The 55494-nt window shown below is 68.9% G+C and carries 56 protein-coding genes and 1 tRNA gene (2 of these 57 cut by a window edge); 30 read left to right on the top strand and 27 right to left on the bottom strand.

The annotated features are described in order from the left end of the window. From E2F49_RS02535 to E2F49_RS02515, 5 genes are all read right to left on the bottom strand, one after another. Window positions 1-580: the 5' end (the start) of a replicative DNA helicase gene (locus E2F49_RS02535; RefSeq protein ID WP_133392474.1), read on the bottom strand. 842 nt of this gene lie to the left of the window's left edge; only the first 580 of its 1422 coding nucleotides appear in the window; its start codon is at window positions 578-580; its stop codon lies off the left edge, out of view. Window positions 581-1347: 767 nt separating this feature from the next. Continuing rightward, window positions 1348-1800: a 50S ribosomal protein L9 gene (gene rplI, locus E2F49_RS02530; RefSeq protein WP_055247659.1), complete on the bottom strand. Its 453-nt coding sequence runs from the start codon at window positions 1798-1800 to the stop codon at window positions 1348-1350. A gap of 89 nt (window positions 1801-1889) precedes the next feature. Further along, window positions 1890-2120 (bottom strand): 30S ribosomal protein S18, encoded by a 231-nt coding sequence (gene rpsR / locus E2F49_RS02525; RefSeq protein ID WP_055247656.1) that lies wholly within the window; start codon window positions 2118-2120, stop codon window positions 1890-1892. Between the two features lie 11 nt (window positions 2121-2131). Continuing rightward, window positions 2132-2566 (bottom strand): 30S ribosomal protein S6, encoded by a 435-nt coding sequence (gene rpsF / locus E2F49_RS02520; protein ID WP_133392473.1) that lies wholly within the window; start codon window positions 2564-2566, stop codon window positions 2132-2134. Between the two features lie 419 nt (window positions 2567-2985). Continuing rightward, complete coding sequence (locus E2F49_RS02515; protein ID WP_133392472.1) at window positions 2986-4305, bottom strand: MFS transporter; 1320 nt, start codon at window positions 4303-4305, stop codon at window positions 2986-2988. A gap of 178 nt (window positions 4306-4483) precedes the next feature. On the opposite strand from E2F49_RS02515, the gene cyoA reads away from it, so the two are divergent. Genes cyoA through E2F49_RS02490 form a run of 5 tightly spaced genes read left to right on the top strand, consistent with a single transcriptional unit; the run spans window position 4484 to window position 9529 of the window. Further along, on the top strand, window positions 4484-5683 hold the full coding sequence (gene cyoA, locus E2F49_RS02510) for a ubiquinol oxidase subunit II (RefSeq protein ID WP_133392471.1): 1200 nt from the start codon (window positions 4484-4486) through the stop codon (window positions 5681-5683). 45 nt (window positions 5684-5728) lie between these two features. Further along, the gene (gene cyoB / locus E2F49_RS02505) at window positions 5729-7741 is read left to right on the top strand and encodes a cytochrome o ubiquinol oxidase subunit I (protein ID WP_055247650.1); all 2013 of its coding nucleotides are present in this window, start codon (window positions 5729-5731) and stop codon (window positions 7739-7741) included. A gap of 3 nt (window positions 7742-7744) precedes the next feature. Beyond that, window positions 7745-8398, top strand: coding sequence for a cytochrome o ubiquinol oxidase subunit III (gene cyoC, locus E2F49_RS02500; RefSeq protein ID WP_055247648.1), 654 nt, complete (start codon window positions 7745-7747; stop codon window positions 8396-8398). Next, window positions 8395-8778 carry a cytochrome o ubiquinol oxidase subunit IV gene (gene cyoD, locus E2F49_RS02495; protein WP_055247646.1) on the top strand — a complete coding sequence of 128 codons (384 nt, stop codon included), beginning with the start codon at window positions 8395-8397 and terminating at the stop codon, window positions 8776-8778. Before cyoC ends, cyoD begins: the two co-directional genes overlap by 4 nt. A 13-nt stretch (window positions 8779-8791) precedes the next feature. Next, on the top strand, window positions 8792-9529 hold the full coding sequence (locus tag E2F49_RS02490; RefSeq protein ID WP_133392470.1) for an SURF1 family protein: 738 nt from the start codon (window positions 8792-8794) through the stop codon (window positions 9527-9529). A gap of 445 nt (window positions 9530-9974) precedes the next feature. Here the strand turns inward: E2F49_RS02490 and E2F49_RS02485 are convergent, their stop codons facing one another. Then, window positions 9975-10310 carry a HesB/IscA family protein gene (locus tag E2F49_RS02485; protein ID WP_055247642.1) on the bottom strand — a complete coding sequence of 112 codons (336 nt, stop codon included), beginning with the start codon at window positions 10308-10310 and terminating at the stop codon, window positions 9975-9977. 105 nt (window positions 10311-10415) lie between these two features. Between E2F49_RS02485 and asnS the strand changes: the two genes are divergently transcribed. The 16 genes from asnS (at window position 10416) to E2F49_RS02405 (ending at window position 24746) form a co-directional block, all read left to right on the top strand. Then, window positions 10416-11813: an asparagine--tRNA ligase gene (asnS, locus tag E2F49_RS02480; protein WP_133392469.1), complete on the top strand. Its 1398-nt coding sequence runs from the start codon at window positions 10416-10418 to the stop codon at window positions 11811-11813. 124 nt (window positions 11814-11937) lie between these two features. Continuing rightward, window positions 11938-12240: a hypothetical protein gene (locus E2F49_RS02475; RefSeq protein WP_055247637.1), complete on the top strand. Its 303-nt coding sequence runs from the start codon at window positions 11938-11940 to the stop codon at window positions 12238-12240. A 17-nt stretch (window positions 12241-12257) separates the two neighbouring features. Then, window positions 12258-12557, top strand: a complete 300-nt coding sequence (locus E2F49_RS02470) for a hypothetical protein (RefSeq protein WP_133392468.1) — start codon at window positions 12258-12260, stop codon at window positions 12555-12557. A gap of 28 nt (window positions 12558-12585) precedes the next feature. Beyond that, on the top strand, window positions 12586-13371 hold the full coding sequence (locus E2F49_RS02465) for an SDR family NAD(P)-dependent oxidoreductase (protein WP_133392467.1): 786 nt from the start codon (window positions 12586-12588) through the stop codon (window positions 13369-13371). Between the two features lie 37 nt (window positions 13372-13408). Continuing rightward, entirely contained in the window at window positions 13409-14218 is an 810-nt protein-coding gene (locus E2F49_RS02460; protein WP_133392466.1) for a DNA-formamidopyrimidine glycosylase family protein, read from the top strand. Between the two features lie 149 nt (window positions 14219-14367). Further along, a complete protein-coding gene (locus tag E2F49_RS02455; RefSeq protein ID WP_133392465.1) occupies window positions 14368-15795 on the top strand; it encodes an aldehyde dehydrogenase in 1428 nt (475 codons plus the stop codon). A gap of 7 nt (window positions 15796-15802) precedes the next feature. Beyond that, a complete protein-coding gene (gene can / locus E2F49_RS02450) occupies window positions 15803-16477 on the top strand; it encodes a carbonate dehydratase (RefSeq protein WP_133392464.1) in 675 nt (224 codons plus the stop codon). Further along, window positions 16470-16895, top strand: a complete 426-nt coding sequence (locus E2F49_RS02445) for a RidA family protein (protein WP_133392463.1) — start codon at window positions 16470-16472, stop codon at window positions 16893-16895. The genes can and E2F49_RS02445 overlap by 8 nt, the downstream gene beginning before the upstream one ends. A gap of 4 nt (window positions 16896-16899) precedes the next feature. Further along, entirely contained in the window at window positions 16900-17448 is a 549-nt protein-coding gene (locus tag E2F49_RS02440) for a 3-hydroxyanthranilate 3,4-dioxygenase (protein ID WP_133392462.1), read from the top strand. Between the two features lie 32 nt (window positions 17449-17480). Further along, the gene (locus E2F49_RS02435) at window positions 17481-18101 is read left to right on the top strand and encodes a hypothetical protein (protein ID WP_133392461.1); all 621 of its coding nucleotides are present in this window, start codon (window positions 17481-17483) and stop codon (window positions 18099-18101) included. A gap of 56 nt (window positions 18102-18157) precedes the next feature. After that, window positions 18158-19168: an amidohydrolase family protein gene (locus E2F49_RS02430; protein WP_133392460.1), complete on the top strand. Its 1011-nt coding sequence runs from the start codon at window positions 18158-18160 to the stop codon at window positions 19166-19168. A gap of 43 nt (window positions 19169-19211) precedes the next feature. Further along, on the top strand, window positions 19212-20489 hold the full coding sequence (kynU, locus tag E2F49_RS02425; protein WP_133392459.1) for a kynureninase: 1278 nt from the start codon (window positions 19212-19214) through the stop codon (window positions 20487-20489). Beyond that, complete coding sequence (locus E2F49_RS02420; RefSeq protein ID WP_133392458.1) at window positions 20486-21865, top strand: FAD-dependent oxidoreductase; 1380 nt, start codon at window positions 20486-20488, stop codon at window positions 21863-21865. Before kynU ends, E2F49_RS02420 begins: the two co-directional genes overlap by 4 nt. Window positions 21866-21971: 106 nt before the next feature. Further along, the gene (gene sbcB, locus E2F49_RS02415; protein WP_133392457.1) at window positions 21972-23444 is read left to right on the top strand and encodes an exodeoxyribonuclease I; all 1473 of its coding nucleotides are present in this window, start codon (window positions 21972-21974) and stop codon (window positions 23442-23444) included. Continuing rightward, window positions 23441-24127: a DUF2461 domain-containing protein gene (locus tag E2F49_RS02410; protein ID WP_133392456.1), complete on the top strand. Its 687-nt coding sequence runs from the start codon at window positions 23441-23443 to the stop codon at window positions 24125-24127. Before sbcB ends, E2F49_RS02410 begins: the two co-directional genes overlap by 4 nt. 85 nt (window positions 24128-24212) lie before the next feature. Further along, window positions 24213-24746, top strand: coding sequence for a DUF2939 domain-containing protein (locus E2F49_RS02405; RefSeq protein ID WP_133392455.1), 534 nt, complete (start codon window positions 24213-24215; stop codon window positions 24744-24746). 203 nt (window positions 24747-24949) lie between these two features. On the opposite strand, the gene E2F49_RS02400 is transcribed toward E2F49_RS02405, so the two are convergent. Together E2F49_RS02400 and ispG are read right to left on the bottom strand one after the other, a co-directional pair. Then, the gene (locus E2F49_RS02400; RefSeq protein WP_133392454.1) at window positions 24950-25645 is read right to left on the bottom strand and encodes a phosphatase PAP2 family protein; all 696 of its coding nucleotides are present in this window, start codon (window positions 25643-25645) and stop codon (window positions 24950-24952) included. Then, window positions 25635-26909: a flavodoxin-dependent (E)-4-hydroxy-3-methylbut-2-enyl-diphosphate synthase gene (ispG, locus tag E2F49_RS02395; RefSeq protein WP_133393420.1), complete on the bottom strand. Its 1275-nt coding sequence runs from the start codon at window positions 26907-26909 to the stop codon at window positions 25635-25637. Before ispG ends, E2F49_RS02400 begins: the two co-directional genes overlap by 11 nt. A 153-nt stretch (window positions 26910-27062) precedes the next feature. Between ispG and E2F49_RS02390 the strand changes: the two genes are divergently transcribed. Further along, on the top strand, window positions 27063-28295 hold the full coding sequence (locus E2F49_RS02390) for an ATP-binding protein (protein ID WP_133392453.1): 1233 nt from the start codon (window positions 27063-27065) through the stop codon (window positions 28293-28295). After that, window positions 28292-28867 (top strand): response regulator transcription factor, encoded by a 576-nt coding sequence (locus E2F49_RS02385; protein WP_133392452.1) that lies wholly within the window; start codon window positions 28292-28294, stop codon window positions 28865-28867. Before E2F49_RS02390 ends, E2F49_RS02385 begins: the two co-directional genes overlap by 4 nt. A 235-nt stretch (window positions 28868-29102) precedes the next feature. Here E2F49_RS02385 and E2F49_RS02380 read toward each other — a convergent pair whose 3' ends face one another. Then, on the bottom strand, window positions 29103-29639 hold the full coding sequence (locus E2F49_RS02380) for a copper chaperone PCu(A)C (RefSeq protein ID WP_243713384.1): 537 nt from the start codon (window positions 29637-29639) through the stop codon (window positions 29103-29105). A gap of 274 nt (window positions 29640-29913) precedes the next feature. Between E2F49_RS02380 and xseA the strand changes: the two genes are divergently transcribed. The 3 genes from xseA to E2F49_RS02365 all read left to right on the top strand — a co-directional run bounded on the left by xseA (window position 29914) and on the right by E2F49_RS02365 (window position 34540). After that, complete coding sequence (xseA, locus tag E2F49_RS02375; RefSeq protein WP_133392451.1) at window positions 29914-31257, top strand: exodeoxyribonuclease VII large subunit; 1344 nt, start codon at window positions 29914-29916, stop codon at window positions 31255-31257. A 141-nt stretch (window positions 31258-31398) separates the two neighbouring features. Beyond that, window positions 31399-33048: an acetolactate synthase large subunit gene (locus E2F49_RS02370; RefSeq protein ID WP_133392450.1), complete on the top strand. Its 1650-nt coding sequence runs from the start codon at window positions 31399-31401 to the stop codon at window positions 33046-33048. A gap of 25 nt (window positions 33049-33073) precedes the next feature. After that, entirely contained in the window at window positions 33074-34540 is a 1467-nt protein-coding gene (locus E2F49_RS02365; protein WP_133392449.1) for an aldehyde dehydrogenase family protein, read from the top strand. A 21-nt stretch (window positions 34541-34561) separates the two neighbouring features. Here the strand turns inward: E2F49_RS02365 and E2F49_RS02360 are convergent, their stop codons facing one another. From E2F49_RS02360 to E2F49_RS02300, 13 genes are all read right to left on the bottom strand, one after another. Continuing rightward, window positions 34562-36415, bottom strand: a complete 1854-nt coding sequence (locus E2F49_RS02360; protein WP_133392448.1) for a GGDEF domain-containing protein — start codon at window positions 36413-36415, stop codon at window positions 34562-34564. Continuing rightward, a complete protein-coding gene (locus tag E2F49_RS02355) occupies window positions 36399-36638 on the bottom strand; it encodes a hypothetical protein (RefSeq protein ID WP_055247595.1) in 240 nt (79 codons plus the stop codon). Before E2F49_RS02355 ends, E2F49_RS02360 begins: the two co-directional genes overlap by 17 nt. Before the next feature lie 40 nt (window positions 36639-36678). After that, window positions 36679-37458: an SAM-dependent methyltransferase gene (locus tag E2F49_RS02350; protein ID WP_133392447.1), complete on the bottom strand. Its 780-nt coding sequence runs from the start codon at window positions 37456-37458 to the stop codon at window positions 36679-36681. A 30-nt stretch (window positions 37459-37488) separates the two neighbouring features. Further along, the gene (locus E2F49_RS02345; RefSeq protein ID WP_133392446.1) at window positions 37489-38040 is read right to left on the bottom strand and encodes a GNAT family N-acetyltransferase; all 552 of its coding nucleotides are present in this window, start codon (window positions 38038-38040) and stop codon (window positions 37489-37491) included. 76 nt (window positions 38041-38116) lie between these two features. Then, window positions 38117-38746 (bottom strand): bifunctional phosphoribosyl-AMP cyclohydrolase/phosphoribosyl-ATP diphosphatase HisIE, encoded by a 630-nt coding sequence (gene hisIE / locus E2F49_RS02340; RefSeq protein ID WP_133392445.1) that lies wholly within the window; start codon window positions 38744-38746, stop codon window positions 38117-38119. Continuing rightward, complete coding sequence (gene hisF, locus E2F49_RS02335) at window positions 38743-39516, bottom strand: imidazole glycerol phosphate synthase subunit HisF (RefSeq protein ID WP_133392444.1); 774 nt, start codon at window positions 39514-39516, stop codon at window positions 38743-38745. The genes hisIE and hisF overlap by 4 nt, the downstream gene beginning before the upstream one ends. Next, window positions 39510-40244 (bottom strand): 1-(5-phosphoribosyl)-5-[(5-phosphoribosylamino)methylideneamino]imidazole-4-carboxamide isomerase, encoded by a 735-nt coding sequence (gene hisA / locus E2F49_RS02330; RefSeq protein WP_133392443.1) that lies wholly within the window; start codon window positions 40242-40244, stop codon window positions 39510-39512. Before hisA ends, hisF begins: the two co-directional genes overlap by 7 nt. A gap of 3 nt (window positions 40245-40247) precedes the next feature. Continuing rightward, window positions 40248-40847: an imidazole glycerol phosphate synthase subunit HisH gene (gene hisH, locus E2F49_RS02325; RefSeq protein ID WP_133392442.1), complete on the bottom strand. Its 600-nt coding sequence runs from the start codon at window positions 40845-40847 to the stop codon at window positions 40248-40250. Window positions 40848-41010: 163 nt separating this feature from the next. Beyond that, window positions 41011-42096 (bottom strand): bifunctional histidinol-phosphatase/imidazoleglycerol-phosphate dehydratase HisB, encoded by a 1086-nt coding sequence (gene hisB / locus E2F49_RS02320; protein WP_133392441.1) that lies wholly within the window; start codon window positions 42094-42096, stop codon window positions 41011-41013. Continuing rightward, entirely contained in the window at window positions 42093-43175 is a 1083-nt protein-coding gene (gene hisC / locus E2F49_RS02315) for a histidinol-phosphate transaminase (protein ID WP_133392440.1), read from the bottom strand. Before hisC ends, hisB begins: the two co-directional genes overlap by 4 nt. After that, window positions 43172-44509: a histidinol dehydrogenase gene (hisD, locus tag E2F49_RS02310; protein ID WP_133392439.1), complete on the bottom strand. Its 1338-nt coding sequence runs from the start codon at window positions 44507-44509 to the stop codon at window positions 43172-43174. The genes hisC and hisD overlap by 4 nt, the downstream gene beginning before the upstream one ends. Beyond that, window positions 44506-45420: an ATP phosphoribosyltransferase gene (gene hisG, locus E2F49_RS02305; protein WP_133392438.1), complete on the bottom strand. Its 915-nt coding sequence runs from the start codon at window positions 45418-45420 to the stop codon at window positions 44506-44508. The genes hisD and hisG overlap by 4 nt, the downstream gene beginning before the upstream one ends. Before the next feature lie 10 nt (window positions 45421-45430). Continuing rightward, a complete protein-coding gene (locus tag E2F49_RS02300; RefSeq protein ID WP_133392437.1) occupies window positions 45431-45754 on the bottom strand; it encodes a YerC/YecD family TrpR-related protein in 324 nt (107 codons plus the stop codon). A 130-nt stretch (window positions 45755-45884) separates the two neighbouring features. On the opposite strand from E2F49_RS02300, the gene E2F49_RS02295 reads away from it, so the two are divergent. Together E2F49_RS02295 and E2F49_RS02290 are read left to right on the top strand one after the other, a co-directional pair. After that, window positions 45885-47129 carry a M15 family metallopeptidase domain-containing protein gene (locus E2F49_RS02295; protein ID WP_133392436.1) on the top strand — a complete coding sequence of 415 codons (1245 nt, stop codon included), beginning with the start codon at window positions 45885-45887 and terminating at the stop codon, window positions 47127-47129. 3 nt (window positions 47130-47132) lie between these two features. After that, window positions 47133-47447, top strand: coding sequence for a tetratricopeptide repeat protein (locus E2F49_RS02290; RefSeq protein ID WP_279486865.1), 315 nt, complete (start codon window positions 47133-47135; stop codon window positions 47445-47447). A 203-nt stretch (window positions 47448-47650) separates the two neighbouring features. Here the strand turns inward: E2F49_RS02290 and E2F49_RS02285 are convergent, their stop codons facing one another. The 5 genes from E2F49_RS02285 to cydD are packed head-to-tail and all read right to left on the bottom strand — an operon-like array spanning window position 47651 to window position 54888. Next, window positions 47651-48013, bottom strand: coding sequence for a hypothetical protein (locus E2F49_RS02285; protein ID WP_133392435.1), 363 nt, complete (start codon window positions 48011-48013; stop codon window positions 47651-47653). After that, entirely contained in the window at window positions 48010-49923 is a 1914-nt protein-coding gene (locus E2F49_RS02280; protein WP_133392434.1) for an HAL/PAL/TAL family ammonia-lyase, read from the bottom strand. The genes E2F49_RS02285 and E2F49_RS02280 overlap by 4 nt, the downstream gene beginning before the upstream one ends. A 52-nt stretch (window positions 49924-49975) precedes the next feature. Then, a complete protein-coding gene (gene hisS, locus E2F49_RS02275) occupies window positions 49976-51346 on the bottom strand; it encodes a histidine--tRNA ligase (protein ID WP_133392433.1) in 1371 nt (456 codons plus the stop codon). 39 nt (window positions 51347-51385) lie between these two features. Beyond that, a complete protein-coding gene (cydC, locus tag E2F49_RS02270) occupies window positions 51386-53077 on the bottom strand; it encodes a thiol reductant ABC exporter subunit CydC (RefSeq protein ID WP_133392432.1) in 1692 nt (563 codons plus the stop codon). After that, window positions 53074-54888: a thiol reductant ABC exporter subunit CydD gene (cydD, locus tag E2F49_RS02265; protein WP_133392431.1), complete on the bottom strand. Its 1815-nt coding sequence runs from the start codon at window positions 54886-54888 to the stop codon at window positions 53074-53076. The genes cydC and cydD overlap by 4 nt, the downstream gene beginning before the upstream one ends. 209 nt (window positions 54889-55097) lie before the next feature. Here cydD and E2F49_RS02260 point away from each other — a divergent pair. After that, a tRNA-Pro gene (locus E2F49_RS02260) sits at window positions 55098-55174 on the top strand. Window positions 55175-55276: 102 nt separating this feature from the next. Further along, window positions 55277-55494, top strand: the 5' end (the start) of a protein-coding gene (locus E2F49_RS02255; RefSeq protein WP_133392430.1) for a CynX/NimT family MFS transporter. 1000 nt of this gene lie beyond the right edge of the window; the window shows 218 of its 1218 coding nt (coding positions 1-218); it begins with the start codon at window positions 55277-55279; the stop codon falls past the right edge of the window.

Below are 55494 nucleotides of genomic sequence, written 5' to 3'. Positions count from 1 at the left end.
CGAAGGCGTCGGCCATTGCCTTGTTGATCGCCGTGAAGTCGGTGCGCCCCTGCGCACCGGCCTCGGCGATCTTGAACACCTGCTGCTCGGCCTTGGCGAGGATCTCGCTGCTGTCGCGGCCTTCAGGCTGGAAACCGTCATTGACGATCTCGGTGCCCACTTCGATCAGCTGCCGCAGGATCGCCTTGTCGCGCACGATCTCGGCGTACGCACGGATGTTGGCCGCCGAGGGCGTGGTGCTGGCCAGCTCGCCCAGATAGGCGCCGCCGGCGACGAGTTCCGACAGGCCGTTGGACTCGAACCACTCGCCCAGCGTCACCGCATCGAAGGGCTTGCTCTTCTCGGCCAGCTCCTGGATCGCGGCGTAGATCTTCTGGTGGTCGCGGCGATAGAAATCGTCCGGCACCAGCAGGTCGGCGATGCGGTCGTAGGCGTCGGGCACCAGCATGAGGCCGCCCAGCACCGCCTGCTCGGCCTCGACCGACTGCGGCGGCACACGCAACTGCTCCACGCGCGCATCGCTGCGGTCGCGATCGCGGTCGAAGCGGTCGTTGTTGCGGAATTCGTTGCGTGCGGACATGGCGGTGGACTTCTGGAGGAACGGACTACGGCGCTTGGAATGCTAGGGCGTACGCCTGTGGATACGCGACGCCACAACCTGTGGATAAGCCTAACGATGCGCAGCTTCACAACGAGTTATCTCGCGGACTGAGACGACTTCTTCGGATGCTGCGAGTGCCCGGCCGGGATTGCTCCTCGGCTCGGTCAGTCATCCCTGACTGACTCGCCGCCGCGGACCATCCATGGTCCGCTCTCCGCAACACCCGGCCGAGCCCTCGCCCGCGACCTGGGACTACGCAGACTTCGAAAGCTCGTACGCACTGCAGTTGGATGCCGCAGATCGGCCAAACACCTCTGAAATGCGCTGATGCGTGAAGCGTTTTCGAAGCCACGAAAGCTGGTAGTTGCAGCGAGCAGCGGACTGACGGGCCATGGTTGCGCCGAGCGCGCCATGGATGAGCTCGGTCTGCTTGCGCGGCATGCCGCGCGACCGGGTGAACGCCGGGCATGCTTTGCCCGGCCGGGCCGCGAAGCAGGCGCGCGCCCGAGTCAGGGCAGGGTGAGTGGTGACGGCTTGCGCGGCATTGCCGCGCGTCCACACGAACGCACGGCGCGCTGCGCCGGGCCGGACCGCGAAGCGTCCTGACCGAGGGAAAAGCGACCGTGGCCCGGCAGGCCGATGCGCGGTCCCCGAAGCCAAAGCCCGGTACAAGCGGCCAGAACAGAACGCCCAAACGAAAACGGGCGCCTTTCGGCGCCCGCCCAAGGACAACCCGATCCGATGGATCAGGCGACCTCGCCTTCGATGATCACCTTGACGGTGGTCTCGGCGTCGGCGTGCAGGTGCACCACGACCTCGAACTCACCGGTGTTGCGGAACGCGCCTTCACCCAGCACGACTTCCGACTTGTTGACCGGTGTGACCGCCTTGGTCAGCGCGTCAGCGATTTCGCGCGGACCGACCGAGCCGTACAGCTTGCCTTCGGTCGACGCGTTGGCGTAAACGGTCACGCTGGCGCCTTCCAGCTTGGCCAGGCGCTGCTGCGCCTCGTCGAGCTGCGACTTCGCCTTGGCTTCGTACTCGGCGCGACGCGATTCGAACTCGGCGATGCTGGCGGCGGTCGCCGGCACGGCCTTGCCCTGCGGCACGAGGTAGTTGCGGCCGTAGCCCGGCTTCACGTTGACCTTGTCACCGAGGTTGCCGAGGTTGGTGACCTTCTGCAGAAGAATCAGTTGCATGGTGTTGCTCCGTATTCGTTAGCGGCGCCGGTGGCGCCGCAACGGTTGCTGTCCGAATCGGACGAGAACGCTCGAGCGCCGCGAGGCGATCAGACGTTGTGGTTGTCCGTGTACGGGATCAGCGCGAGGAAACGCGCGCGCTTGACGGCCGTGGCCAGCTGGCGCTGGTACTTGGACTTGGTACCGGTGATGCGGCTCGGGACGATCTTGCCGTTCTCGGTGAGGTTCTGGCGCAGGGTGTTGAGATCCTTGTAATCGATCTCCTTGACGCCCTCGGCGGTGAACTTGCAGAACTTGCGGCGGCGGAAGAACTTGGACATGTGCGTGATCCTCAGGCGGCTTCGGCGTTGTTGTCGGACTTGTCGGACTCGGCATCGCTGCCGGCCGAATCGCCTTCGTCGTCACGGCGGCGGCGCTCGCCACGCTCGGGCTTGTCGCCCTTCTCGTCCTTGTTCTTCATGATCAGGGACTGCTCGGTGTCGGCCTCGTCGCGACGCACGACCAGGTGACGCAGCACCGCATCGTTGAAGCGGAACGCCTCGGTGAGCTCGTCGATGCCGGCCTGGCCGACTTCGATGTTGAACATCACGTAGTGCGCCTTGACGAGGTTGTTGATCGGGTAGGCCAGCTGGCGGCGGCCCCAATCCTCGAGACGGTGGATCTTGCCGTCGGCGCCCTCGATCAGCGACTTGTAGCGCTCGATCATCGCAGGCACCTGCTCGCTCTGGTCCGGATGGACCAGGAACACGACTTCATAATGACGCATGGTGGTTTCCTTTCGGGTATCGGCCGCGCGGTCGCGCCGGCCTGGATAGCCCCCCGATCTGCGGCAAGGCCGCACAGTGGGGCAAGGGTCTCCCGGCGGACAGCCGCAGGGAGCCGGGCATTCTCACAGATGCCCTGCCCCGGAGCAAGTGCGCCGGACCCATAGGCCGCGACGCTTCTGCGCGCGACATCTTTATATGCGCACAGTGCGACATTCGGTCGCAGCCCCGCATTGCATGTCAGATGCTGAAATACACGCGCCGAAGCGCCCGCGTGGCGCACCTTCCCGGACGGCTAGACCCCGGGAGCGGATCAGATGCTCCGCCCCCACGGAGCCCAGGAGTCGTCAACGTGCCAGCCGCCCGCCGCATCCCGACACACGCCGCCCCCAGGGCGGCGCGTGCGCGCGGGTGCGGTCGTTCAGCGCACCGTTTCGAGCGTGCGGCTGAAGCCCAGGGCGGCCAGCGTGACCGCCGCGCCCGAGAGCAGGTAGTAGCCGACGTAGGCCAGGCCGTAGTGGCTGCACAGCCACAGCGCGACCAGCGGCGCGAAACCGGCGCCCACGAGCCAGGCGATGTCCGAGGTCACCGCAGCGCCGGTGTAGCGGTAGATGCTCTCGAAGCGCGAGGCGATCGCGTTGCTCGCCTGCCCGAGCGACAGGCCCAGCAGGGCGAAGCCGATGACGACGTAGGTCGTGCGGCCCGCGGTGGTGTCGCTGCCCAGCAGCGGCGCTGCGAAGAAGCTGAAGAGCGCGATCAGCACCGCGGCGATCGCCAGCTGGCCACGGCGGCCTACGCGGTCGGCCAGGATGCCCGACAGCATGATGCCCAGCCCGCCGACGATCGAGCCCAGGAACAGGCTGCCGAGGAAATCGGTCGCGTTGTGATCGGTGAACAGCGTCGCCCAGCTCAGCGGGAAGATCGTCACCAGATGGAACATCGCATAGGTCGCCAGCGGAATCAGCGCGCCGACGAACACCTGGCGCGGATGCGTGGCGATGGTCTCGACGACGCGCCGCGGCTGCAGTTCCTTCTCGTCAAACAGACGCTTGAACTCGGGCGTGACCACCAGACGCAGGCGCGCGAAGAGCGCGACCACATTGAGCGCCAGCGCGACGAAGAACGGGAAGCGCCAGCCCCACGCCATGAAGTCTTCCTGGCTCAGCACGCGGGTGAAGATCAGGAACATGCCGCAGGCGAGCATGAAGCCCAAGGCCGCGCCGAGCTGCGGAACCATGGCGTACCAGCCGCGGCGCTCGCGCGGCGCCGTCAGCGACAGCAGCGACGGCAGGCCGTCCCAAGCGCCGCCCCAACCCAGGCCCTGGCCGAAGCGGAACACCGCCAGCAGCACCGGCGCGAGCATGCCGGCCTGCGCATAGCTGGGCAGGAAGGCGATCGCCATCGTCGAACCGCACAGCAGGAACAACGCGCCGATCAGCTTGGCCGCGCGGCTGAAGTTGCGGTCGATCGCCATGAAGACGATCGAGCCGATCGGACGTGCGATGAAGGCCAGCGAGAACACCGCGAACGACTTGAGCGTCGCTTGCACCGGATCGGCATCGGGAAAGAACAGGTACGGAAACACCAGCACCGCGGCGATGCCGTACACGAAGAAGTCGAAGAATTCCGATGTCCGCCCCATGACGACGGGAAACGCGATCTTGCCTGGAGACACTTCCAGGTCGTCGGTTTCCGGCGCGTCGTCGAGGCCGGTGGTGGCTTGCTGTGCAATATCGCTCATCTGCGCGCTCTCTCCGGTCGTTATGGGGGATAATGCGCCGCATTGTGAACCCGAAACGGGCCCGCCAAGCAAGGTGCGCAGCAGCAAGGCCCGGCGCCCCGCTACACCCCCACGCTAACGGCCGCGCCGTAGCGCTTCCGTCAAGTCGTATTCCTCTCCGTTGTCGTCGATCCCCTCAATGAAATCCACTCTTCGAATCTTCGCGCTGCTCCTGGCAGCCACGGTGCTGTCCGGCTGCGAATGGACCGTCATGGCGCCTTCGGGCGACATCGCGGTCCAGCAGCGCGACCTGATCGTGCTGTCCACGGTCCTGATGCTGCTGATCATCGTGCCGGTGATCTTCCTGACGTTCTTCTTCGCCTGGAAATACCGCGAGTCGAACAAGGACGCCGAGTACGCGCCCGAGTGGCACCACTCCACGCGGCTGGAGCTGATCATCTGGTCGGCGCCGCTGGCGATCATCCTCGTGCTGGGCACGGTGACCTGGATCGCGACGCACAAGCTCGATCCGTATCGCCCGCTCGACCGCATCGACGCGAACACGCCGATTCCCGAGGGCGTCGAGCCGCTGGTGGTGGAAGTGGTCGCGATCGACTGGAAATGGCTGTTCTTCTATCCCGAACAGGGCATCGCCACGATCAACGAACTGGCCGCGCCGGTGAACCGCCCGATCCAGTTCAAGCTGACCTCGTCGTCGATCATGAATTCCTTCTTCGTCCCCGCGCTGGCAGGCCAGATCTACGCCATGCCGGGCATGGAGACCAAGCTGCACGCGGTCATCAACAAGGAAGGCGTCTACAAGGGCTTCTCCGGCAATTTCAGCGGCGACGGCTTCTCGCACATGCGCTTCGACTTCCACGGCCTGAGCGAGGACGGCTTCGACGCCTGGGTGGCCAAGGTCCAGGCCGACACGACGCGTCTGGGCCGCGAGGAATACCTGGTGCTCGAGCGTCCGTCCGAGCGTGAGCCGGTGCGTTATTTCGGCGACGTCGATCCGGCGCTGTTCGAGGCGATCGTCAACATGTGCGTCGCGCCCGGTTCGATGTGCGTGCACGAGATGGCGCACATCGACCGCAGCGGTGGCGGCGGCGTCGACAGCCAGGCCAACTACGACCGTCTGCGCTACGACAACCGTCATGCCGACGATCCGGTCGCAGCCCCGGCCGCGACGTTCCCCGAAGCCGGCCGCGAAGCCCGTGGCGACGAGCCGCAGGGTCACCAGCCGCGCGCCGTGTCGCCGGATGAGCCGACGCCGCAGCCGACGCCGTCCAACGAGGACGACGACGAAGGCGTCAAGCCGATCCCGCCGGGCCAGGAACCGCAGAACGAAGGCGCTCCCGGCAAGCCGGACAACGACGGCGGCCGGACCGGTCGCTGATCGTCCGCATCGCATCACGCAATCCAAGTACCAGGCAGGAACTCCATGTCCGCACCCCAGGACCAGATCACATCCCCGTGGATCGGGCGCTTGTCGCTCGATGCACTGCCCTTCCTCCATGACCCGGTCGTCGGCGTCACCTTCGTCGGCGTCGTGCTGGGCGGTATTGCCACGCTCTTCCTGCTGACCAGGTACCGCCTCTGGGGCTATCTGTGGAAGGAGTGGTTCACCAGCATCGACCACAAGAAGATCGGCATCATGTACTGCGTGCTGGCGATCGTGATGCTGCTGCGCGGCTTCGCCGACGCGGTGCTGATGCGCGCGCACCAGGCCATGGCCTCCAGCGGTGGCGAGGGCTTCCTGCCGCCGCACCACTACGATCAGATCTTCACCGCCCACGGCGTGATCATGATCTTCTTCGTGGCCATGCCGCTGGTGACGGGCCTGATGAACTACGTCGTGCCGCTGCAAATCGGCGCGCGCGACGTGGCGTTCCCGTTCCTCAACAACTTCAGCTTCTGGATGACCGCCGGCGGTGCCGCGCTGATCATGGCGTCGCTGTTCGTCGGCGAGTTCGCACGTACCGGCTGGCTGGCGTATCCGCCGCTGTCGGGCGCCGACTACAGTCCAGGCACAGGCATGGACTATTACCTGTGGGCGCTACAGGTGGCCGGTGTCGGCACGACGCTATCGGGCATCAACCTGATCGTGACCATCGTCAAGATGCGCGCGCCGGGCATGAAGCTGATGCGCATGCCGATCTTCACCTGGACCTCGCTCTGCACCAACATTCTGATCGTGGCCTCGTTCCCGATCCTGACGGCGACGCTCGCGCTGCTGACGATGGACCGCTACGTCGGCACGAACTTCTTCACGAACGATCTCGGCGGCAACCCGATGATGTACGTGAACCTGATCTGGATCTGGGGTCACCCGGAGGTCTACATCCTGATCCTGCCCGCCTTCGGCATCTTCTCCGAGGTCGTGGCGACGTACTGCGGCAAGCGCCTGTTCGGTTACACCTCGATGGTCTACGCCACCGCGGTGATCACGATCCTGTCGTACCTGGTGTGGCTGCACCACTTCTTCACGATGGGCTCGGGCGCGAGCGTCAACGCGTTCTTCGGCATCACGACGATGATCATCTCGATCCCGACGGGCGCGAAGATCTTCAATTGGCTCTTCACCATGTACAAGGGCCGCATCCGCTTCGACGTGCCGATGCTGTGGACGATCGGTTTCATGTTCACCTTCGTCATCGGGGGCATGACCGGCGTGCTGCTGGCGGTGCCGCCGGCCGACTTCGTGCTGCACAACTCGCTGTTCCTGGTCGCGCACTTCCACAACGTGATCATCGGCGGCGTGCTGTTCGGTCTGTTCGCCGGCATCGTGTACTGGTTCCCGAAGGCGTTCGGCTTCAAGCTCGACGAGTTCTGGGGCAAGGTCTCGTTCTGGTGCTGGCTGGTCGGCTTCTGGCTGGCGTTCACCCCGCTCTACATCATGGGTCTGATGGGCGTGACCCGTCGCCTGAGCCAGTTCGAGGACACCTCGCTGTCGGTGTTCTTCATCATCGCGGCCATCGGCGCTGCACTGGTCGCGGCCGGCATCGGCGCGTTCCTGCTGTCGATCGCGGTCGCGGTGAAGAACCGCAAGAAGCTGCTCGACACCACCGGTGATCCGTGGAACGGCCGCACGCTGGAATGGGCGACCTCCTCGCCGCCGCCGAACTACAACTTCGCGTTCACCCCGGTCGTCTACGAGATCGATGCCTGGACGGACATGAAGAAGCACGGCTACACGCGTCCGACCACCGGCTTCACCTCGATCCACATGCCCAAGAACACCGGCGCGGGCGTCGTGCTGTCGGCGATCAGCACGGCGCTGGCCTTCGGTCTGATCTGGCACATCTGGTGGCTGGCGGGCCTGTCGTTCGTGACGCTGATCGTCGCGTCGATCTGGCACACCTTCAACTACGACCGCGACTACTACATCCCGGCCGACGAAGTGAAAACGACCGAGGACGCGCGGACGCGCGAACTCGCACAGCAGGCGCTCTGAACCATGGCACATACCACCCACTCCCCCACCGTCGGGACCGAGCGCGTCTACCACGTGTTCGAAGACCCGCACGCCCACGACGACGGGCACGAGCATCACCCGGAAACCGGCACCAACCTCGGTTTCTGGATGTACCTGATGAGCGACTGCCTGATCTTCGCGATCCTGTTCGCCGTCTACGCCGTGCTCGGCCGCAACTACGCGGCCGGCCCCTCGCCGGCCGACCTGTTCGACCTGAAGCTGATCCTGGTGGCGACGTTCATGCTGCTGTTCTCGTCGATCACCTACGGGTTCGCGATGTTGAACTCGTACAAGAACAACCTGCGTCGCACGATCGGGTGGCTGCTGGTGACCGGCCTGTTCGGCCTGGCGTTCCTGGGCATCGAGCTGTACGAGTTCCACCACCTCGCCCACCTCGGCGCCACGCCGCAGCGCAGCGCGTTCCTGTCGTCGTTCTTCACCCTGGTCGGCACGCACGGCCTGCACGTGACGTTCGGCCTGATCTGGCTGGTGACGCTGGTCTTCCAGCTCAAGAAGCATGGCCTCAACGCCGCCAACAACCGTCGCCTGATGTGCCTGTCGATGTTCTGGCACTTCCTCGACGTGATCTGGATCGGCGTGTTCTCGTATGTGTATCTGATGGGAGTCGTGGGATGAGCACCGAAACCAACCACCACGGCGCCCACGAGTCGGCGCACGACGCGCATGGCCACGGCAGCATGCGCGACTACGTGATCGGCTTCGTGCTGTCGGTGATCCTCACCGTCATCCCGTTCTGGCTGGTCATGGGCGAAGTGCTGGAAAGCCGCGTCTGGACCGTCGCGCTGATCATGATCTTCGGCGCCATCCAGATCGTCGTGCACATGGTCTACTTCCTGCACATGAACCGGAAATCGGAAGGCGGCTGGATCCTGATGTCGCTGCTGTTCACCGGCATCATCATCGTCATCGCGCTGGTCGGCTCGCTGTGGGTCATGCACCACCTCGACACCAACATGATGCCGATGTCGCCCGAGCAGATGCGCGTCGCACCCTGACACGCATGCCTTCGTGAGCGAGTCCACCCGCGCCACACGCCCGCTCGTCCGCTGGGCGCTGCTGGCCTTCCTGCTCACCGCCGCCGCGGGCTTCATCGCCCTCGGCGTGTGGCAGGTAGAACGTCTGGGCTGGAAACGCGACCTGATCGCACGCGTCGACGCACGCGTGCACGCCACGCCGGCCCCGATGCCGGCGTCGTCGTACTGGGCCCGCATCCACACCGTCGACGACGAGTACCGACGTGTCACCGCCACCGGGCGGTTCCTGCATTCGCAGGAGGTCGCGGTCTACGCGACCACCGAGCGCGGCCCGGGCTACTGGATCTTCACTCCGCTGGTGACCGCCGACGGCACGGTCTGGATCAACCGCGGCTACGTCGACAACGCACACCGCGCGCGCGACAGCCGCGCGCGTCACACCGACGACGAGCGCGTCTCGGTTACCGGGCTGCTGCGCCTGCCCGAGCGCGCCGGCCTGTTCCTGCGCGACAACGTGCCTGGCGAGGACCGCTGGTACACCCGCGCGCCGGACGAGTTCACCGCGGCGCGCGAAATGCCCGGACCGGTCGCACCCTTCTTCGTCGATGCGCAGGACCGAATCGATATCGGCAATTGGCCGGTCGCCGGCATGACGATGGTCAGCTTTCGCAACAACCATCTCAGCTATGCGCTGACCTGGTTCGGCATGGCGCTGCTCGCGTTGCTCGCGGCGGGATTCGTCGTGCGGAGCGAGTTCCGGCGCAAGCGCTGAGCGCCTGTGGAAGCGCCAGTCCCTACGGCCTGAAGAGCGTCGTGTCTCAGCTAAGCCGTGAGCGTCGCAATCTGCCCCTTCCCCCGCGTGCGGGGGAAGGCTGGGATGGGGGCAAACCGGACGTGCGGGATGCAATGAACCCGGCGCAATCGCTCAACCACGTCCGCACGCGGCGGGCATTGCTGCGCCCGGACGGTTCGCCCCCACCCAACGCTCCCCCGCAGTGCGGGGGAGGACTTCAGTTGGCCGCAAGCTGAGACAGGACACTGATCGGGTCCGTACCGAAGAGGTCAACGAGCAGAGCGCGTCGGGTGAGGGCCGGGCTTGAGCAACAAGTGTCATTCAAGCGGCTTCGCGCGCGTGCCTCTTACCCCACCATCGGCCTCCGCCGCGCTCATCTCTCCCGGAGTGAGAGGGGCGCAAGCGTCCGCTCACAGCAGACGGTTTACTTGGTCGGATCAGTCGTGAAGCTCTCACCGCAGCCGCAGGCCGCGGCCGCGTTCGGGTTGCGGAACACGAATTCCTGGTTCAACCCTTTCTGCGCAAAGTCGATCTCGGTGCCGTCGACAATCGGCTGGCTGGCCGTATCGACGTAGATGCGCACGCCGTCCTGCTCGCTGACCGCATCGCCCGGCTTCTCCTCGTGGGCGATGTCGACGACGTAGCCCCAGCCCGAGCAACCGGTCTTGGTGACGCCGAAGCGCAGTCCCAGCGCGCCGGGACTGGCCGCGAGGAAGCGGCGGGCGCGTTCGAGGGCTGCGGGGGCAAGTGCGATGGCCATGAGGTGATTGTACTCCCGTGGACCAGAACGCCCGCTGGTGGACGCGTCTGCTCCGGTAGACTGTGCTGCCGCGTGTTATCGGACCGGATTTCCAGGATTCAAGGCATGACCACGATCAGCGTCCAACAGGCCCTTGCCGGGCACATTCCAGAAGGTGGCGAAGTCACCGTGCGTGGCTGGGTCCGCACCCGCCGTGACTCCAAGGCCGGACTGAGCTTCGTCAACGTCAGCGACGGCTCGTGCTTCGCGGCGATCCAGGTCGTGGCACCGGACACGCTGGGCAATTACGAATCCGAAGTGAAGCGCCTGACCGCGGGTTGCTCGGTCATCGCCACCGGCACGCTGGTGAAGTCGCAGGGCCAGGGCCAGAGCTTCGAGATCCAGGCCGAGTCGCTGGAAGTGGTCGGCTGGGTCGAGGATCCGGAAACCTATCCGATCCAGCCCAAGGCGCATTCGCTGGAGTTCCTGCGCGAGGTCGCGCATCTGCGCCCGCGCACCAATCTGTTCGGCGCGGTCACGCGCATCCGCCATTGTCTGGCGCAGGCGGCGCACCGCTATTTCCACGAGAACGGCTACTACTGGATCAACACGCCGATCGTCACCACGTCCGATGCCGAGGGCGCGGGCCAGATGTTCCGCATCTCGACGCTGGATCTGGCGAACCTGCCGATGCGCGAAGGCAGGATCGACTTCTCGCGCGACTTCTTCGGCAAGGAAGCGTTCCTGACGGTGTCGGGCCAGCTCAATGTCGAGGCCTACTGCCTCGCCATGAGCAAGGTCTACACCTTCGGCCCGACCTTCCGCGCCGAGAACAGCCACACCACCCGGCATCTGGCCGAGTTCTGGATGATCGAGCCGGAGATCGCATTCGCCGATCTGGCCGAGAACGCGCGCATCTCCGAAGAGTTCCTCAAGTACCTGTTCCGCGCGGTACTCACCGAGCGCGCCGACGACATGGCCTTCATCGCCGAACGCGTGCAGAAGGATGCGATCACGCGTCTGGAAGCCTTCGTCAATGCGCCGTTCGAGCGCATCGAGTACACCGACGCGGTGTCGCTGCTGCAGAAATCCGGCCACAAGTTCGAGTTCCCGGTCGAATGGGGCCTGGACCTGCAGACCGAGCACGAGCGCTGGCTGACCGAAGTGCACGTCGGCCGCCCGGTGGTGGTGACCAACTATCCCGAGCACATCAAGGCGTTCTACATGCGCCTCAACGACGACGGGAAGACCGTCGCGGCGATGGACGTCCTGGCCCCGGGCATCGGCGAGATCATCGGCGGCGCGCAGCGCGAGGAACGTCTCGACGTGCTCGACGCGCGCATGGACCAGTTTGGTCTCGATCGCGAGCACTACGGCTGGTACCGCGACTTCCGCCGTTACGGCACGGTGCCGCATGCCGGTTTCGGTCTCGGCTTCGAGCGCCTGATCGTCTACATCTGCGGCCTGTCGAACATCCGCGACGCGATCCCCTACCCGCGCGCGCCGGGCCAGGCGGAGTACTGAAGAGCCGTAATTCGGGATTCGTGATTCGGAAGAGCGGATCCCGATGTCAGCGAGGACAGTGGCGCAGGAGGTGTGACTTGCTTTTTCGAATCACCAATCACCAATCCCCAATCACGACGTTCCATTGACCCTCTTTCTCGCCCTGTGTTTCTTCGGTGTCGCGATCGGCGGGTTCACCGCGTTCGTGATCTTCTGGCCGCTGTCGCTGGTGCACCTGCGCGATCGCCATCCGCAGGTGCGCAACCGGTTCGGCGAGAACGCCTTCGCGCAGCCGGCCGCTCTGCGCTGGCTGCTCACCGGCGACTACCGCGAAGTGCCGGACCGCCAGTTCACCGGGCTGGCGACGCCGGCCCGCATCTCGTTGATGGTGATCCTCGGCGCACTCGCGGCTTCGGCCGTGCTGTGGCTGTGGTCGATCGCCCCCTGAATTCTGGAGTTCTCCGTATGACCCGTGACCAGTGGTGGCTCGCGTCCCTTGGCCGCACCGTGATCTGGGCGCGCCTGCGCGTGCTCGATGCCGGCACCGCCGAGGTGTTCGACAGCGACGGCAACACCCTCCCCTACGACAGCGAGGACACCGCGCGCGGCATGCTGCTCGATGCGGAGTTCGTCGAGTTGGAAGGCCTCGATGCCGAGGACGCGCTGGCGCGCGGCTTCGCGCTCGACCAGATCGCACCGCCCGAGGCCGAAACCGACGCGCAGCTGCGCGATCGCATGGTGCAGTCGCTCGGCGCCCGCGCCTGACCTCGCGCATCCCGCACAGGAATTTCCGATGGATCTCGATCTCACCGGCCGCCACGCCCTCGTCGGCGGCGCCTCCGAAGGCATCGGCCGCGCGACCGCGCTGGAGCTGGCGGGGCTCGGCGCCAGCGTGACCGTGCTCGCGCGTCGGCGCGAGGCCCTGCAGGCCGTGGTCGACGGCCTGCCGGTCGCGCCGGGCCAGCGCCACCACGTGCTGGTGGTCGACATGGACGACAGCGCCGCACTGCAGGCCGCGGTCACCGCGCACGTCGCCGCGCATCCGGCGCAGATCCTGGTCAACAACACCGGTGGGCCGGCCGGAGGCAGCGCGCACGAAGCGCCGCTCGATGCCTTCGAAGCCGCGTTCCGGCGGCACTTGCTGGGCGGACAGGTGCTGGTACAGGCCGTGCTGCCGGCGATGCGCGCGGCGCATTGGGGTCGCATCGTCAACGTGGTCTCGACCTCGGTGCGCGAGCCGATCGCGGGCCTGGGCGTGTCCAACACCGTGCGCGGGGCCGTCGCAAGCTGGGCCAAGACCCTGTCGCGCGAACTCGCGCCCGCGGGCATCACCGTCAACAACGTGCTGCCCGGCTACACCCGCACCGGGCGCATCGACCAGGTCGTCGCCGACCGGATGCGGCGCAGCGGCGAGGACGAACACGCCGTACTCGCCGCGATGCGCGCGAGCGTGCCGGCCGGCCGCTTCGCCGAACCGGCCGAGACCGCCGGCGTGATCGCCTTCCTGTGCGCGCCGGCGGCCGCTTATGTGACCGGCGTGAGCCTGCCGGTCGACGGCGGACGGATGGCCTCGATCTAGTCACGGCTTCGCGACATCGCCGCTGCTTCGATGCGGCATGCCCGAAGGTCCCGAGACCCACGCACTCGCCGATCGCCTGTCGATGCTGCTGGTCGACGAGACGCTGGTGCACGTGCGCTTCGTCGATCCGAAACTGCAGCGACAGCGCAAGGTGATCGAAGGCAGGCGCGTGCTGGCGGTCGAGGCGCGCGGCAAGGCACTGCTGATCGCCGTCGACGGCGGCTGGACGGTCTACGCGCACAGTCACCTGTTCGGCTTCTGGCGCTTCGTCGATGAATTGGACGCGCTGCCGGAAGGCGCGCCGCCGCGTCTCGTGCTCGGCACGGTGCGTGGCATCGCGGCGCTCTACGCTGCGCCGTCGATCTCGCTGTGGCGCACCGATGCGCTGGACGGCCAACCGTATCTGTCGAAGCTGGGTCCCGACGTCCTCGATCCCGACGTCGACGCCAGGGCGCTCATCGCCCACATGGGAACGCCGCGTTTCGGCAAGCGCACGCTGGCGGTGCTGCTGCTGGACCAGGCGTTCGCAGCCGGCATGGGCAACTACCTGCGCTCGGAAGTGCTGTTCCAGGCCCGTCTGTCGCCGCACCGGATCCTGCAGGACCTGACCGCCGGCGAGCGCCGCCGGCTGGCGAACGCGTTGCTGGACGTGCCGCGCCGCGCGTACCGCAGCAAGCACGACGACGCCCTGCCGCCGGGCAAGGACTATCTGGCGAAGACGAAAGCGCAGTTCGACTTCGAGGTCTTCGAACGCGCAGGCGCGCCCTGCCCCCGCGGCAACGGCACGATCGTCGAGGACCGGCTGGCGGGACGCCGTCTCTACTGGTGTCACGGCTGCCAGCACTGAAAGCCACCGCGTTTCATGGGAGCGCGCTTGCGCGCGATTCCGGGATGCCATCCGCTGCAGCACCATCGGAATCGCGCGCAAGCGCGCTCCCACGGGGTCAACTCGTTGCCGTGCCCCGGGCGCACCCGCACCTCCGGTAAGCTGCGTCCATGCAACGGCTGACGCACTGGATCGACGGCGCCGCGCGGGCACCCGGCCGGGACCACTGGCTGCCGGTGCACGACCCTGCGACCGGCCGGACCTATGCCGAAGTCGCCGCGGGCGACGCCGCCGACATCGACGCCGCGATCGCGGCTGCCGCGCGCGCCGCGCCGGCCTGGGCCGCGTTGCCCAACAGCGCGCGCGCCGCCTGGCTGGAAACACTCGCCGTGGCGCTCGAAGCGCGCATCGATGACTTCGCCCACGCCGAGTCACGCGATGGCGGCAAGCCTTTCGCCCTTGCGCGCGATGCGGAGATTCCGCGCGCGGTCGCCAACCTGCGCTTTTTCGCGCACGCGGCCACGCAGTTCGCCAGCGAGTCGCACCACGGCGAGGCTGGTCTGCACTACACGCTGCGCGCGCCGTTGGGCGTGGTCGCCGCGATCTCGCCGTGGAATCTGCCGCTGTACCTGTTCACCTGGAAGATCGCGCCGGCGCTCGCAGCCGGCAACACCGTGGTCGCCAAGCCCTCGGAAATCACCCCGGCGACGGCGACGTTGCTCGCGGCGCTGTCGGGCGAGATCGGTCTGCCGCCGGGCGTGCTCAACGTCGTGCACGGCGCCGGCGCCGACGTGGGCGATGCGCTGGTCGACGATCCGCGTGTGCGTGCGGTGTCGTTCACCGGCAGCACCGCGGTGGGTCGGCGCATCGGCGCGCGCACCGGCGCGCAGCTCAAGAAGGCCTCGCTGGAACTCGGCGGCAAGAACGCCACGCTGGTCTTCGCCGACAGCGACTGGGAAGACCAGCTCGGCACCCTCGTGCGGTCGGCCTTCCAGAACAGCGGACAGATCTGCCTGTGCGGCTCGCGGATCCTCGTCGAACGGCGCATCTACGAGACCTTCCGCGAGCGCTTCGTCAGCGAGGCGGTCGCGCTGCGCGTCGGGGACCCGATGGATCCCGATGCGCGCATGGGGCCGCTGGTCTCGCAGGCGCAATTCGACAAGGTGCTCGGCGCCATCGAACGCGCGCGCGCAGAAGGCGGCCGCGTGCTCTGCGGCGGTCACGCGCTGGACCGGCCCGGCTGGTTCGTCGCGCCCACGGTCATCGACGGCCTCGGGCCGGACTGTGCGACCAACCGCGAGGAGATTTTCGGCCCCGTGGTCACGCTGCAGCCCTTCGACGACGACGCACAGGCGCTCGCGCTGGCGAATGCCGGCGACTACGGGTTGTCGGCCGCCATCTGGACACGCGACCTCGCCCGCGCACACCGCGTCGCCGCGGCGCTGCACGTGGGCATGGTCTGGATCAACACCTGGCTGATGCGCGACCTGCGCACGCCCTTCGGCGGCACCGGCGCGTCCGGTCTCGGCCGCGAGGGCGGCGTGGACGCGATGCGCTTCTTCACCGAAGCGAAGAACGTCGGCCTGTCTCTGGGATAATCGCGCCATGGGCGAACTCGACAACCTCCTCAAGAACAACCGCGACTGGGCCGAACGCGTGATCCGCGACGACCCGGACTTCTTCCACCGCCTCGAGAACCAGCAGACGCCGAAGTACCTGTGGATCGGCTGCTCGGACTCGCGCGTGCCGGCCAACCAGATCCTCGGGCTCGACCCGGGCGAGGTGTTCGTGCACCGCAACGTCGCCAACGTGCTCTCGCACGGCGACCTCAATGCGTTGTCGGTGATCCAGTTCGCCGTCGACGTGCTCAAGGTCGAGCACATCCTGCTGGTCGGCCACTACGGCTGCGGCGGCGTGCATGCGGCGATGACCGGCGCGCGCGTCGGGCTGGTCGACAACTGGCTGCGCCACGTCGCCGACGTCAACCACAAGCATGCGGACCTGCTGGCCTCGGTCGACGACGTCAAGCTGCGCCACGCGCGCCTGTGCGAACTCAACGCGATCGAACAGGCCCTCAACATCTGCCAGACCACCGTCGTGCGCGATGCCTGGGCGCGTGGCCAGCCGCTCGCGGTACACGGCTGGGTCTACGCGCTCGGCGACGGCCGCGTGCGCGAGCTGGGCATGGATGTCGCGTCGCATGCCGACATTGGCCCGTCCTATCAGGCCGCCGTGGCCGACATCGCCCGCGTCGCCGCGCAGGGCCGGCGCGATGACTGACGCCATCCGGGCCGACGCTGCGCCGCGGCCGGTTGGCCGTTATCCGCACGCACGTCGCGCCGGAGGCCTGCTGTTCCTGTCGGGCATCGGCCCGCGCGATCCGGCCAGCGACTCGGTGCCGGACAATGTGCTGGGCGCCGACGGTCGTGTGATCGCCCACGACATCGCCGCGCAGACGCACGCCGTCTTCGCCAACGTGCGCGCCGTGCTCGAAGCCGCCGGCTCCCGTTGGGAGGACCTGGTCGACGTGACCGTCTACCTCACCGACATGGCCGGCGACTTCGCCGGCTACAACGCGGTCTGGGCAGAGTACTTCCCGGATCCGGCGACCGCGCCCTGCCGCACGACGCTGGGCATCGATGCGCTGCCGACGCCGATCGCGATCGAACTCAAATGCGTCGCCGCACCCAAGGAGTGAGCCGATGATTCCCGGGCCCCTGGATTTCAGCAAGTGGATCGACGAGCACCGGCACCTGCTCAAGCCGCCGGTCGGCAACAAGTGCATCTACGACGGCGACTTCATCGTCATGGTTGTCGGCGGGCCGAATGCGCGCACCGACTACCACTGGGAGGAAGGCCCGGAGTGGTTCTACCAGCTCGAAGGCGAGATGGTGCTGCGCATCCAGGAAGACGGCCGCCCGCGCGACATCCCGATCAAGGCCGGCGAGACCTTCCTGTTGCCGCCGAAGATGCCGCATTCGCCACAGCGCGGGCCCGATTCGATCGGCCTGGTCATCGAACGCAAGCGTTTGCCGCACGAGCAGGACGGCCTGCTGTGGTTCTGCGAGCGCTGCAACCACAAGCTGTTCGAGCAGTACTTCCACCTGCACGACATCGAGCAGGATTTCCCGCCGGTATTCGACCGCTTCTACGGTTCCACCGAGCACCGCACCTGCGACGCCTGCGGCCATCTGAACCCGCGTCCCGCGCGCTACGATCCCGACCCGGACACGCTCGCCGACATCACCTGAGCTTCCGATTTTCCAAGGACTGGAGACCTTACATGCGCCACTGGATTCCGATGCTGTTGCTGGCCTGCGTTCTGGCTGTCCCTGCGGCGGCGAACGCGCAGCAGCCCGACAACGCAGAGCTGTCCTCGCTGTACGACGCCGACCAGCAGGCGCGCGCCGATCGCGCGAACATCGACTGGAACCGTGTCGCGCGAGAGGACGCCGAGCGACGCGCGCGTGTGCTGGCGCTGATGCGCGAGGGCGCGGTCCGCAGCGCGGAAGACCACTTCCGGGCGGCGATGGTGTTCCAGCACGGCAGCACGCTCGCGGATTACCGCATCGCGCACGCGCTGGCGACGTTGGCGTCGGCGCTGGATCCCGAGCGGGTGAACTATCGCTGGCTCATCGCCGCGTCCTGGGACCGGATGACCGCGCAGCTGCAGCCGCAGTGGTACGGCACCCAGTTCCACGGCAGCGACACCGGCATGTTCCTGTACCCGGTCGCCGAAGATGCGGTCGACGATGCCGAGCGCGCCCGCATGGGCACGCCGTCCCTGGCCGAAGCGCGCGCCAACCTCGTCACGATGGCAGCGTCGACCGGCCAGACGGTCCGACCCGATCCGCCGACCATCGAAGCGCTGCGCCGCGAGCGCGCCGCCGCCAAGGCCCCCTGAACCTGCTGTGCGCCTGCGGCGTGATCGCCGCGGGCCGGTCGTCTACGATGATGGCCATGCTGAAGATCGACATCCACGCCCACTACCTGCCGCGCGATTGGCCGGATCTGGCGTCGAAGTACGGCGAGGCGCGGTTCCCGGTGATCCACCACACCGACGACGGCCGCCACCGCATCTACAAGGACGGCCGTTTCTTCCGCGAGATCTGGTCCAAGACCTGGGACGCGCGCGAGCGCATCGACGACTACGCGCGTTTCGGCGTGCAGGTGCAGGTCATCAGCACGGTGCCTGTGATGTTCAGCTACTGGGCGAAGCCGGCCCATGCGCTGGAACTGCACCACGCGCTCAACGACCACATGGCCGCGACCGTCGCCGCGCATCCACGCCACTACGCCGGCATCGGCACGGTGCCGCTGCAGTCGCCGCGCCTGGCGATCCAGGAGCTCGAGCGCTGCGTCGACCAGCTCGGCCTGCAGGGCGTCCAGATCGGCAGCCACATCGGCGACTGGAATCTCGACGCGCCCGAGCTGTTCCCGTTCTTCGAGGCGGCGGCCGATCTGGGCGCGGCGATCCTCGTGCATCCCTGGGACATGATGGGCAGCGAATCGATGCCCAAGTACTGGCTGCCGTGGCTGGTGGGCATGCCGGCCGAGCAGTCGCGCGCGGCCTGCTGCCTGATATTCGGCGGCGTGCTGCAGCGCCTGCCGAAACTGAAGATCTGCATGGCGCACGGCGGCGGCAGCTTTCCGTACACGATCGGCCGCATCGAGCACGGCTTCAACATGCGGCCCGATCTCGTCGCGACCGACAACCCGCACAATCCGCGCGGCTATCTCAAGCAGCTGTATTTCGATTCCTGGGTGGCCGATCCGCGGGCATTGCAGTACCTGCTCGATACCTGCGGCGCCGACCGGGTGATGCTCGGCACCGACTATCCCTTCCCGCTCGGCGAACAGGTGCCCGGCGCCGGCATCGAAGAAATCGCGCTCGACGATGCCGACCGCGCGCGTCTCTACCACGGCACCGCCCTCGAATGGCTCGGCCTGTCGCCGACGCGGTTCGCCTGACCTTCCCACGTCCGCGCCCGCGCGGACCCGACGACACTTCGAAATGACCGACACGCACACGCTGTACTCCGACGCCTACGCCGCGCACGCCGACGCCGCCGATCCACTGCAGCGTTTCCGCGCGCAGTTCCACATGCCGCGCTTCGGCGACGTCGAGCAGGCCTACTTCGTCGGCAACTCGCTGGGCCTGCAGCCGCGCGGCGCGCGCGCGCAGGTCGAGGACGTGCTCGACAAGTGGGCGATGGAGGCCGTCGAAGGCCATTTCCGCGGCAACTCGCAGTGGATGACCTATCACGGCCTGGTCGGTGCGCAGCTGGCGGAGATCGTCGGCGCGCAGCCTGAAGAAGTCGTCGCGATGAATTCGCTGACCGCCAACCTGCACTTCCTGATGGTCGGCTTCTATCGTCCGACCGCCGAACGTCCGGCGATCCTGACGGAAGCCGGTGCGTTTCCGTCCGACCGTTATGCACTCGAATCGCAGGTGCGCTTCCACGGCTTCGACCCGTCGACCGATCTGATCGAAGTGCAGCCCGGTGCCGACGGGCTGTTCGGCATGGACGCGATCGCCGCGGCGATCGAAACACACGGCCACCGCGTCGCGCTGGTGCTGTGGCCGGGCGTGCAGTACCGCACCGGCGAAGCCTTCGATCTGGCGGAGATCACGCGGCTTGGCCACGCGGCCGGCGCGATCGTCGGTTTCGATCTGGCGCACGCGGCCGGCAACCTGCCGCTGCGGCTGCACGACAGCAACGCCGACTTCGCCGTGTGGTGTCACTACAAGTACCTCAACAGCGGCCCGGGCGCGGTGGCCGGTGCCTTCTTGCATGCGCGCCACGCGACGACCGATCGCCCGCGTTTCGCCGGCTGGTGGGGCCACGACGCGGCGACGCGCTTCCGCATGGGTCCTGACTTCCAGCCCACGCCCGGCGCCGAAGGCTGGCAGCTCAGCAATCCGCCGATCCTGGGCCTGGCGCCGCTGCGTGCATCGCTGGACCTGTTCACCGAGGCCGGCATGCCCGCGCTGCGCACGAAGTCGGAAGCCCTGACCGGCTATCTGGAAACGCTGATCCGCAGCCAGTTGGACGACGTGCTCGACATCGCGACGCCCCGCGACGTCGCACGTCGCGGCGCGCAGTTGTCCCTGCGCGTGCGCGGGGGCCGCGCGCAGGGCCGCGCCCTGTTCGAATACCTGTCCGACAACGGCGTGCTCGGCGACTGGCGCGAACCCGACGTGATCCGCATCTCGCCCGCGCCGCTCTACAACACCCACGCCGACGTGCTGCGTTTCGTGCGCACCGTCGCCCGCTGGCGCGACGCGTGACCGCACCTGCCCGCCATCTGACGATCATCGGCGCGGGCCTGGCCGGCGCCCTGCTCGGCATCCTGCTGCGGCGTCGCGGCTGGGACGTGGATCTGTACGAAAAGCGCGGCGATCCGCGCGTGCAAGGCTATGGCGGCGGCCGTTCGATCAATCTCGCCCTGGCCGAGCGCGGCCGGCATGCCCTGCGCGCGGCTGACGCCGACGACGCGGTGATGCACCATGCAATCATGATGCGCGGCCGCATGGTGCACGTCGGCGATGCCGAACCGGTACTGCAGCGCTACGGCCGCGACGACAGCGAGGTCATCTGGTCGGTCCACCGCGGTGATCTCAACATCGTGCTGCTGGACCTGGCGGAGGCCGCCGGTGCGCGGCTGCATTTCGACGCCGGCCTGGACGCGGTCAACTTCGACTCGAAGCGCGCCGTGTTCCGCGATCCGCGCGACGGCAGCACGCACGAGGTGCGGTTCGACGCACTGGTGGGCGCCGACGGCGCGGGCTCGGCGTTGCGCGGCGCGATGCACCGCGTGCGCGACCTCGGCGAACGCAGCGATTTCCTCGACCACGGGTACAAGGAACTCGAGATTCCGCCCACCGCCGATGGCGGTTTCCGGATCGAGCCCAATGCCCTGCACATCTGGCCGCGCGGGCACTACATGTGCATCGCGCTGCCCAACGACGAGAAAACCTTCACCGTCACCCTGTTCCTGCCGCATCACGCCGGCGCGGACGGTGGCCCGGCCTTCGACCAGCTGGTCGATGTCGACGCGGCACGCGCGTTCTTCGCGCGCGATTTCCCGTCCGCGCTCGCGCTGATTCCGGAATTCGATCGCGACTGGGCGGCCAATCCGGTCGGCCAGCTGGCCACGCTGTATCTCGACCGCTGGCACCTCGACGGACGCGCGGTGCTGCTGGGCGATGCCGCGCACGCGATGGTGCCCTTCCACGGCCAGGGCATGAACTGCGCCTTCGAGGACTGCGTGGCGCTGGCACGCCAGCTCGATGCGCACGACGATCTCACCACGGCGTTCGCCGCGTTCGAGGCCGAGCGCAAGCCCGATGCCGCGGCAATCCAGCGCATGGCGCTGGACAACTACCTGGAGATGCGCGACCGCGTCGACGATGCCGACTACCTGCTGCAGCGCGCACTCGAACTCGCCCTGCAGGCGCGTCACCCCGGTCGCTTCGTGCCGCACTACGCGATGGTCACCTTCATGCGCATCCCCTATTCGCTGGCGATGACGCGTACCGACATCCAGCGCGGCATCCTCGAACGCGCGACCGCAGGCCATGCCACGCTCGACACGCTCGACTGGCCTGCGATCGATGCCGAGGTGCATGCGCTGCTGACCCCGCTGGAGGATGTGCCGGGGTGAGCGAGAGCTTCCTGTTCCACGATCGCGCCTCGACCAGTTTGCCGCGCCCGACCGGAATGACGCCGTCGCAACGGCTTGCCGCAACGACGCGCCGACGGCACCGCTTATGAACGACAGTTTTCTTTTCTACGACCTTGAGACCTTCGGCGCCGATCCGCGCCGCACGCGCATCGCCCAGTTCGCCGCGATCCGCACCAACGCCGATCTCGAGCAGATCGACGAGCCGATCGACTTCTTCGTGCGGCCAGCCGACGACCTGCTGCCTTCGCCCGTCGCGACCCTGATCACCGGCATCACCCCGCAGCACGCGCTGGCGGCCGGGATGACCGAGGCGGACGCGTTCGCGCGCATCGCCGAGGAAATGGGGCGGCCGAAGACCTGCACGCTGGGCTACAACTCGCTGCGCTTCGACGACGAGTTCGTGCGCTTCGGGCTGTACCGCAATTTCCACGATCCCTACGAGCGCGAGTGGCGCAGCGGCAATTCGCGCTGGGATCTGCTCGACGTCATGCGGCTGTGGCACGCGCTGCGTCCCGAGGGACTGGTCTGGCCGACGCGCGAGGACGGCGCGACCTCGTTCAAGCTCGAGCATCTGGCCGCGGCCAACGACGTGCGCACGGGCGATGCCCACGAAGCGCTGTCGGACGTGCGCGCGCTGATCGGCCTGGCACGCCTGTTCAAGGCTGCACAGCCGCGCCTGTGGGAGTACGCGGCGAAGCTGCGCGACAAGCGCCATGCCGCCACCATGCTCGACACCATCGCGATGACGCCGGTGCTCCACGTCTCGCAGCGTTACCCGGCTGCGCGCCTGTGCGCGGCGCCGGTATTGCCGATCGCACGCAATCCGCGCATCGACAGCCGGGTGATCGTGTTCGATCTCGACGGCGATCCGGACTGGCTGCTCGACCTCGACGCCGGCACGATCGCCTCGCGCGTGTTCGTCCGCCGCGAGGACCTGCCCGAAGGCGTCGCACGGATTCCGCTCAAGGAGGTCCACAGCAACCGCTGTCCGGCGCTGGTGGCCTGGAGCCATCTGCGACCGGCCGATTTCGAGCGCCTGGCCATCGATCCGGACGACATCGAGCGGCGCGCCGCCCGCCTGCGCAGCGCCGGGCCCGCCTTGGCCGAGAAGATCCGCCAGGTCTTCGCCGTCGAGCGCAAGTTCGCACCGTCCGATCCCGATGGCGCGCTGTACGACGGGTTTGCCAGCGATGGCGACAAGCGGCGCATGGCCCAGGTCCGGGCGACGCCGCCGGACCTCCTGGGCGCACGCGATTTCGGCTTCGAGGACCCGCGGCTCGACGCGCTGCTGCTGCGCTACCGCGCGCGCAACTGGCCCGGGACGCTCGCCGTCGAGGAGCAGCTGCGCTGGGACGATTACCGGCGCACGCGCCTGTCGCCGGGCACGACCTGCTCGGAAGAGGATTTCGCGTCCTACTTCACGCAGATCGAGGCGCTGCGCGCGGAAGATCCGTCCGACGCACGCCGCCTGCCGCTGCTCGATGCCCTCGGCGATTGGGGGCGTGACCTGCATGCGCGTCTGCACCCTGCCCACACGTTGCCGATCTCCCCTGCATGACCACGTACTTCACCGACAAGAGCTTCAAGTTCCTGAGCGCACTCGCGCGGCACAACGTGAAGCCCTGGTTCGAGGCGCACCGGGAGGACTACGAGGCGCACGTCCGCCAGCCCTTCCTGCGGCTGATCGGCGATCTGCAGCCGGATGTCGCCGCCGTCAGCCCGCATTTCCGCGCCGATACCCGCACCGTCGGCGGCTCGCTGTTCCGCATCCATCGCGATGCGCGTTTCTCGAACGACAAGTCGCCCTACAAGACCTGGCAGGGCGCGCGCCTGTTCCACGCGCGCCGGCGCGAAACGGCGGCGCCGTCGTTCTACGTGCACCTGCAACCGGGCGGCAGCTTCGTCGGCGCCGGCCTGTGGCATCCCGAATCGGACACGCAGCGCAAGGTGCGGCAGTTCATCGTCGACAACCCCGGCAGCTGGAAGGCCGCCGCGCACGGCGCGAAGCTGCGCAAGCGCTTCGAGTTCGAGACCAGCGAAATGCTGGTGCGCCCACCACGCGGCTTCGATCCCCAGTTCGAGTTCATCGACGACCTCAAGCACCGCAACTGGGTGTTCTGGCGCACGCTCGACGACGACACGATGACCGGCCCGAAGCTGCGCCAGACCATCGCCGCCGACCTCGTCGCGCTGGGACCGTTCGTCGACTATCTGTGCGCGGCGCTGGATCTGGAGTTCTGACCGGCCTGCGGTACGCGCCGCATCGTTCAGCGGCCACTGACGTGAGACGCCCGACAATCGGGACGCCTCCCCCGCTGCGATCCCGATGAAGCGACTCGGCTGGTTGTCCCTCGCGGTCTGCGTGCTGCTGCTCGGCTACGTCGCCGCCGGCCCGTTCCTGACCATCAATGCGATCCGCGACGCGGTGCGCACTGAAGATTCGCGTGCCCTGTCACGGCAGATCGACTTCCCTGCCCTGCGCCAGAGCCTGCGCCTGCAGCTGGAGGACGCGATCGTGCGCGAAGCCGGGGCCGATATGCAGTCGAGTCTGCTCGGTGCGATCGGCCTGCGCTTGGCCGGCAGTGCGGCCGGCGTCGGGGTCGATGCGATGGTCAGCCCGGTCGGCCTGAGCGCGCTGATGCGCGGGCAGCGGCTGTGGAGTCTTTCGGGAGGCGCCTCGCCGATGCAGACCGGCCCCGATCCCGCGCGTGCCGATCCGCTCGAAGACGCCCATTACCGCTACCACTCGCCCTCGCGCTTCACCGCCACCGTACGCGACGACCGCGACCGGCCGATCGAATTCGTGCTGACGCGGCAGGGGCTGCAGTGGAAGCTGTCCGACATTCGCCTGCCCATCTGACGGCACTCGCAGAGCAAAGCCCTCCCCCGCGTGCGGGGGAGGGTTGGGTGGGGGCGAACGGCCCGATCGTGGTTTCGCGGGTTTCGAGCGCGTCCGACGATGAGATTGCGCTCGATGCATTGCAATCCACGCGCATGGATTGCCCCCATCCCAGCCTTCCCCCGCACGCGGGGGAAGGAGCGGACTACCGCAACCGGCAGGTCCTATCGGCGATCGCTACGCCCAAACCGCGGCCGGTGATACATCACCAGATACACCCCGACCACCCACACTGAAGCCGCCGCCCAGCCGGCCAGAATGTCCGACGGGTAATGCACGCCCAGATACACCCGCGACAGGCCGACCATCTGCACGAACACCGCCATCGCGGCGATCACCCACCAGCGCGCGCGCGTCGGCCAGGCCAGCAGGACCAGCACTGCCGCCAGCGTCATCGAGCCCATCGCATGACCGCTGGGAAAGCTGTAGGTGGCCTCCGGCGCGATCGATTCCCACAGGCTGGGCCGGTCGCGCGCGAACAGGCGCTTGGTGGCGAGATTCAACAGCGCCGACCCACCCGTGGCGACCGCGACGAAGAGGCCGTCGCGCCAGCGCTTGAACGCCAGCAGCACCAGCACCAGGCCGATGTCGACCGGCACCACGCCCTTGGCGTAGCCGATTTCGGAGAAGAACAGGAACACGCGCGTATAGCCGTCGCGGGCGATGTCCTGCGCGAACAGCAGGATCGGCTCGTCGAACGGAATCACCTCGGCCTCATGGACCTCGTCGGCGAGTTCCATGAAGCCCCACATCGGCAACAGCACGCCGACGAACAGCAACAGGAATTTCAGGCCGTGACGCCGCAGCAGACCGCCGGTCTCGCGCGATCCCTCGGCGACGGCGTCGCCGTCAGCCGGCATCGACGCGGCGGCCGTAGGTGCGATGCACGTAATCGTCGACCAGCGCCACGAACTCGTGGGCGATGTTCTCCCCGCGCAGCGTCACCGCCTTCTCGCCGTCGATGAAGACCGGCGCCGACGGCGCCTCGCCCGTGCCGGGCAGCGAAATGCCGATGTTGGCGTGGCGCGATTCGCCGGGCCCGTTGACCACGCAGCCCATGACCGCGAGCGTCATGGTCTCGGCGCCCGGATGGGTGATCTTCCATTCGGGCATCTTCTCGCGCACGTGGTCCTGCACCACGCCGGCCAGTTCCTGGAAGAACTCCGACGTCGTGCGGCCGCAGCCCGGGCAGGCCGTGACCATCGGCGTGAACGCACGCAGGCCCATGGTCTGCAGCAGTTCCTGCGCGACCACGACTTCCTTGGTCCGCGACGCGCCGGGCTCGGGCGTGAGCGAGATGCGGATGGTGTCGCCGATGCCTTCCTGCATCAGGATCGCCAGCGCGGCGCTGGACGCGACCATGCCCTTGGAGCCGATGCCGGCTTCGGTGAGGCCCAGGTGCAGCGCAAAATCGCTGCGCGCGGCGAGGTCCCGATACACGGCGACGAGTTCCTGCACGCCGCTGACCTTGGCACTGAGCACGATGCGATCGCGGCCGAGGCCGAACTCGACGGCACGCTCGGCCGAATCGAGCGCGGAGCGGATCAGCGCCTCGCGCAGCACGCGACCCGCGTCCCAGGGCACGGCGCGCTGCGCGTTCTCGTCCATCAGCGCGGCGGCCAGCGACTGGTCCAGCGACCCCCAGTTCGCCCCGATGCGCACCGGCTTGCCGTAGCGCATCGCGAATTCGATCAGCTGGCCGAACTGCAGATCCTTCTTCTTGCCGAAACCGACGTTGCCCGGATTGATCCGGTACTTCGCCAGCGCCTCGGCGCAGGCCGGCTCGCCGGCCAGCAGCTGGTGCCCGTTGTAGTGGAAGTCGCCGATGATCGGCACTTCGATGCCCTGCATCGCCAGACGCTCGACGATGCGCGGCACCGCGGCGGCGGATTCGGGATTGTTGACCGTGATGCGCACCAGTTCGGAACCGGCGCGCCACAGCTCGCCGATCTGCCTGGCCGTCGAGGCGACATCGGCGGTGTCGGTATTGGTCATCGACTGCACGACGACCGGCGCGGCGCCGCCGACGGCAACGCCGCCGACATGGACCTGGCGCGTGCCGCGGCGCGCGGCGGCGCCGAATTCCGGCAGGGCGACGGGTTCGGACAGGCAGGCGGTCGGCATCGGGATGGGCTGGGCGGACATGGACGCATTTTAGCGGCTCGGCCCGGCGAATTCGGTGACGCGTTCCGAACCGGCCGCGCGGCTGCGACCGAACGCCGCAGGCGGGCCGGACCGACGTGCGCGCGCGACCGCGTGGTCTAGGATGAACGGGCCATGCAGCATCTGTCCGCCACCGCCCTGCTCCGCACCCTCTACAGCCTGCGCTGGTTCGCGGTGGGCGGACAGTCGGCGACCATCGCCTGGGCGGTGCTCGGGCTGGACATGCCGCTGCCCACGCTGCCGCTGTGGTCGTCGGTGCTCCTGCTGGCCGGCTTCAATCTGTGCGTCTACGTGCGCCTGCTGCATGCGCGCGATGCGACGCCGGCCGAGGCCTTCGTGCACGTCCTCGTCGACACCGCCGTGCTGGCGTGGCTGGTCGCGTGGACCGGCGGCATCGCCAATCCGTTCGCCTCGCTGTTCCTGCTGCCGATCGCGCTCACCGCGATGGCCCTGCCGCGCGGCTGGGCGGTCGCGACCGCGGTTGCCAGCGCGCTGGGCTATCTGCTGGCGGTGAGCTTCGGCCAGCCGCTGCCGCACCTGCACGACCGTTTCGACCTGCATCTGGCCGGCATGGCGGTGAACTTCTTCCTGTCGGTCGCGCTGGTGTCGTGGTTCCTGATCCGCCTGGCGGCCGCGCGCGACCGCCGCGAGCGCGAGCTCGCGAGCCTGCGCGAACGCTTCGTGCGCAACGAGGGCATTCTCGCGCTGGCCACGCATGCCGCCTCGGTCGCGCACGAGCTCAACACGCCGCTGGGCACGATGACCCTGCTGCTCGACGACCTCGACACCTCACGCCTCGGTGCCGATGGCGCCGAGGACGTCGCCAGCCTGCGCCGGCTCGTGGACACCTGCCGCGACCGCGTCCGCTCGCTGGCCGATCCCGCCGATCCCAGCGCGAGCACGCGCGTGGAGATCGCCCGCGTGCTGGAACACTGGCAATTGGTGCGCCCGGCGATCGTGCTCGAACGCAGCGGCAACGTCGGCGTCGGCCTGCGCGTGGACCGCACCATCGGCCATCTGCTGCTGGCCCTGCTCAACAACGCCGCCGATGCCAGCGACGGCAACGGCAGCCAGCGCGTGGACCTGCGGCTGCAGCTCGACGACGGCGTGCTCGACGGCACGATCCGCGACTACGGCACCGGCTTCGACGCGCAGGCGCCCTTCCTGCCGGTCCTGTTCCGCAGCGGCAAGCCCGACGGCCTCGGCGTGGGCCTGGCGCTGTCCCACGCCGCGATCGAACAGCTCGGCGGCGAACTGCAGATGGACGAGGCCGAGGGCGGCGGTGCCCAGGTGCGCTTCCGCGTACCGCTCACCACGGACGGCCATCCGACGGAGACGATGCGATGAAAGGCCTGCTGGTCGACGACGACACCCTGTACCTGGACGCGCTGCGGCGCGCGTTGACCCGCCGCGGGATCGACTGCGAGATCGCCGCCGATCCGGCGACCGCGCTCGAGATCGCCAGGCGCACCGCGCCGGATTTCGCGCTGGTCGATCTCAAGCTCGGCGATGCCTCCGGCCTGTCGCTGATCGAACCGCTGCGCGCGATCCGCGCCGACATGCGCATCCTGCTGGTGACCGGCTACGCGAGCATCGCGACGGCGGTCGAGGCGATCAAGCGCGGCGCCGACGACTACCTGCCCAAGCCGGTGTCGGCCGACACGTTGCAGCGCATCCTGCTCGATACCGACACCGCACCGGGTGCGCCGCTGCCCGACCGCGACGAGGACGACACGCTCGAAAGCCCGACGATGATTCCGCTGCACCGGCTGGAGTGGGAACACATCCAGCAGGCGCTGGCCGAAACCGGCGGCAACATCTCCGCAACCGCGCGCCTGCTCGGCATGCACCGCCGCTCGCTGCAGCGCAAGCTGGCCAAGCGGCCAGGACCGGAGCGCAGGCCGCCGCTGGACGGCTGAACGTCCAGAGACGTGTGTCTGCGGGAGCGCGCTTGCGCGCGATGCCCGCGACCGGTCCGGCGTCAGACGCGCGGGAATGGCGCGCGAGCGCGCTTCCACGAAACACACGGCGCCTCACGTGCGCCTCGCGACTGCGCGCCGGGCATCCTGCAAACCCGCCTGCCGACGTCGCAAGCGACCGCCTGTCGATGATGCGTGCGCTGCGCGCGACCCATCCTGCGGATGCTTCGCGCGATCAGTGGCCCGCGTGCTCGTCCGCCGCCGGTGCCTCACCGGTCAGCGGCCGCACCTCGAAGGTCACGGTCTGTTCGGGTGCATGGGCGAAGCGCAGCGTCGCCTCGATCGACTGGCCGGCGCGCACCGGCTCGACCGGATCGATGAACATCAGATGGTTGCCGCCCGGCTTGAGCGCGACTTCTGTGCCTGCCGGCAGTTCGACGCCATCGGGCAGCTCACGCATGCGCATCATGCCGCCCTCGTGCGACATCTCGTGGATCTCGACGCTCGCCGCCGCCGGCGTCTCGACCGCGAGCAGACGATCGGCCGCGCCGCTGCGCAGCGTCAGATAGCCGCCGGCAACCGCGGCATTGGGCGGGGTTTCGCGGATCCATGCGTCGCTGACCACGATGCCGGCATCGGCCCCGGTCGCTGCCGGCGTGGCGCTTGCCTGGGACGCGGCATCCGGCGCTGCGGGCTGGCAAGCGGCGAGCGCGAGCATCAGGCCGGCGGCGACAGGACCGATGGCGCGGGAAATCGGGCGGCGTACGGACATCACGTTGCTCCTCGAATCGATGGGTGGGCGCCAGCGTCGCGCCCGTCGGCAGGCATTATCGCAGCGCGCGGCATCCGGTCGGCGCGCACCGCGGTCAATCGCCATGCTGGCCGCGATTTCGGAACGATGCCAATGCGACCGGGTGTCGCAGGACGGGTCGTGCACATTGCCGAAGCGTCCGAACCTCGCTTGAGTACACGCTGGCGGCCTCGTAAAAACCGACGATCTCCGCCCAGCGACCGCGCGATTCCAGCCGCCGGGTATCCTGTCGCCCATGCAGGCACCCGCCACACCCGACGTGCTCACCCCCACCCAGCTCAACACGCTCGCGCGCGGGCTGCTGGAGGACACGTTCCCGAACGTCGTCGTCGAAGGCGAACTGGGCAATCTGTCGCGACCGGCGTCGGGGCATCTGTACTTCACGCTCAAGGATGCGCGCGCGCAGGTGCGATGCGCGCTGTTCCGCTCGCGCGGCCAGGGCCTGCGCTTCGTGCCGCGCGAAGGGCTGCTGGTCCGCGCACGGGGCCGGGTGACGCTGTACGAGGCGCGTGGCGACTACCAGCTGATCCTCGATTCGCTCGAGGAAGCCGGCGAAGGCGCGCTGCGCCGCGCGTTCGATGCGTTGAAGGCGCGTCTGCAGGCCGAGGGCCTGTTCGACGCGGACCGCAAACGCGCATTGCCCGGATACCCGCGGCGCATCGGTGTGATCACCTCGCCGACCGGTGCGGCCGTGCGCGACGTGCTGAGCGTGCTGGCGCGACGCCTGCCGCTGGTCGAGGTCGACGTGTTGCCGGTGCCCGTGCAGGGCGCGGAGGCGCCACCGAAGATCGTGTCGATGCTCGAACGCGCCGGCGCCAGCGGCCGTTACGACGTGATCCTGCTCGCCCGCGGTGGCGGCTCGCTCGAAGACCTGTGGGCGTTCAACGACGAGGCGCTGGGGCGCGCGGTCGCCGCGTCACCGGTGCCGGTGGTGTCGGCGATCGGCCACGAGACCGACTTCAGCCTGACCGACTTCGCCGCCGATCTGCGCGCGCCCACGCCGTCGGTCGCGGCCGAGCTGCTGGTGCCCGACCGCGCCGAACTCCTCGCCCGCGTGCACCGTCTGCAGCGGCATGTCGACGACACGCAACTGCGCGCGATGCAGCAGCGCTTCCAGCGTCTGGATCGCGCCGCGCTGCGTCTGCAGGCACAGCGCCCGCAGGCGCGGCTCGACGCGTTGCGCCGGCGCCAGGACGAGGCCTTGCGACGTCTGACCGCGACGATGTACCAGCGGCTGCAGCAGGATGCCGCGCGCCTGCGCCACGCGGACGCGGTATTGGGAAGCGCCACGCCGCGGCGTCGCCTGCAGCAGCTCCGCGAACGCCTTGCCGCGCTCGCGCCAAGGCCGCGCGCCGCGGTTGCTCGACACCTCGAACGCGATCGCCTGCGGCTGCGCGGGCTGGCCCGCTCGCTGGAAGCGGTCAGCCCGCTGGCGACGATCGCCCGCGGCTACAGCATTCTGCGGCGCGAGGACGGCAGCGTGGTCCGCAGCGTCTTCGATGCCACGCCCGGCGAGTCGCTGGACGCGCGCGTCATCGACGGCAGCCTGCGCGTACGCGTGGAATCCGAACCGGACTGACGTCGCGCGCCTGCCGCATCGCCCACCGCTGCACTTGCGGCTGGAAGGACGCAACGTTCCGGCGACGCACCCAAGGTCTCGCCCGCCTGTCACGCCGCCGCTGGCATGCTGGCCGTCCAGTCACGACGGAGTGTCCGCACGATGACCAAGGCGTCCGATCTGTTCGTCCAGGCGCTCGAAGCCGAGGGCGTGACCCACGTGTTCGGCATTCCCGGCGAAGAAAACCTCGACCTGCTCGAATCGTTGCGGGCCTCGCCCATCGAACTGGTGCTCACCCGCCACGAGCAGGCCGCCGGTTTCATGGCCGCAACGTACGGACGGCTGACCGGCCAGGCCGGCGTGTGCCTGTCGACGCTCGGACCCGGTGCGACCAATCTGGTCACGGCTGCGGCCTACGCACAGCTGGGCGCGATGCCGATGCTGATGATCACCGGCCAGAAGCCCATCCGCACCAGCAAGCAGGGCCATTTCCAGATCGTCGACGTGGTCGACATGATGCGGCCGCTGACCAAGTCGACCCATCAACTGGTCTCGGCCGACAGTATTCCCGCCCGCGTGCGGGATGCGTTCCAGCGCGCGGAGGAAGAGCGGCCCGGCGCGACCCATCTGGAACTGCCGCAGGACATCGCCGGCGACGATACCGACGCGCGCCTGTTGCCCGCGCCGTACACACGCCGCCCGCTCGCCGAACACAAGGCGATCGCCGAGGCTGCCGAGGCCATCCGCAAGGCGAAGCATCCACTGCTGATGATCGGCGCCGGCGCCAACCGCAAGACCACGGCCAAGATGCTGCGCGCCTTCGTCGACCGGCTTGGGATTCCGTTCTTCAGCACGCAGATGGGCAAGGGCGTGCTCGACGAGACCCATCCGCTGTGGCTGGGCACGGCCGCACTGTCGGACCACGACTTCGTGCACCGCGCGATCGATGCGGCCGACTGCATCGTCAACATCGGTCACGACGTGATTGAGAAGCCACCGTTCTTCATGCATCGCGGCCGGCGCACGGTGATCCACGTCAACTATGCGAGCGCCGTCGTCGACCAGGTCTATTTCCCGCAGATCGAGGTCGTCGGCGATATCGCCAATGCGGTCTGGCAGCTCGCCGAAGCGCTCGATACGCCGCAACCGCAGTGGGATTTCGCGTTCTTCAACCGGGTCCGGACCGCGTTGTGCGAAAACATCGCCACGCTGGCGGCGGACGATCGGTTTCCCGTGCACGGCCCACATCTGGTGAAGACGCTGCGAGATGCGCTTGAACCGCAGGACATCGTCTGCCTCGACAACGGGCTCTACAAGCTGTGGTTCGCGCGCAACGACCGCTGCCGCGCGCCCAACACGCTGCTGCTCGACAACGCACTGGCGACGATGGGCGCCGGCCTGCCGTCGGCGATCGCGGCGACGCTCGTGCACCCGGACCGCAAGGTCGTCGCGATCTGTGGCGACGGCGGCTTCATGATGAATTCCCAGGAACTGGAGACCGCGGTGCGACTCGATCTCGACCTGGTGATCATCGTGCTGCGCGACGATGCCTTCGGCATGATCAAGTGGAAGCAGCAGCACGAGGACTACCCGGTCTACGGCATGGAATACGGCAATCCGGATTTCGTGCGCTACGCACAGAGCTACGGCGCGCGCGGCCATCGCGCCGACAGCGCCGCGGATTTCGCCGGACTGCTGCGCACCGCGCTCGCGACGTCCGGCGTGGATCTGATCGAACTCGCCGTCGATTACTCGGACGACGATGCCCTGCTCAATACCGACATTCCCGCGCGCAGCGCCGCGATCGACTGAGCGCGCGCCTTTCAAGGAGACTCCCATGGCCAAGAAGAAGTCACCCACCGGCAAGAGCGGCCTCGCCCGCAGCTATCCCTACTACCTCGCCAACGCCGCGGTCGCGGCGAATACCGATCTGGAAGTCCGCGACAAGTACAGCGGCAAGGTCGCCACGCGCGTGGCGATGGGCGATGCGGCGGCGATCCGCAAGGCGATCGTCGCCGCGCACAAGGCCCGCGGCGCGATGGCGGACTTCCCGCCCGACAAGCGCCGCGACGTGCTCGAACACTGCGTGCGCCGCTTCGAGGAACGTTTCGAGGAACTGGCGCTCGCGCTGTGCATCGAAGCCGGCAAGCCGATCAAGGACGCGCGCGGCGAAGTCACGCGCCTGATCGACACCTTCCGCATCGCCGCCGGCGAGGCCACGCGCACCGAAGGCGAGTACGTCGAACTGCAGATTTCCGAACGCACGCGCGGGTATCGCGGCCTGGTCAAGCGCGTGCCGATCGGCGCGTGCAGCTTCATCACGCCGTTCAATTTCCCGCTCAACCTGGTCGCGCACAAGGTCGCCCCGGCCATCGCCGCGGGCTGCCCCTTCGTGCTCAAGCCGGCGGCGAAGACGCCGGTCGGCGCGCTGATCATCGGCGAGATCCTCGCCGAGACCGATCTGCCCAGGGGCGCGTTCTCAGTGATTCCGTGCAGCAACGAGGATGCTGCCGCGCTGACCGAGGACGAGCGCATCGCGCTGTTGAGCTTCACCGGCGGCCTCGTCGGCTGGGATCTCAAGGCCCGCGCCGGCAAGAAGAAGGTCGTGCTGGAACTGGGGGGCAATGCCGCCTGCATCGTCGACGAGGACCCTGGCATGCCGCTGGACAAGGTGGTCGAGCGTCTGGTGTTCGGCGCCTACTACCAGTCCGGCCAGAGTTGCATCGGCGTGCAGCGCATCTACGCGCACCGTGCCGTGCACGACCAGCTGCGGCGCAAGCTGAAGAAGGCGATCGCCGGCCTGCGCAGCGGTGACCCGCGCGACGAGAAGACCTTCGTCGGCCCGGTCATCGACCGCGATGCCGCCGACCGCATCGAGTCGTGGATCGCTGCGGCGCGCAAGGGCGGCGCGAAGGTGATTGCCGGCGGCGCCCGCGAGGGCAACATCATTCCCGCCACGTTGCTGGAGAAGGTACCCAGGGATGCCGACCTGCAACGCAAGGAGGTCTTCGGCCCGGTCGCCATTCTCGAGCCGGTGGACAGTTTCGATGCCGCGATCGCGCGCGTGAACGACAGTGATTTCGGCCTGCAGGCCGGCGTGTTCACCGGCAACCTCTCGCATGCGATGCAGGCCTGGGACCGGATCGAGGCCGGCGGCATCGTCGTCGGCGACGTGCCGAGCTTCCGGGTCGACAACATGCCCTACGGCGGCATCAAGGATTCGGGCTGCGGCCGCGAGGGCGTGAAGTACGCGATCCGCGACATGACCGAGGAACGCCTTCTGGTGATCCGCGACCCGGCCTGAAGCCGGCGCGGCGCCGCGCGGTCAGACCACGATGCGCAGCGCGGGCGCGGCCGTCTCGCCGACGCTGTCACGCAGTCGTCCGACCGCGCCGGCCACCAGGATGTCCGGCGCGTCGGCGGTATACACCCGCACCTGTCGACGCCCGCCGTGCTTGGCGGCATACATCGCCTGGTCGGCGTGGCTGAGCAGCGTGGCGAAGGTGTACATGCCCGTCCCCGCTTCGGCCACGCCGAAGCTCGCCGCCAACCGGAACGCATAGCCGGCGGCCGTGGTGTCGATCGCCGCGAACCGGGCCTGCGCATCGCTCGCCAGACGCACCGCCGCCGCGGCATCGAGCCCCGGCAGGACCAGACCGAATTCCTCGCCGCCCAGCCGCCCGAACGCATCGACGCCGCGGCACAACGGCTGCACGGCCGCGGCGACCTCGCGCAACGCCCAGTCGCCGGCCGCGTGGCCGTAGCGGTCGTTGACCTGCTTGAAGTGATCGAGGTCGAACATCACCAGTGCCGCAGGCACGCCGTCGCGCTCGCACTGCAGCAGCACGGCACGCGCGCGCTCGGAAAAATGCTGGCGATTGAAGATGCCAGTCAGCGCGTCGGTCTCGGTCATGCGCTTGAGCCGCAGCTGCATGCGCTTGGTCTTGTAGGCCCAGTAACCCATCGACGCGACTAGCACGACCAGCACCAGCGCCAGCAACAGCCAGTTGCGTGCACGTTGTTCGGTCACGCTCTGTTGCAGCTGAAGCAGCTGGTTCTTCTGGTGCAGCAACTCGATCTGCTGCGCCTGCTGCATCGACTGGTGGCGGACGACCTGATAGGCCATCTCGCGGGACTTGATGTCGTTGAAATGCGTGCGCTCGGCCTGGGCGAAACGGATGTAGGCCGGCAACGCCGCTTCCTCGCCGCCGCTGCGAAGCGCCAGCTGGTAGGCCACGTAGTGCGCCTTGACGATCGCCTCGGTCGACATCGCGTCCTGGCTGATCGCCAGCGCGCTGTCCACATGTCGCTGCGCGGACTGCAGATCCCGGGTCGCCAGGGTCAGTTCGGCGAGCAACGCGTGGTACTGGGCGATCAGGAACGGATAGCCCGTCGCCTCGATCGCCGCGAGGCTGCCATCCAGCAGCGCGATCGCGTCCGCCGCGCGCCCGCTGTCCGCCATGTGTCGCGCGAAATGCCACCGCACGAACCCTGCGATGATCGGCTCGCCCTCGCACTGCGCGAGTCCCTGTTCGGCGGTCGCGTCGTCGAACGGCATCTTCAGCCCGTTGCGCGCTTCCAAGGTCACGCTGGCGATCGCGCATCGCGTGCGTGCGACCGGCTGGTCTGCGGCGACGGTCTCCGCGTAACGCTTGGCCAGCGCGTACTCGCCGACCTGGTTGTAGACGATCGCCGCCACCATCAGGCCGCGGTGGCGCAGATCCCGGTCTTCGATCTGCGGCGCCAGCGGCAGGGCCGTGTCCAGAGCCCGCAGCGCATCCTCGAAGTTGCGCAGGATCGCCTGCGTATTGGCGAGCATCGAGGCCGCCTGGAAACGGGTCGGCGCATCGTTGGATTCGGTGAGGATCTGCCGCAGTTCGGCGACCGCGGTCTCCGAAGCGCCGGACGTCATCGCGCGATGCACCCGCAGCATCCTGACCCGGACGAGCTGCGACGGCGTTGCCGAGGGGACGAGTTTCTCGATCTCCCCGATCAGCCGATCGACCTGCTTAGGATCGGACGTCCTCAGCGCATCGGCTTCGGTGAGCAGCGCGTCCAGGGACGGGCTCGAGGCACCTGCGGCAACACTGCAGACCGCCAGCACCACCATCGCCAGCGTGGCCAGGCGCCGCCGCAGCGTGCCCGGCGTCGACCCGATGGGCTCAGGCCTGGTCGGCATCCTGCTCATGGGCATCCTGCTGATTATCGGCGTCGTCCTGGTCGCGTCGATCTTCCTGCGGCTCGGTTTCACCGTCATCCGGCGTCATGATCACGCAGGCCATTGGCGAAACGGCCGACCGCGCGAACGCCTGCGCCAGGCCAAGAAGTGCCGCGCCGTCGTCGGCCGCCCGGAACTCCGTCTCCATTCCCGCGGCTTCGAGCCGCGCGATCACATCCAGCATGTCGTGTCCCCAGCGATGCCGATCGACGATTCCCGGCCATTCAACCGTCGGGAAACAGCCGCGCCCACATGTCCGCGTCCCTCTCCAGCGTGCGCGCAGGCGGCACGACGAGTGTCGTCTGCTGGTGCAGGGTCGCGTCCACGAGTCCGTCCAGCGGCACCCGCTCCACCCGGGGCCGCGCAACGGGAAGCGTAGCAGCTTCGTAGAGGGTCACAAGATGGTCCCGCGGATAATCCCGGGCCAGCCGGTCGACCAGCAGCGCCCGTTCGGCGGGGGTATTGACGAGCCTGGCCGTCTGGCGGACACCGGCCAGTCCGACCTGCCAGAGCACCAGCCAGGCACTGGCATCGATGATCCGCCGGTAGAACATGAACTGGCTGGCCTCGTAATGCTGGCAGCCCACCGTCCCGGGATCGAGTCCGAGGTCGGCATACAGGCAGTCCTCGGCCGAGATGCCGGGCTCCATGACCGCCTGGAAACCCTCCGCGCGCGCCTGGGCGATCGCGTCGTGCGGCACCCGCGCGAACACGCCCGGATGTCCGTAGAACGCGCCGCAGACATCGCGCCCGGCGCGTACTTCGGTCAGCATCGCCTCGACCATCCCGGCGTAGGTCCGATGCCGGGAGCGGCCCTCCCGGTAGAACGGCTGCAGGCTGCGGACGTCTGTGTTCATGCGCCCGACCCAGGCCTCGACCAGCGGATCGGACACCGCCACGAATACGACATCCGCCGTCTCGATGTGCCGCCGCGCGCGCGGCCCCAGATGGGCACCGAGCATCATGCCCACCCCGACGCAGGCGAGCCGTCCCCTGCTCTCCATCGCGAACTCCCACCGGTGCGAGCGCGGAATCTAATCGGCCGCAGCGTGGCCCACAAGCCTGCACCAGGCGTTGCGGTGGAGGCGCCAGCGTTGCCATCCGTCCGCCGGGGCCTGCGCCTCGAAACCCAGGCGCCGCATCAGGCCGGCCGCTGCCGCATGGCCGGCGCGATGCCGGGTCCAGAGCGCGTCGAGGGCGCCCGTGCCGAGCACGGCGTCACGCAGGTGGCCGAGTACCGCGGTCGCCACGCCGCGCGCCTGCAGCGCCGGCGGCAGCAGCAAACCGGTTTCGGCAGTGCGGCCGTTCGTATCGGGTACGAGGGACAACAGGCCGCGGACATCGGCGCCGGCGTCGAGACACCAGTAGCGGGCAACGGGCGGATCGGCCCGCATCTGCCTGCGCGCGGCTGCGAAGGCGCGCATCGTGGCAGGACGATCGAGCACGTCGCCGATCTGCTGCATCGTGGCCGGGTTGCCGTAGAGCGCGGGAAACACCGCCGAATCGCCGTCCCCAAGCAGCGTGGCGCGAATACCCGCGACCTCGAAGTCCTCTGGCCAGCGGACCGCCTCCGTCTGGCCCGTCATGACAGGGTCGCGCTCGAGCTGCGCCCGAACGGGCGGGCTTCTGCAAACCGCCGCATCCGCTCGACGGCGAGCCGCCTCAGCCGCCCCGCGCCGCCAGCACGCGCTCGGCGTCGGCCAGCGACAGGCCGCGCGCGCGCAGCAGGACGATCAGGTGGTACAGCAGATCGGCGCTTTCGCCGAGCAGCTCGCCGTCGGTCTGCACGAGCGCGGCGAGCGCGGTTTCCACGCCCTCCTCGCCCACCTTCTGCGCGATGCGGCGGATGCCGCCATCGAACAGGCGCGTGGTGTAGCTGCCGTCCGGCCGCTCGCGTTCGCGCGACGCGATCAGCGCGTCGAGCTGCGCCAGCGTGCCGGCGGGCGCCTCGGGGAAACAGCTGGGCCGCTGCAGGTGGCAGGTCGGGCCGCGCGGTGTCGCCAGCACCAGCAGGGTGTCGGCATCGCAGTCGGTCTGCATCGACACCAGTTCGAGTACGTGGCCGGACGCTTCGCCCTTGGTCCACAGGCGCTGCTTGCTGCGGCTGAAGAACGTGACCTCGCCGCGCCGCAGGGTCTCGTCGAACGCGGCTCGGTCCATGTAGCCGAGCATCAGCACGCGCAGCGTCGCGGCGTCCTGCACGATCGCCGGCAACAGGCCGTCGCCCTTGGCGAAATCGAGCGCGTCGCCGTCGGGGGCGCTGGCGGGGGTGTCGTCCTGCGATGTGGTCATGGCTGCCTGATGGGAATGGACTGCGCGATGAGTTCCCGCTTGAGGGCGGGAATGTCGATGCGGCCGCTGTGGAACACGCTGGCCGCGAGCGCGCCGTCGACATCGGCCTCGAGGAAGGCGGCGGCGAAGTGTACGGACGCACCGGCCCCGCCGGATGCAATCAGCGGCACCGGGCAGACCGCCCGCGCCGCCTGCAGCTGGGCGATGTCGTAGCCCTGGCGCACGCCGTCGTTGTCCATGCAGTTGAGGACGATCTCGCCGGCGCCCAGGCGGACCGCCTCGGTGATCCAGTCCAAGGTACGGATCGGCAACTCGCGGGTGCGGTCGGGGTCGCCGGTGTGGCTGCGCACGCGCCATTGGCCGTCGACTTCACGGATCGAATCGATGCCCACGACCACGCATTGCACGCCGAAGGCCTCGGCCAGCTCGGCGATCAGCTGCGGCCGCTCCAGCGCCGGCGTGTTGACCGAGATCTTGTCGGCGCCGGCGTGCAGGACCGCACGCGCGGTGTCGACATCGCGGATGCCGCCGGCCACACAGAATGGAATGTCGATCAGCCGCGACACCCGCTCGACCCAGCCACGGTCGACCGAGCGCCCCTGCGGACTGGCCGAGATGTCGTAGAACACCAGTTCGTCGGCGCCGGCGTCTCGGTAGCGCAATGCCAGATCGACGATGTCGCCCATGTCGACGTGGTCGCGGAAACGCACGCCCTTGACCACGCGCCCGTCGCGCACATCGAGACAGGGAATGATGCGCCGGCTCAGCATGCCAGCGACTCCGCGACGCTTAGCCGGCCTTCGAGCAGTGCGCGTCCGAGCACGATGCCCGCGCAGCCCTGACGCCTGGCGGCGCGCAAGTCGGCCGCGTCGCGTACGCCACCGGAAGCCTGCACCTGCAGGCCCGGCACGAGCGCCTGCAGGTGCGCGTACAGGTCGAGATTGGGACCCGACAGCATCCCGTCGCGGGCGATGTCGGTGCTCAGCAGGTGCTGCAGGCCGCCTTGCGCGTAGCGCGCCGCCAGCACGTCGAGCGTGTCGTCGGCGGTTTCGGTCCAGCCATGCACCGGCAGACGCCAGGCGCCGGCGCGGTCCTGGCGCGTGTCGAGTGCAACGGTGACGCGCTCGGCGCCGAAGCGTTGGACCCAGCCCAGGACGCGGTCGGGCTCGCGCACGGCCAGCGAGCCGACGACGACGCGCTCGGCACCGGCGTCGAGGATGCGGCGCACGTCGTCTTCGGTCCGCACGCCGCCCCCGGTCTGCACGCGCAGGCCGGTGTCGGCGCGGATGCGACCCAGCAGCGGGGCCAGCGTGTAGCCGCCCTCGCGCGCGGCATCCAGATCGACCAGATGCAACCACTCGGCGCCAGCCTCGGCATAGGCCGCGATCTGCGCCAGCGGGTCGTCGCCATAACGGGTTTCCTGCGCGTAGTCGCCCTGCGCGAGCCGCACGACTCGGCCATGGCGGATGTCGATCGCGGGATAGACGGTGAACGCCATGACTCAGGCCTCGAATTCGGGAGACAGAAAATTGCGCAGCACGCGCGCGCCGACGCCTGCGGAGCGTTCGGGATGGAACTGGGTGCCGGCGATGTGCCCGCGGCGCACTGCGGCGGCGAAGGGCTGGCCGTGATCGCCGGCAAGCACGCAGTCGTCCGTCACGGGCGCCGCGAAGCTGTGGACGAAATAGGCCTGCGCGCCGTCGACGTCCGCGACCAGCGGATCGGGGCGCAGCGCACGCAGCGTGCTCCAGCCCATGTGCGGCACGCGCAGGCCGGGGCCTCCGCGCAGGCGCGCGACGCGACCGGGCAACAGGCCGAGACCGGCCACGTCGCCCTCTTCCGAGAATTCGAACAGCAGCTGCATGCCGACGCAGATGCCGAGCAGCGGGCGCTCCAGCGTGCGCAGCACGTCGATCAAATCGAGCTGGCGCAGACGCGCCATCACCTGCGCGGCGGTTCCGACGCCGGGCAGGATCACGCGGTCTGCGGCGCGGATGCTCGCAGCGTCGGTGACCAGGGCGGCATTGATGTCGAGGCGCTCGAAGGCGTAACGCACGGAACCGGTGTTGGCGCCGCCGGCGTCGATGATTACGACGCGCATGAAAGATCTCCAGGAGCCGTGAGCTCGTCATCCCAGCGAACGCTGGGATCCATTTTTGCGGTATGGCCGAAGATCAGAATGGGCCCCGGCATTCGCTGGGGCGACGATCGATGGGCAAAGACGCTCTGCCTGCTCAGAGGCTGCGGAGACAACCCGAGCGCCATCACAACACCCCCTTCGTACTCGGCAGTGCATCCCCGCTCCGGCGCACCGCTTGGCCAAGCGCTCGCGCGAAGGCCTTGAAGCACGCCTCGACCTTGTGGTGATCGTTCTCGCCCTCGACCTTCAGGTTGAGATTGAGCGCGGCCGCATCGCAGACCGAGCGGAAGAAGTGTTCGACCAGTTCGGTCGGCATGTCGCCGACGCGCTCGCGCACGAAGCTGCCGTCGAACACGAGGTACGGACGCCCACCAAAGTCCAGTGCAGCGCTCGCGAGCGTCTCGTCCATCGGCAGGGTGAAGCCGTAGCGGCCGATGCCACGCTTGTCGCCCAACGCCTCGCGCAGCGCCTGGCCGAGTGCGATGCCGGTGTCCTCGATCGTGTGGTGTTCGTCGATCTGCAGATCGCCTTCGGCCTGCACCGTCAGCGCGATACCGGCGTGCTTGCCGATCTGGTCGAGCATGTGGTCGAAGAACGGCAGGCCGGTCGAGACCTGGGCATCGCGTGCGGCATCGAGGTCGAGTTCGACGCGAATTTTCGTTTCCTTCGTGTTGCGCACGACCGTCGCGCGGCGCGGCGCATCGCAGAGTTCATGGGCGATCTCGGCCCAGTTCCACTCGCCGCCGAACTGCGGCGTGCGCAGCTTGAAGCCGCGGATCTTCAGGTTGTCGGCGAACTGGATGTCGGTGTCGCGGTCGCCGACCATCGCCGAGCCGTCGAGATCGATGCCGCGGTCGCGCAGGTAGTGCATCACCAGGCCCAGCGCCGGCTTGCGCGTCGGTGCGTTGTCGGCCGGCCAGCTCTTGTCGACCAGTACTTCGCGGAAGCTGATGCCTTGGCTTTCGAAGATCTGCAGCATCAGGTCGTTGGGGCCGTCGAACGTCGCCTGCGGATAGCCTTCCGTACCGAGACCGTCCTGGTTGGTGACGATGACGAACTCGAAGCCGGCATCGCGCAGGCGCAGCATCGCGGGAATCACGCCCTGGACGAAGCGCAGCTTGTCGAAGGCGTCGATCTGGAAATCCGCCGGTTCCTCGATCAGGGTGCCGTCGCGGTCGACGAACAGGATCTTCTTGCCACGCGCGCTCATGCCGCGATCTCCAGGGCTTGCAGGGCCGACAGCACGCGCGCGTTCTGCGCCGGCGTGCCGAGACTGATGCGCAGCGCGTCGCCGAGCTGCGGGGCGGCGCGTTGATCGCGCACCACGATGCCGGCCGCAAGCAATGCGGCGAAGGCGCGATCGGCGTTGTCGAAGCGCACCAGCAGGAAATTGCCGGCAGACGGATACACGCGTCGTACGCCCGGCAGCGATGCCAGCGCCGTGGCCAGCGCATCACGCTCGGCGATGGTCTTGGCGGTGCGCGCCTGCGTGGTCGCCAGCGCCGCTGGCGACAGGCCGGCCAGCGCAAGGTCGGCGCAGGGCGTGGGCACCGGATACGGCGCCTGGCAGCGACGCAGCACCGCGATCAGCGCCGGCGTACCGATCGCCACGCCGATGCGCGCAGCAGCCAGGCCGTGCGCCTTGGACAAGGTGCGCAGCACCAGGATGTTCTCGTGTGCGGCCAGCAGCGTGGTCGCCGACGGCGCATCCGCGAACTCGACATAGGCCTCGTCGACGACGATCAGCGCACGATCGGCCAATACCTCGGCCAGCGCGACGACATCGCCCAGCGGCACCAGCCCACCGGTCGGATTCGACGGCGAACACAGGAACACCAGCTTGGCGTTGCGTGCCAGCGCCGTTTCGCGCACCGCTTCGACATCTAGCACGAAGCCGTCGACGCCATCGATCAGCGGCACCTCGACGAAGGCCGCGCCCTGCAGCCGCGCGCTCACCGCGTACATGCCGAATACCGGCGGCGTCGCCAGCACCGCATCGCGGCCGGGCACGCACAGGGCGCGCACCAGCAGATCGATGGCCTCGTCGCTGCCGCGTCCGATCAGCAGCTGCGTCGGATCCACACCGTACAGCGCGGCCAGTGCGGCCTGCAGCTCGGGCGGCTGCGGCGCGGGATAGCGCCGGCAACGGCCATCGGCATCGCCGGGATTCGACCACGGCGCCTCGTTGGCATTGAGCCAGACGTCACCGTCGATCTTCTGCGAACGCGCAGACGCGTAGCCGGCGAAATCGCGGAGGTCTTCGCGAACCAGAGTGAGCACCCCGCTCATGCCGCCGCCTTCGCGATCCGCAGGGCGACCGCGTTCGCGTGGGCGTCGAGGCCTTCGGCGCGGGCCATCGTCACTGCATCCGGACCGATCGCGCGGATGCCGCGCGCCGAGGCCGACTGCACGCTGACCATGTTCTGGAAGCTGGCCACACTGACGCCGCTCCACGCGCGGGCCGCGCCGCCGGTCGGCAGCACGTGGTTGGTGCCGCTGCAGTAGTCACCCAGCGCTTCGGGTGTCCAGTCGCCGAGGAACACCGAACCGGCGACCTCGACCTTGGCGAGCCAGTCGCGCGGACTGCGCAGCGCGAGGATCAGGTGTTCGGGCGCATAGCGGTTGCTGATGTCGAAGGCGACATCAAGCGTATCCACGCGTAGCAGGCGCGAGCGGGCCATCGCCTGGCGGGCGATGTCGGCGCGCGGCAGCACGGTCAGCTGCGTGGAGAGTTCGACACGCACGCGTTCCAGCAATGCGTCGTCGTCGGCGAGCAGCAGCACCTGCGAATCCGGGCCGTGTTCGGCCTGCGACAGCAGGTCGGCGGCGATGAAGGCCGCGTCGGCGTCGGCATCGGCGATCACCAGCACTTCCGAGGGGCCGGCCGGCATGTCGATCGCAACCGTGCCCGACTGCGCGACCTGCTGCTTGGCCTCGGTGACGAAGCTGTTGCCGGGGCCGAACAGCTTGTCGCAGGCCGGCACACTGGCGGTGCCGAAGGCCATGGCCGCGATCGCCTGCGCGCCGCCGAGCTTGAAGACGCGATGCACACCGGTCAGGCGCGCGGCGACCAGCACCGCGGGATCGGCGCTGCCGTCGGGACGCGGCGGCGTGCACAGCACCACCTCGCGACAGCCGGCGAGCTTCGCCGGCACGCCGAGCATCAGCGCGGTCGACGGCAGCGGCGCGGTGCCGGCCGGCACGTACAGGCCGACACGCGGAATCGGGCGCACGATACGGGCGCAGTCGACGCCGTCGGCGGTCTGCACTTCGTAGCTCTTCGGCACGCCGGCGGCGTGGAAAGCCTCGATGCGCGCGGCGGCGTTGCGCATGGCCTCGCGCAGGTCGTCCGGCACCGCGGCTTCGGCGGCGGCGAACTCGTCCACGCCCACTTCGAAGTCCGCCAGTTCGACGCGATCGAAGCGCGCGGTCAGTTCGCGCAGCGCGGCATCGCCGCGCGTGCGCACGTCGTCGAGCACGGCAGCGACCGCGGCGCGGGTCTGCGCGGCGACGGCCTGGGTGGGACGACGCAGCAGTTCGGTGCGCACGTCGGCATCGGCGCCGGACCAGTCGACGATCGCCGGAACCGCGTCGTCGATGCGCGTGTTGGCTGTCGTGTTCATGCCAGCATCCGCTCCACCGGCAGCACCATCAGGCCAACGGCGCCGGCCTGCTTCAGCGCTTCGAGGCGCGGCCAGGTCATCGCGCCGTGGCAGAGCACCTGCAGCGCGACCCGGTCGCTGCCATCGACCTGCAGCAGCGTCGGCGCCTCGGCGTCGGGCAGCAGCTTGAGCAAAGCGTCCACACCGTCGCGGCGCGACTGGAACATCACCAGCCGGCTGTCGCGCAGACGCAGCACGCCGTCGAGACGTCGCAGCAGCAGCGCGGCGAGTTCCCCGCGCGCATCGGCGAAGGGCGTGACCGGGCCGGCCAGCACCGCCTCGCTGGTCATCAGCGTGACCGCGGGCTTGAGCTGGTTCGCGGTCAACGTCGCGCCGCTGGACACCAGATCGCAGATCACGTCGGCCTGACCCAGTCGCGGCGCGATCTCGACCGAACCGGACAGCGTGACGATCGTGGCCTGCACGCCGTTGGCGTCGAGCCACTGCTGCAGCAGCCCCGGATAGCTCGTCGCGATACGGTTGCCCTGCAGCTGCGCCGGCCCCGTCCACGCCTGCGATTCGGGAATCGCGATATCCAGCCGGCAGCCGCCGAAACCGAGGCTGCGCACCGCCTTCGACACCTGCGGCTGGCCGCGCAGCGCACGATCGGCGCCGACCTCGTCGAGCACGTTGCGCCCGACGATGCCGTAATCGCAGACGCCATCGGCCAGCAGACCCGGAATGTCGTCGTCGCGCACGAGCAGCAGATCGACCGGCAGGGTCTCGCCGTAGCAGAACAGCTTGTCGCGGCTCTCGCGCCAGGACAGGCCGCAGGACGCCAGCAGCGAACGCGCCGGGTCGCTGAGGCGCCCCGACTTCTGGATGGCGATACGCAGGCGGTCGCGCGCGGCGCCGCCGTTCACAGGACTCATGGGGATGACCTCAGTGGGATTCTTGGGTGCGCGCCGTGCGGCGGGCCGCGATCGCATAGCCGCCGGCGCCGCGATCGAGCGTGCGTGCGACCCGGCCGACCGTCGTCACGCTGACGCCGGTGCGCTCGTGGATCTCGCGATACGGCACGCCCTGCTGCAGCAGCGGCACCACGCGCCAGCGGTCGACCAGCGCTTCCAGCTCGGCCGGCGTGCACAGATCGTCGAGGAAACGCGCGACCTCGTCGGCGGTCTTCAGCTGCGCGAACGCATGCGCCAGCGCCGTCAGGGAAGCATTGACTTCATGGTCCGGCAGGGGTTCGGGACGCTGCTTCACGGGATCGCTCGAATGTTTCAATGTATTAGCGTGCTAATACATTACGCCGATCACCGTGGAAGTCAAATCCGGTTCGCCCGCCCGGCGATGTCGTGTTCCAATCGGTTCACCTCCGCCGCGAAGGATTGCGATGCGCCGCACCCGCTTCGGCCTCTGTCTTGCGCTGCTGCTCGCGGCGCCTGCCACTGCCCTCGACGACGCACCTGCCACCCCGCCGTTCGACTCCGCGGCGGCACTGGACGACTGGCTGTCGCACAACGCCTCGCCACTGGACCTGATGCCGCCGTATGCGCGCGCGTTGTTTCTGGATTCGCTGGGCTTCGGACCACAGGGTCTGCATACCTTGCCGGTCGACATCCTGATGGCCGAACTCACCACCAAGGAGGCCGCGGACATGCTGCGGCTGCTGCTGGATGGCGACGCGCCTTTCCAGGGGCTCACGTCAGAAGAGGCGACGCGCCTGCGCGCAGCGCGTGCCGAAGGGCGCCTCGGTCCGCCGAGCGAAGACGTGCTGCGCGCTTATCGCAGCTGGCAAGACGCCCTGCAGCGAGATCACGCCGCCAGCGACGCGACCGCCGCCATCGACCGGCTGATCGCGCGGGAAGCCGCATCGGACCACGACACGGGCGAGGACCTGCGGCTGCTGCAGCGGGCTGCCGTCCAACGCGCGGCCGAGGCCCCGGACGACGTCCGCATCGACAACGCGGTTGCGCTGCATGCCCGCCTCCGATCGCGAGGGCTCGCGATGCGCACCGATCATCGCGATCTGCAGCAGGCGCTGCTCCGCGGCGGTCGCCTCGAGCAGGCGCGTGCCTTCACTGAAAGCCTCCCGGATGCGGGGCTTCCGCCGGTTCCGGTGCTCGACACCGCGCGCCCGTTGCCCGCGGGTGCCGTCGGCATCTGGACCATCCAGGCGGACGACGCCCCTGTCCCGACATTGCGACTGGACGCCATCGACCTCGGCACGCGGATCGTCGTCGTGTCTTCGCCGGGCTGCAGCTTCAGCACTGCGGCAGCGGCCGCGATTCCACTCGATCCCGAACTCGGCCCGCTCTTCGCGGCGCACGCGACCTGGCTGATCGCCCCGACCGCGATCGCCGAGGCCGCGATGCTGCGTGCCTGGAACCGGCGTCATCCTGCCACGCAGATCCACATCGCCACCCATGCCGCGCAGTGGCCGATGGATTTCGACACGACACCGCAGTTCCTGGTGTTCCGCGACGGCGTGCTGATCGAACGCTTCGGCCGCTGGGAGCGCGACGGCAGCGATCGCGACGCATTGCACACGATGCTGGCCCGCGCCGGATTGCTGCGTTCCACCAGCCCCGCCCCGGCTGCGGGCGACAATCCGCCGCAGACTTCTGGACGGGAGTAATCGGTGCGCGAGCGGTTGCAGGCAATGCTGGATGCGGGGCGCGATGACGCGCTGCTGCGGTTCGGGCTGGGCAATGCCTGCCTGCAGGCCGGCGACGCGGAGGCGGCCGCCGGTCATCTCTCGGCGGCGACGCGGCACGACCCGGATTACTCGGCCGCCTGGAAGCTGCTGGGCAAGGCGCTGTTGGCACTGGGTCGCGAAGGCGATGCCGAAGCGGCGTGGCGCGCCGGTCTGGACGCGGCGACGCGACGCGGTGACGTGCAGTCGACGAAGGAGATGACGGTGTTCCTGCGGCGGATCGAGCGCAGGCGCAGGTAAGCGCGACAGCTGACGCGCTTGTGGGAGCGACCTTGGTCGCCATCCCGGGAGTGTTCAAGGCACCGTGCAAGTTGGCCGCTACCGATACCTCCGGGCGCATCGCGCGCCAGCGCGCTCCCACAGGCCGCCCCGGCGCACCCGTAGGATGGGTTGCGCTGCGCTCTACCCATCCTACGAAAAGTGCGGAGTCCGACGAACGCGGATCAGTCGGCCAGCAGCTCGCGGTGCAGGCCCAGCCACGCCAACGCGACACCGCACAACGCCGCCAGTGACGACATGAACACACGCGCGGCGAGGAAGTTCGGGTCGTGGATCTTCTGCAACGCGATGCGGGCGTAGACCGGCGATTCGAGCTTGACCACACCCATGTAGAACAGATGCCAAGCGTCGATGCCGGCGGCGACCGCGATCGCGGCGACGCAGCTCCAGCCCAGGGCGTGACCCTGGGGCCAGCGCCACTTCGTGCCCAGCCGGTGGAACAGCAGATAGGACACCGCGCCGATCGCGAGGGCGATCAGCGCGGCCTCGAGGACACCCAGCCAGCCGAAGTGCAGCGGCAGGTTCAAGCGGCCTCCCGACCCGGCACGCGCCAGCGCGGCAGCACACCGAGCAGCGCGCCGCCGGCGACCAGCTTCACCGCAGCCGCGACTTCGCCGTCGAGCGCGCGGTCGCGATCGAGGAACGGAATCGCATCGCGCACCACCGCATGGGCCGCGGCGACGACGCTGCCGGGATGGAAGGGCTCACACGCGGCGAGTTCGGCGCGCAGGCCTTCGACCTCGTCGACGAAGGCGCCGCGCGTCGGGCGGTCGGATGCCGGGCCGCCCTGCACCTTCGCCGCCAGGGCGTCCGCATCGCCACGCCGGGCCAGATCGCGCGCGGCATTGATCATGTCGACACGCAGATCCAGCGCCTGCGCGGCGGTGTAGATCTCCAGCGCGATCACCTTGCCCAGATCGTCCGCCATCGACAGCACGTGCCGCGCTTCGTTGGTGCCCATGGACACATGGTCCTCGGCGTTCGCACTGGTCGGCACGGAGTAGACGCTGGCCGGATGCGCGCGCGTGGCGAGATCGTTGACGATGGCCGCGGCCGTGTACTGCACGATCATGTAGCCCGATTCGGTCGCATCCTCGTTGCCGATCAAAAAGCCCGGCAGGCCGTCGTTGGTCGACGGATCGACCAGCTTGTTGAGGCGGCGCTCGGAGATCGAGGCCAGCACCGGGATCGCCGCCTTGACGTAGCTCATGGCGAGCGCGAGCGGCATGCCGTGGAAATGACCGGCGGAGATCACCTGCTCCTCGACATGCTCGGCCGCGCGTTCGGGGAACACCAGCGGATTGTCGGTGACCGCATTGAGTTCGACGTCGAACACGCGCTTGGCCTGCTCGACCGCATCGCGCACGGCGCCGTGCACCTGCGGAATGCAGCGCAGCGAATAGCTGTCCTGCGGCTGGTGCTTCTTGCCGCCGCGGAACGGGCGGAAGCGCGTGTAGAACTTCTCGCGCCCGTGGCGCTGGTCGCTCGGCACCCAATCCCAGCCGATGTCGAAGCGCAATGCCTGCGACTCGGCGGTATCCCAGCTGGTCGGCAGCCACGGCCGGAAGCGCGGCACGAGGTGATACGGAATGTCGGCGAGCGTGGAGCCGGCGAGCAGTTCGCGCAGATGCGCGGCGACTTCGACCTGCCCCGGATGCGGGCGCAAAGCGTGCACATCCGGATCGAATGCGCCGAGACGACCGGCGAAGGCGTCGATCGTCATCGCCGCGGCGAGATCGGCAGTGTCGAGCAGCGCGTCGAGCTTCTGCAGCGCCAGCACGCCGGTGGCTAGCATCTGCGCGGTGCCGTTGTTGAGCGCCAGGCCTTCCTTGTACGACAGCGTCACCGGCTCGAGACCGGCGCGCTTCAGCGCGTCGGCACCGGACATGCGCTCGCCATCGACAAAGGCCTCGCCACCGCCCAGCAGGACGATCGCCAGATGCGACAGCGGCGCGAGATCGCCGGATGCGCCGACCGAACCCAGCGCCGGCACCACCGGCACGATGCCCGAATTGAGCAATGCGGCCAGCGCCTGCAGCGTCTGCACGCGGATGCCCGAATGGCCCTTGAGCAGCGTGTTGATGCGGATGCACAGCATCGCGCGCACCACGTCGGCCGACAGCGGTTCGCCGACACAGACCGCGTGGGTCACGATCAGATTGACCTGCAGTTCCTCGTGCAGCGAACGGCCCGAGGGCGTCGCACCCGGCAGGTCGTCGCGCAACGGACGCGCGCCGAGCAGGCGATCAGCGTTGCTGCCGAAGCCGGTCGACACGCCGTAGATCGGTTCCTCGCGACGCACCTGCTCGGCGAGGAAGTCGGCGGCGCGGGCCACGCCCTGCAGCGCGTCGTCGTCGAGCGCCACCGGCGCGCCGTGCGCGACCATGACCAGTTGCGCGCGCGTCAGCGAACGGCCGTCGAGGCGGATGGATTTCATCGTGCGTCTCCCTCCCGGAGCACAGAGGCGGCGCGAGGCGCCGCCGACAACATCAGGGCATCGACCGCGCCTGCTCGCGCTCGACCAGCAGCGTGCGCGCCAGGTCGTCGTCGGCCACTTCGAACTGTTCGCCGCGGCGCAGATCCTTGACCGCGACCACGCCCTTGGCGATCTCGTCCTCGCCGCGGATCACGACGAAGCGGATCCCGGCGCGGTCGGCGTACTGCATCTGCTTGGCGAGCTTGCGCGGTTCGAGCTGGGTTTCGACGTTGAGTCCGCTGCCGCGCAGGCGCTGCGACAGCGCGAGCGCGTCGGGCAGCGAGGCGTCGTCGAGCAGGGTCACCAGCACGTCGACCGAACTGTCGGCCGTCGCCACCAGCCCCGCTTCGCGCAACTGCCAGAACAGGCGCGTCAGGCCGATCGAGATGCCGACGCCCGGCAGTTTCGACCTGGTGTAGTGGCTGGCGAGGTTGTCGTAACGGCCGCCCGAGCAGATCGAACCGATCTGCGGGTGCGCGTCGAGAATCGTCTCGTAGACCATGCCGGTGTAGTAGTCGAGACCGCGCGCGATCGACAGGTTCAACGCATAGCGCGATTCCGGCACGCCCAGCGCCCGCAGCTGGCCCAGCAGTTCGCGCAGTTCATTACGACCCTCTTCGAACAGCTCGGTACCGGCGCCGAGCGCGTCGAGTTTGGCCAGCGCATCGTCGTGGCCGGTCGAGCGCACGCGCGAGAACGCGAGCAGGCGCTCGGCGACTTCGTCGGACAGGCCGAACTCCTCACCGGTCAGCGTGGCGCGTACCGCGTCCTCGCCACGCTTGTCGAGCTTGTCGATCTCGCGCAGCACGGTCATCTGGCGCGTGTCGTCGATGCCCTGCCCTTCGAAATAGCCGCGCAGCAGCTTGCGATGGTTGAGCTGGATCGTGAATTCGCCGATGTCGAGTGCAGCGAATACCGCGCTGATCACCGCCGGCACTTCGGCGTCGTAACGCGGCGAGAGCGAATCCTTGCCGATCACGTCGATGTCGCACTGGTAGAACTCGCGGAAGCGGCCGCGCTGCGCGCGCTCGCCGCGGTAGACGCGCTGCATCTGGTAGCGACGGAACGGGAATGCGAGGTCGTGCTCGTGCTCGGCGACGTAGCGCGCCAGCGGCACGGTGAGGTCGAAGCGCAGCGCCAGTTCCGGCAGGCCCTCGGCCGCTTTCTCGAGCGCGCCGGTGGACTGCACGAAATACACCTGCCGCTCGGTCTCGCCGCCGGATTTGGTCAGCAGCGTGTCCGACAGCTCGAACACCGGCGTCTCGATCGGCAGGAACCCGAAGCCCTCGAACGTGCGGCGGATCGTGTCCAGCATCCGCTGGAAGGCGATCTGGTCGCGCGGCAACAGTTCCATGACGCCGGGCGGGGTCCGGGGCTTGATCATGCGGGCAGGCTCTTCGGTGGTACGGATGGAGGCGATAGTCTACCGGCCGGCTGCCGGGGCGGCTTCCGACAGCCGGCCATCACGCAGCCACAGGTGGCGGTCGACGAGGCCGTGCGGCAGCGCGCCGTGGGTGATCAGCAGCAGGCTGCGGCCGGCCAGCAGGGCCGGCAGCTCACGTAGCAGCGCATCGGCGGTGTCGTGGTCGAGGCCCTCGGTCGGTTCGTCGAGCAGCACCAGCGGCGCATCGCGCAGCAGCGCGCGCGCCAGCGCGAGACGCCGGGCCTGGCCAGCCGACATAGTCACGCCGGACTCGCCGACCCACGCGTCCAAGCCACCGATGCGCTCGGCCCAGGTGCGCAGACGGACCTGCGATAGCGCGTTCCACAGCGTGGCGTCGTCGGCGTCCGGCGCGCCGAAGGCGAGGTTGTCGCGCACGCGGCCGGCGAACACCGGTGCGTTCTGCGGCAACCACGAAAGCCGCGCATACCACTGCGCCTGCGTCATTGCGCGCAGATCCACCCCGCCCCAAGTCACACGACCGGTCTGCGCGTCGGCGCTGCGCAGCAGCAGCGCGCCGAGCGTGGATTTGCCCGCGCCGCTGTCGCCGCTGATCGCGACACGCTCGCCGGGTGCCAGTGTGAGATCGAGCCCGTCGAGCACCGGTCGCGCCTCCGGCGTCCATGCAAAACGCACGTGCTCGAAACGCAAAGCGCCGTGCGCCGGTACCGCCATCGGCTGCGCGGGATCGACGATGGCGGGCGCTGCGCCGGCCACCGCGTCGAGCCGTGCGATCGACGCGCGCGCCGCCTGCAGGGACTGCCAGGCCAGGCCCGCGCCAGACCAGACCTCGAACAGACCGATCGCGATGAAGAACACCGCCGCCGCGTGCGCGGCCGGCAGCGCGCCGGCGGTGAATCCGGTGACGACGCTCCACAGCAGGCCCAGCAGTCCAAGCGCCGCGACACCGCCGTGCAAGGCCTGCGCGTCGGCCAGGCGGCGTCGGCGGGCGCGTTCGAGCGTGGCGACGTGCGCGGCATCCGCGTCCACGTGCGCCAGCCAGCCGGCCGTCGCACCGAGCGCGGCGAGATCGGCCTGGCCCTCGTACAGTTCGTGCAACCGGGCGCGCAATGCCGCCTTGCGCGTCGCGCGGTCGGTTTCCTCGGCAGCCCGTCGCCACGCGACGCGTGCCGGCACCAGCAGCGCCAAGGCCACGCCGACGGCCGCCAGCCACGTCGCACTCGGCGGGTGCAGCCAGGCGGCGACACCGAGCCCGAGTAGACCGGTACCGAGCAGCGCCAGCAGCGGACCGGTCGCGCGCAGCAGCAGGCCATCCACCGCGTCGATGTCGTCGAGCAACCGCGCCAGCAGATCGCCGGTGCGCAGGCGACCGAGCTGCGCCGGGCTCAGCCGCAGCGCGCGCGCGAAGAACCAGCTGCGCAGGTCGCGGGCGAGGCGCAGCATCGTGTCGTGGCCGAGCAGCTTTTCCAGATAGCGCGAGACGATACGCGCCAGCGTCAGGCCGCGGATGCCGGCCGACGGGGTGAAGAAGTTGAACGCGCCCAGTGTGCCGAAGGTCAGCGCGGCGCCGGTCAGAAAGCCGCCCGACAGGCCGAGCAGACCGACGCCGGCGGTCAGGGTCAGCAACATCAGCGCCACGGCCAGCAGCACCCCGCGCCGATGTCCGCGCAGCAGCGCGCGCGTGCTGGCGATGTCTTCCGCGGCGCGGCTCATGCGCTCTGCTCCACCGGTGGCGGCACGCGCCATTGCGCGCCGGCCCATGCGACGACGGCATCACTGTGGGTCGCGACGACCACCGTGCAGTCCTGCAGCCAGTCATCGAGCGCAGCCAGCAGATCGCCTTCGGTCCCGGCATCGAGGAACGCGGTCGGCTCGTCGAGCAGCAACAGCTGCGGCCGCAGCAACAACGCGCGCGCCAGCGCGACGCGCCGCGCTTCGCCGCCGGACAGGCCGAAGCCGCGCTCGCCGATCACCGTGTCCATCCCGTCCGGCAGCGCCGTAGCGAACCGCGTCACCTGTGCGACGCGTGCGGCCTCGGCCACGTCGGCATCGCTGGCGTCGGGCGCGCCTATGCGGATGTTGTCGGCGAGGCTGCCGTCGAACAGCCACGGCCGCTGGCTGGCGAGCGCAATGCGCGTGCCGGGCGCGACGGATACCACGCCCGATTCGGCAGGCAGCCAGCCCGCGATCGCATCGAGCAGCGTGCTCTTGCCCGAGCCGCTGGGGCCGACGAGCGCGAGACGATTGCCTGCGGGGATCTGCAGGGACACGTGCTGCAACGCGGGTGCGCGGGCGCCCGGATGGCGGAGCGTGGCGCCTTCGATGCAGACCAGCGCTGCAGCTCCCGGCGAGTCGCTCTGGCTCCCTCCCCCGCCTGCGAGGGAGGGTTGGGGTGGGGGCGATATCCGCGCGCCCCTGGCGTGTGTCGGCCCACGCGGTTTGCCCCCATCCCAACCTTCCCCCGCGCGCGGGGGAAGGAGCTGTTTCACCGCGAGGTCAGGCAATCCATCGAACGCCGCCTCGATCTCCGCCACCGCCGCCAGCGCGTTCGCGCGGTCGTGATAGTTCGCGGCCAGGCGCCGCAGCGGCGCGTAGAACTCCGGCGCCAGCAGCAGGCAGAACAGGCCCGTCGACAATGGCAGCGTTTCGCCGCGCAGGTCGAGCATGCCCAGATAGGTGAAGCCGAAGTACACCGCGACCAGTGCGACGCTGACCGAGGCGAAGAACTCCAGCACCGCCGACGACAGGAACGCGATGCGCAGCACGCGCATGCTGCGCACGCGGATGGTCTCGGTGGCCTCGCCCACCTGCGCCAGCTCCGCATCGCCACGGCCGTAGACGCGGATCAGATCCAGTCCGCGCAGGCGGTCGGTGAAATGCGCGCCGGCGCGCGCGAGGGCGACCAGCTGCCGGCGGCCGGCGGTCTCGGCGCCCATGCCGATGAGCATCATGAACATCGGCGCGAGCGGCGCGGTCAGCAGCAGCAACAGGCCGACGACCCAGTCGACGCAGAACACCGCGACCAGGATCGCCACCGGCACCAGCAGCGTTTCGGCGCGCGCGACGAGGTAACCGCCGAAGTAGTTCGCGGTCGCATCGACGTGACTGGTCGACAGCGCGACCAGCGCGCCGCTGCGACGTCCGCGCAGCCACACCGGGCCGCGTGCGGCGATGGCCGTGGCGATGTCCACGCGCATCCGCGCGAGCACCGATTCGACGACATCGGCCTGCACGCGCTGCGCCGCCCAGACCAGCACGGTGCGCGCCAGCAGGGTGCCGCCGAGCAGGAGCATCGGCGCGCGTACTGCACCCAGCCCAGCGCCCGCGAACAGCAGCGCGTCGAGCGCCCAGGCGATCGCCGCGGCCTGCGGGATCCACATCCAGCCCGCCAGCACCTGGCAGGCGCAGGCGATGCGATGGCGACTGCGCCACGGCGACAGCCGCGCGTCCAGCCACTGCGTCCGTTGGCGTCGCTGCGCGCCGGCGGTCGTCGCCGGCAGGGGCGCGCTTGCCTGCGCGCTCATGCGGAACTGGTCATGCGGAAGCTGTCATCCGGTGCTCGCGTGGTTCGGACACCGCACACCGGTATCGCGAGCCGCTATTATCGCAGCCCGCCGCGCCCGGACGCGGCCGCCGTCCCTGCGACGCGTGGCCGCAGATGCCGGGATCGACAAAGTTCGACGAAGTGCTTGCCCTCTCCGCGGGAGCATCAGTAGAATGCGCGGCTCACCTTCGGGGTGTAGCTCAGTCTGGTAGAGCGCTACGTTCGGGACGTAGAGGTCGCAGGTTCGAATCCTGTCTCCCCGACCATCCGCAGTCTTGCGGCAGGTGACATCGAAAACCGGCTTCGGCCGGTTTTTTCGTTTTCCGGCCGTGCCCGTTTCGCGGCGAATGGATGGTTCCCCCGCCGCCATGTCTCGCACGCACCACGCGTCCCCCCTGCTCCGTCTGCTGCCGGTCCTCGTGCTGGCCGGCATCGTGCTGTCGGCATTCAACCTGCGCACCGCGGTGACCTCGCTGACGCCGCTGCTCGATGTGCTCGGCGACGTCTTCGGTTTCGGTTCGGCCACCGCCGGCGTGCTCGGCATGCTACCGACCGCGGCGTTCGCGGTGTTCGGCGTCGCCACGCC

Source organism: Luteimonas terrae (assembly GCF_004358165.1).
In the GTDB taxonomy this organism is placed as follows: domain Bacteria; phylum Pseudomonadota; class Gammaproteobacteria; order Xanthomonadales; family Xanthomonadaceae; genus Luteimonas; species Luteimonas terrae.
Note: the sequence above shows the minus strand (reverse complement) of the source record. Positions and strands in the feature narration are given on the sequence as shown.

What these genes read in the sequence shown, in the direction of transcription:
- E2F49_RS02460 (WP_133392466.1), top strand. Translation starts at nt 13,409, where the DNA reads ATGCCCGAAGGTCCCGAGACCCACGCACTCGCCGATCGCCTGTCGATG.
- cydD (WP_133392431.1), bottom strand. Translation starts at nt 54,888, where the DNA reads ATGAGCGCGCAGGCAAGCGCGCCCCTGCCGGCGACGACCGCCGGCGCG.
- cyoD (WP_055247646.1), top strand. Translation starts at nt 8,395, where the DNA reads ATGAGCACCGAAACCAACCACCACGGCGCCCACGAGTCGGCGCACGAC.
- E2F49_RS02470 (WP_133392468.1), top strand. Translation starts at nt 12,258, where the DNA reads ATGACCCGTGACCAGTGGTGGCTCGCGTCCCTTGGCCGCACCGTGATC.
- rplI (WP_055247659.1), bottom strand. Translation starts at nt 1,800, where the DNA reads ATGCAACTGATTCTTCTGCAGAAGGTCACCAACCTCGGCAACCTCGGT.
- E2F49_RS02430 (WP_133392460.1), top strand. Translation starts at nt 18,158, where the DNA reads ATGCTGAAGATCGACATCCACGCCCACTACCTGCCGCGCGATTGGCCG.
- ispG (WP_133393420.1), bottom strand. Translation starts at nt 26,909, where the DNA reads ATGCCGACCGCCTGCCTGTCCGAACCCGTCGCCCTGCCGGAATTCGGC.
- hisD (WP_133392439.1), bottom strand. Translation starts at nt 44,509, where the DNA reads ATGAACACGACAGCCAACACGCGCATCGACGACGCGGTTCCGGCGATC.
- E2F49_RS02345 (WP_133392446.1), bottom strand. Translation starts at nt 38,040, where the DNA reads ATGACGGGCCAGACGGAGGCGGTCCGCTGGCCAGAGGACTTCGAGGTC.
- hisB (WP_133392441.1), bottom strand. Translation starts at nt 42,096, where the DNA reads ATGAGCGCGCGTGGCAAGAAGATCCTGTTCGTCGACCGCGACGGCACC.
- hisH (WP_133392442.1), bottom strand. Translation starts at nt 40,847, where the DNA reads ATGCGCGTCGTAATCATCGACGCCGGCGGCGCCAACACCGGTTCCGTG.
- E2F49_RS02435 (WP_133392461.1), top strand. Translation starts at nt 17,481, where the DNA reads ATGCGCCACTGGATTCCGATGCTGTTGCTGGCCTGCGTTCTGGCTGTC.
- E2F49_RS02405 (WP_133392455.1), top strand. Translation starts at nt 24,213, where the DNA reads ATGAAGCGACTCGGCTGGTTGTCCCTCGCGGTCTGCGTGCTGCTGCTC.
- E2F49_RS02485 (WP_055247642.1), bottom strand. Translation starts at nt 10,310, where the DNA reads ATGGCCATCGCACTTGCCCCCGCAGCCCTCGAACGCGCCCGCCGCTTC.
- E2F49_RS02385 (WP_133392452.1), top strand. Translation starts at nt 28,292, where the DNA reads ATGAAAGGCCTGCTGGTCGACGACGACACCCTGTACCTGGACGCGCTG.
- E2F49_RS02280 (WP_133392434.1), bottom strand. Translation starts at nt 49,923, where the DNA reads ATGAAATCCATCCGCCTCGACGGCCGTTCGCTGACGCGCGCGCAACTG.
- hisIE (WP_133392445.1), bottom strand. Translation starts at nt 38,746, where the DNA reads ATGACCACATCGCAGGACGACACCCCCGCCAGCGCCCCCGACGGCGAC.
- hisS (WP_133392433.1), bottom strand. Translation starts at nt 51,346, where the DNA reads ATGATCAAGCCCCGGACCCCGCCCGGCGTCATGGAACTGTTGCCGCGC.
- asnS (WP_133392469.1), top strand. Translation starts at nt 10,416, where the DNA reads ATGACCACGATCAGCGTCCAACAGGCCCTTGCCGGGCACATTCCAGAA.
- rpsR (WP_055247656.1), bottom strand. Translation starts at nt 2,120, where the DNA reads ATGTCCAAGTTCTTCCGCCGCCGCAAGTTCTGCAAGTTCACCGCCGAG.
- hisC (WP_133392440.1), bottom strand. Translation starts at nt 43,175, where the DNA reads ATGAGCGGGGTGCTCACTCTGGTTCGCGAAGACCTCCGCGATTTCGCC.
- cyoA (WP_133392471.1), top strand. Translation starts at nt 4,484, where the DNA reads ATGAAATCCACTCTTCGAATCTTCGCGCTGCTCCTGGCAGCCACGGTG.
- E2F49_RS02515 (WP_133392472.1), bottom strand. Translation starts at nt 4,305, where the DNA reads ATGAGCGATATTGCACAGCAAGCCACCACCGGCCTCGACGACGCGCCG.
- E2F49_RS02295 (WP_133392436.1), top strand. Translation starts at nt 45,885, where the DNA reads ATGCGCCGCACCCGCTTCGGCCTCTGTCTTGCGCTGCTGCTCGCGGCG.
- kynU (WP_133392459.1), top strand. Translation starts at nt 19,212, where the DNA reads ATGACCGACACGCACACGCTGTACTCCGACGCCTACGCCGCGCACGCC.
- E2F49_RS02465 (WP_133392467.1), top strand. Translation starts at nt 12,586, where the DNA reads ATGGATCTCGATCTCACCGGCCGCCACGCCCTCGTCGGCGGCGCCTCC.
- E2F49_RS02445 (WP_133392463.1), top strand. Translation starts at nt 16,470, where the DNA reads ATGACTGACGCCATCCGGGCCGACGCTGCGCCGCGGCCGGTTGGCCGT.
- E2F49_RS02350 (WP_133392447.1), bottom strand. Translation starts at nt 37,458, where the DNA reads ATGGAGAGCAGGGGACGGCTCGCCTGCGTCGGGGTGGGCATGATGCTC.
- E2F49_RS02360 (WP_133392448.1), bottom strand. Translation starts at nt 36,415, where the DNA reads ATGCCGACCAGGCCTGAGCCCATCGGGTCGACGCCGGGCACGCTGCGG.
- E2F49_RS02355 (WP_055247595.1), bottom strand. Translation starts at nt 36,638, where the DNA reads ATGCTGGATGTGATCGCGCGGCTCGAAGCCGCGGGAATGGAGACGGAG.
- E2F49_RS02365 (WP_133392449.1), top strand. Translation starts at nt 33,074, where the DNA reads ATGGCCAAGAAGAAGTCACCCACCGGCAAGAGCGGCCTCGCCCGCAGC.
- cyoC (WP_055247648.1), top strand. Translation starts at nt 7,745, where the DNA reads ATGGCACATACCACCCACTCCCCCACCGTCGGGACCGAGCGCGTCTAC.
- cydC (WP_133392432.1), bottom strand. Translation starts at nt 53,077, where the DNA reads ATGAGCCGCGCCGCGGAAGACATCGCCAGCACGCGCGCGCTGCTGCGC.
- xseA (WP_133392451.1), top strand. Translation starts at nt 29,914, where the DNA reads ATGCAGGCACCCGCCACACCCGACGTGCTCACCCCCACCCAGCTCAAC.
- E2F49_RS02380 (WP_243713384.1), bottom strand. Translation starts at nt 29,639, where the DNA reads ATGTCCGTACGCCGCCCGATTTCCCGCGCCATCGGTCCTGTCGCCGCC.
- sbcB (WP_133392457.1), top strand. Translation starts at nt 21,972, where the DNA reads ATGAACGACAGTTTTCTTTTCTACGACCTTGAGACCTTCGGCGCCGAT.
- hisG (WP_133392438.1), bottom strand. Translation starts at nt 45,420, where the DNA reads ATGAGTCCTGTGAACGGCGGCGCCGCGCGCGACCGCCTGCGTATCGCC.
- E2F49_RS02370 (WP_133392450.1), top strand. Translation starts at nt 31,399, where the DNA reads ATGACCAAGGCGTCCGATCTGTTCGTCCAGGCGCTCGAAGCCGAGGGC.
- rpsF (WP_133392473.1), bottom strand. Translation starts at nt 2,566, where the DNA reads ATGCGTCATTATGAAGTCGTGTTCCTGGTCCATCCGGACCAGAGCGAG.
- E2F49_RS02455 (WP_133392465.1), top strand. Translation starts at nt 14,368, where the DNA reads ATGCAACGGCTGACGCACTGGATCGACGGCGCCGCGCGGGCACCCGGC.
- hisF (WP_133392444.1), bottom strand. Translation starts at nt 39,516, where the DNA reads ATGCTGAGCCGGCGCATCATTCCCTGTCTCGATGTGCGCGACGGGCGC.
- hisA (WP_133392443.1), bottom strand. Translation starts at nt 40,244, where the DNA reads ATGGCGTTCACCGTCTATCCCGCGATCGACATCCGCCATGGCCGAGTC.
- can (WP_133392464.1), top strand. Translation starts at nt 15,803, where the DNA reads ATGGGCGAACTCGACAACCTCCTCAAGAACAACCGCGACTGGGCCGAA.
- cyoB (WP_055247650.1), top strand. Translation starts at nt 5,729, where the DNA reads ATGTCCGCACCCCAGGACCAGATCACATCCCCGTGGATCGGGCGCTTG.
- E2F49_RS02440 (WP_133392462.1), top strand. Translation starts at nt 16,900, where the DNA reads ATGATTCCCGGGCCCCTGGATTTCAGCAAGTGGATCGACGAGCACCGG.
- E2F49_RS02390 (WP_133392453.1), top strand. Translation starts at nt 27,063, where the DNA reads ATGCAGCATCTGTCCGCCACCGCCCTGCTCCGCACCCTCTACAGCCTG.
- E2F49_RS02410 (WP_133392456.1), top strand. Translation starts at nt 23,441, where the DNA reads ATGACCACGTACTTCACCGACAAGAGCTTCAAGTTCCTGAGCGCACTC.
- E2F49_RS02400 (WP_133392454.1), bottom strand. Translation starts at nt 25,645, where the DNA reads ATGCCGGCTGACGGCGACGCCGTCGCCGAGGGATCGCGCGAGACCGGC.